34 protein-coding genes (1 of these 34 running past the window's edge) are annotated in these 56,838 nt (G+C 34.6%); 10 read left to right on the forward strand and 24 right to left on the reverse strand.

Features of this window, described 5'->3' with window-relative positions:
• The 8 genes from ACIDC4_RS14720 to ACIDC4_RS14755 all read right to left on the reverse strand — a co-directional run.
• A protein-coding gene (locus ACIDC4_RS14720; RefSeq protein WP_412044852.1) for a phosphoglycerate kinase crosses the window boundary here: on the reverse strand, window positions 1–1,078 show its 5' portion. It extends 110 nt beyond the left edge of the window; the window shows 1,078 of its 1,188 coding nt (coding positions 1–1,078); its start codon is at window positions 1,076–1,078; its stop codon lies beyond the left edge, outside the window.
• Between the two features lie 147 nt (window positions 1,079–1,225).
• Window positions 1,226–2,200 carry a PorP/SprF family type IX secretion system membrane protein gene (locus ACIDC4_RS14725; protein ID WP_412044853.1) on the reverse strand — a complete coding sequence of 325 codons (975 nt, stop codon included), beginning with the start codon at window positions 2,198–2,200 and terminating at the stop codon, window positions 1,226–1,228.
• A gap of 44 nt (window positions 2,201–2,244) precedes the next feature.
• A complete protein-coding gene (locus ACIDC4_RS14730; protein WP_412044854.1) occupies window positions 2,245–19,911 on the reverse strand; it encodes a T9SS type B sorting domain-containing protein in 17,667 nt (5,888 codons plus the stop codon).
• 134 nt (window positions 19,912–20,045) lie between these two features.
• Entirely contained in the window at window positions 20,046–24,347 is a 4,302-nt protein-coding gene (locus tag ACIDC4_RS14735) for a PorP/SprF family type IX secretion system membrane protein (protein ID WP_412044855.1), read from the reverse strand.
• Window position 24,348: 1 nt separating this feature from the next.
• Window positions 24,349–25,803, reverse strand: coding sequence for a gliding motility protein SprC (sprC, locus tag ACIDC4_RS14740; protein ID WP_412044856.1), 1,455 nt, complete (start codon window positions 25,801–25,803; stop codon window positions 24,349–24,351).
• A complete protein-coding gene (locus ACIDC4_RS14745; protein ID WP_412044857.1) occupies window positions 25,800–26,216 on the reverse strand; it encodes a hypothetical protein in 417 nt (138 codons plus the stop codon). The genes sprC and ACIDC4_RS14745 overlap by 4 nt, the downstream gene beginning before the upstream one ends.
• Window positions 26,217–26,318: 102 nt before the next feature.
• A complete protein-coding gene (locus tag ACIDC4_RS14750; protein ID WP_412044858.1) occupies window positions 26,319–27,611 on the reverse strand; it encodes a hypothetical protein in 1,293 nt (430 codons plus the stop codon).
• Window positions 27,612–27,811: 200 nt separating this feature from the next.
• Window positions 27,812–28,264 carry a hypothetical protein gene (locus ACIDC4_RS14755; protein ID WP_068841791.1) on the reverse strand — a complete coding sequence of 151 codons (453 nt, stop codon included), beginning with the start codon at window positions 28,262–28,264 and terminating at the stop codon, window positions 27,812–27,814.
• Window positions 28,265–28,697: 433 nt separating this feature from the next.
• Here ACIDC4_RS14755 and ACIDC4_RS14760 point away from each other — a divergent pair, with 433 nt between their 5' ends.
• From ACIDC4_RS14760 to recA, 4 genes are all read left to right on the forward strand, one after another.
• Window positions 28,698–29,846, forward strand: coding sequence for a DNA polymerase III subunit (locus ACIDC4_RS14760; RefSeq protein ID WP_412044859.1), 1,149 nt, complete (start codon window positions 28,698–28,700; stop codon window positions 29,844–29,846).
• A 7-nt stretch (window positions 29,847–29,853) separates the two neighbouring features.
• On the forward strand, window positions 29,854–30,237 hold the full coding sequence (locus ACIDC4_RS14765) for a DoxX family protein (protein WP_412044860.1): 384 nt from the start codon (window positions 29,854–29,856) through the stop codon (window positions 30,235–30,237).
• Between the two features lie 114 nt (window positions 30,238–30,351).
• On the forward strand, window positions 30,352–30,861 hold the full coding sequence (locus ACIDC4_RS14770; RefSeq protein WP_230034007.1) for an acyl-CoA thioesterase: 510 nt from the start codon (window positions 30,352–30,354) through the stop codon (window positions 30,859–30,861).
• A 169-nt stretch (window positions 30,862–31,030) separates the two neighbouring features.
• Window positions 31,031–32,038 (forward strand): recombinase RecA, encoded by a 1,008-nt coding sequence (gene recA, locus ACIDC4_RS14775; RefSeq protein ID WP_412044870.1) that lies wholly within the window; start codon window positions 31,031–31,033, stop codon window positions 32,036–32,038.
• Between the two features lie 648 nt (window positions 32,039–32,686).
• On the opposite strand, the gene ACIDC4_RS14780 is transcribed toward recA, so the two are convergent.
• Window positions 32,687–33,442 carry a lysophospholipid acyltransferase family protein gene (locus tag ACIDC4_RS14780; protein ID WP_412044861.1) on the reverse strand — a complete coding sequence of 252 codons (756 nt, stop codon included), beginning with the start codon at window positions 33,440–33,442 and terminating at the stop codon, window positions 32,687–32,689.
• 266 nt (window positions 33,443–33,708) lie between these two features.
• Between ACIDC4_RS14780 and ACIDC4_RS14785 the strand changes: the two genes are divergently transcribed.
• Complete coding sequence (locus tag ACIDC4_RS14785; RefSeq protein ID WP_412044862.1) at window positions 33,709–34,086, forward strand: GxxExxY protein; 378 nt, start codon at window positions 33,709–33,711, stop codon at window positions 34,084–34,086.
• Between the two features lie 211 nt (window positions 34,087–34,297).
• The gene (trpS, locus tag ACIDC4_RS14790; protein WP_412044863.1) at window positions 34,298–35,272 is read left to right on the forward strand and encodes a tryptophan--tRNA ligase; all 975 of its coding nucleotides are present in this window, start codon (window positions 34,298–34,300) and stop codon (window positions 35,270–35,272) included.
• Between the two features lie 497 nt (window positions 35,273–35,769).
• On the opposite strand, the gene dprA is transcribed toward trpS, so the two are convergent.
• Complete coding sequence (dprA, locus tag ACIDC4_RS14795; protein WP_412044864.1) at window positions 35,770–36,870, reverse strand: DNA-processing protein DprA; 1,101 nt, start codon at window positions 36,868–36,870, stop codon at window positions 35,770–35,772.
• 256 nt (window positions 36,871–37,126) lie between these two features.
• Here dprA and ACIDC4_RS14800 point away from each other — a divergent pair, with 256 nt between their 5' ends.
• Both ACIDC4_RS14800 and ACIDC4_RS14805 read left to right on the forward strand, forming a co-directional pair.
• Window positions 37,127–38,092 carry an HU domain-containing protein gene (locus tag ACIDC4_RS14800; RefSeq protein ID WP_412044865.1) on the forward strand — a complete coding sequence of 322 codons (966 nt, stop codon included), beginning with the start codon at window positions 37,127–37,129 and terminating at the stop codon, window positions 38,090–38,092.
• Window positions 38,093–38,220: 128 nt separating this feature from the next.
• Window positions 38,221–38,667: a hypothetical protein gene (locus ACIDC4_RS14805; RefSeq protein WP_412044866.1), complete on the forward strand. Its 447-nt coding sequence runs from the start codon at window positions 38,221–38,223 to the stop codon at window positions 38,665–38,667.
• Between the two features lie 37 nt (window positions 38,668–38,704).
• Here ACIDC4_RS14805 and ACIDC4_RS14810 read toward each other — a convergent pair whose 3' ends face one another.
• The 10 genes from ACIDC4_RS14810 to ACIDC4_RS14855 form a co-directional block, all read right to left on the reverse strand.
• Entirely contained in the window at window positions 38,705–38,917 is a 213-nt protein-coding gene (locus ACIDC4_RS14810) for a hypothetical protein (RefSeq protein ID WP_412044867.1), read from the reverse strand.
• Window positions 38,914–39,465, reverse strand: a complete 552-nt coding sequence (locus ACIDC4_RS14815; RefSeq protein ID WP_412044868.1) for a hypothetical protein — start codon at window positions 39,463–39,465, stop codon at window positions 38,914–38,916. Before ACIDC4_RS14815 ends, ACIDC4_RS14810 begins: the two co-directional genes overlap by 4 nt.
• A 131-nt stretch (window positions 39,466–39,596) precedes the next feature.
• Window positions 39,597–40,355, reverse strand: coding sequence for a hypothetical protein (locus ACIDC4_RS14820; RefSeq protein ID WP_412044869.1), 759 nt, complete (start codon window positions 40,353–40,355; stop codon window positions 39,597–39,599).
• Window positions 40,356–40,592: 237 nt separating this feature from the next.
• A complete protein-coding gene (locus tag ACIDC4_RS14825; protein WP_412045636.1) occupies window positions 40,593–42,872 on the reverse strand; it encodes a helix-turn-helix domain-containing protein in 2,280 nt (759 codons plus the stop codon).
• 99 nt (window positions 42,873–42,971) lie between these two features.
• Window positions 42,972–43,553, reverse strand: a complete 582-nt coding sequence (locus ACIDC4_RS14830) for an OmpH/Skp family outer membrane protein (protein ID WP_121318416.1) — start codon at window positions 43,551–43,553, stop codon at window positions 42,972–42,974.
• Window positions 43,554–43,799: 246 nt separating this feature from the next.
• Window positions 43,800–44,648, reverse strand: coding sequence for a class I SAM-dependent methyltransferase (locus ACIDC4_RS14835; protein WP_412045637.1), 849 nt, complete (start codon window positions 44,646–44,648; stop codon window positions 43,800–43,802).
• A 92-nt stretch (window positions 44,649–44,740) separates the two neighbouring features.
• Window positions 44,741–45,205, reverse strand: a complete 465-nt coding sequence (locus ACIDC4_RS14840) for a hypothetical protein (RefSeq protein ID WP_412045638.1) — start codon at window positions 45,203–45,205, stop codon at window positions 44,741–44,743.
• Window positions 45,206–45,546: 341 nt separating this feature from the next.
• Window positions 45,547–47,418, reverse strand: a complete 1,872-nt coding sequence (gene mnmG / locus ACIDC4_RS14845; protein WP_230034027.1) for a tRNA uridine-5-carboxymethylaminomethyl(34) synthesis enzyme MnmG — start codon at window positions 47,416–47,418, stop codon at window positions 45,547–45,549.
• 554 nt (window positions 47,419–47,972) lie between these two features.
• The gene (gene ybeY / locus ACIDC4_RS14850; protein ID WP_412045639.1) at window positions 47,973–48,392 is read right to left on the reverse strand and encodes an rRNA maturation RNase YbeY; all 420 of its coding nucleotides are present in this window, start codon (window positions 48,390–48,392) and stop codon (window positions 47,973–47,975) included.
• A complete protein-coding gene (locus tag ACIDC4_RS14855; protein ID WP_412045640.1) occupies window positions 48,389–51,772 on the reverse strand; it encodes a hypothetical protein in 3,384 nt (1,127 codons plus the stop codon). The genes ybeY and ACIDC4_RS14855 overlap by 4 nt, the downstream gene beginning before the upstream one ends.
• Window positions 51,773–52,001: 229 nt before the next feature.
• Between ACIDC4_RS14855 and gltX the strand changes: the two genes are divergently transcribed.
• Window positions 52,002–53,507 (forward strand): glutamate--tRNA ligase, encoded by a 1,506-nt coding sequence (gene gltX, locus ACIDC4_RS14860; protein ID WP_412045641.1) that lies wholly within the window; start codon window positions 52,002–52,004, stop codon window positions 53,505–53,507.
• Between the two features lie 190 nt (window positions 53,508–53,697).
• Window positions 53,698–54,684 (forward strand): SPFH domain-containing protein, encoded by a 987-nt coding sequence (locus ACIDC4_RS14865; protein ID WP_065451805.1) that lies wholly within the window; start codon window positions 53,698–53,700, stop codon window positions 54,682–54,684.
• A 19-nt stretch (window positions 54,685–54,703) separates the two neighbouring features.
• Here the strand turns inward: ACIDC4_RS14865 and ACIDC4_RS14870 are convergent, their stop codons facing one another.
• The 4 genes from ACIDC4_RS14870 to ACIDC4_RS14885 form a co-directional block, all read right to left on the reverse strand.
• On the reverse strand, window positions 54,704–54,958 hold the full coding sequence (locus tag ACIDC4_RS14870; protein WP_121317973.1) for a DUF6327 family protein: 255 nt from the start codon (window positions 54,956–54,958) through the stop codon (window positions 54,704–54,706).
• Window positions 54,959–54,960: 2 nt separating this feature from the next.
• Complete coding sequence (locus ACIDC4_RS14875; protein ID WP_065451803.1) at window positions 54,961–55,311, reverse strand: competence protein; 351 nt, start codon at window positions 55,309–55,311, stop codon at window positions 54,961–54,963.
• Window positions 55,312–55,437: 126 nt separating this feature from the next.
• Complete coding sequence (locus ACIDC4_RS14880; RefSeq protein WP_173973362.1) at window positions 55,438–55,764, reverse strand: YtxH domain-containing protein; 327 nt, start codon at window positions 55,762–55,764, stop codon at window positions 55,438–55,440.
• Window positions 55,765–55,855: 91 nt separating this feature from the next.
• Window positions 55,856–56,335, reverse strand: coding sequence for a hypothetical protein (locus ACIDC4_RS14885; RefSeq protein ID WP_230034045.1), 480 nt, complete (start codon window positions 56,333–56,335; stop codon window positions 55,856–55,858).
• Window positions 56,336–56,838: the final 503 nt, after the last annotated feature.

The following is a 56,838-nucleotide window of genomic DNA, read 5'->3' on the forward strand; positions in this document are numbered from 1 at the left end:
TTACAGCAGCAACTGAATCTCCACCACCTACTAATGAAAATGCTCCATTTTCTGTAGCTTCGGCGATATAATCACCTAATGCAATTGTTCCTTTTGCGAATGATTCCATTTCGAAAACTCCTAATGGACCATTCCATAAAATAGTTTTTGACTCTAAAATTACTTTTTTGAAGTTCTCTAAAGATTTAGGACCTGCATCAAGACCTTGCCATCCGTCTGGAATTTCTTTTACATCTACCACTTTTGTATTTGCTGTGTTTGAGAAATCATCTGCAGCAATTACATCAACCGGAATATGAATCTGAACTCCTTTTTCTTTAGCCAGTCTTAAAATTTCAAGTGCTAATTCTTGTTTGTCATCTTCACAAATAGAATCTCCAATTTTACCACCTTGTGCTTTAATGAATGTAAAAGTCATTCCGCCACCAATGATCATGTGATCTACTTTGTCTAAGATATTTTCGATAACGGTAATTTTTGATGATACTTTAGATCCTCCAAGAACTGCTGTTACCGGTTTTTCGCTATTTTTAAGTACTTTGTTTAAGCTTTCTATTTCTTTTGCCAACAATGTTCCGAAACATTTTTCTGTTGGAAAGAATTGAGCAATAATAGTTGTTGAAGCGTGCGCTCTGTGAGCAGTTCCAAAAGCATCGTTTACATAGATGTCTCCAAGTGACGCTAATTCTTTTGCGAAAGCAACATCTCCAGCTTCTTCTTCAGCATGAAAACGTAAATTTTCAAGTAATAAAACTTCTCCTGGTTTTAAATCTTTGGCTGCAGTCTGAGCTACTTCTCCAACACAGTTTTCGGCAAATTTAACCTCAACTCCTAAAATTTCTGAAGCTGTTTTTAAAATATGTTTTAAAGAATATTTTTCTTCAACACCTTTTGGTCTTCCTAAATGCGACATCAAAATTACACTTCCTCCTTGTGCCAAAATAGCATCAATTGTTGGTTTTGCAGCTTCGATACGTGTAGCATCTGTTACATTAAAATTTTCATCCAATGGTACATTAAAGTCAACACGGATAATTGCTTTTTTATTCTTAAAATCGAAATCGTTTAAAGTTTTCATTATATAGTTTTTTAGTTTTTTTTGAAAGAAAAACAAATATAGAACTTTTAAAGTATCATAAATATAAAAATAACCTATCTATAACAGCGAAAACGTTATAAGTTAAGAAAAAAAACAAATTTGCCCGTAAAATGATGAAAATGCTCCTTAATCGTGAACCGGACTTTGTGTACAAGGACAGTTACTGATGGATTGTAAGAAATCGAAACCAATAGTTACCGAGTGTGTTCCTGTATTATAGTTTCCTAAATCGTTAAACATTACCTGATACGAGTATCCGAAGTAAAATTTAGATTTCATGAAACCTACCATTGGCCCAACTGATAATGGTTTTGGGAACTGGTCGTTTAGGAAACGGTATGAAACTCCTACCCAATAGTAATCTTCGTAACGGTTGTAACGTCTGTACTTGAAGTTGAAATCGGTTGTAGAACGTCCATCACTGGCAAAATACTGGTAGTAAATAGATGGTTCATATTCGATACGGTTATTTTCGCCGTCTTTAAATACAAAACCTGAATATACCTGATAGTTTGAAAGTAAATTAGGTTCTACACCTCTGTATTTATCGGTGTTTTTCTTTAAAACGTTGTTGGCATTAAAACTTAAGTAGAAGCCTTTGTTACGGTATAAGGCACTAATATCAAAGTTGTTATTGGCATTGTAACGATTGTCTGTTACAGAAGGATCTATAACAGGATGCTCGATTGTAGTATTGAACTCATCAGTATCAATACGAAATGTATTGAAGTTGTAGGAAAGTCCAAAAGACAGATATTGCTTTGAATAATAATCTAAAATGATATGGTGCGCAAAGGAAACTTTTGCTCCGGTTTGACGCGTATAACCGTTTCTGTCATTATAAAGCGAGATACCCACTCCGGAACGATCCAGAACTCTAAAATCAGCATACAGCGACTGGTTTTGCGGTGCATCTTTAATACCCACCCATTGTGTAAGACCATTGGCTCTAATTCTAAGGTTATCTCCAATACCGGCAAAGGCAGGTGAAATAACAAAAGGATTGTCTGCTAAATATTGTGTAAATACTGGTAGGTTTAACTCTTGGCTGTAACTTGTTGTTACAGCCATGAGTACTAAAGATAAAATAAACTTTTTCATTGTAATTAATTTTTTAGACAACATCATTAGGGGCTCTTATTTTGTTATCTGTATAAAGTGAAATGTCCTACAAACTCTCTGTCATCCTTCGCATCATTCAATTTAAGAACATACCAGTAATCTCCTGAAGGTAAATCGGCACCGTTGTATCTACCGTCCCATTTTTGACCGTAGTGATACTTAGCAATTACACGACCGTATCTGTCGAAGATAGAGAACTCAAGGTTGTTGTAAATATTTGTACAACCAGGACCCCATGTTGTGTTGGTAGCACCAGCAGGAGTAAAGTAATTATCTAAACAAACATCAATAAAGATTTTAGGAACTGTTATTGTCACAGTACATCCGTTTTTGTCTCTAACTATTACCACATAATCTCCAGTTTTGTAGATTTTGTATTTATTAGATGATGTAAACGGTTCTCCGTTGAAACTATACTCATAACCAGGAGCTCCACCACCAGCAGTAACCGAAATGATATTCATTTCTTGCTGACCCGGAGTTTCTACAAGTGTTAACGGATCGTATGCTTTGATGTCGAAACTTGCCGTTGGCACTTTACATCCGTTAGTATGTCTTGCCACAATAAAGTGTCTTCCAGGGGCAACATTTGTAAAGATGTTACCTGGTTGGAAAGGACCTACATCACTATCAAGCGCATAATCTACTTGTGTAAGATCAGTGTTACTCTCATCAACTGTAACCGTTACCATGTTTGATTGTGAATTGTTTACACAATCGTAGTTAACTTCTACAGTTGGGTTAAGAGTTACTGGTTCCGGCATATCTACCGTAACTTCAGTCATACATCCGCTGTTATCTATAATGTAAACTATGTGTTTACCTCCTGATAATCCGCTGTAATCTTGTGTATCGCCATCAACCGGAAGGAATGGACCTTTGTCATTATCAAGACTTGCTGTATAAGGCGCTGTTCCTCCAATAATCTGAATCGCAAATACACCATTTTTGTCTCCTACACAAACCTCTGGAATCATAGAATTTGGAATCTCCACTGCTGAAAGCGGTGCCGGTTCTTTTACTTCTACGTCCTTAAGGAATACATAACATTCGTTTTCATCCTGAACTAATACATCGTAGAAACCTGGTTTAAGGTTTTCGAATACATTTTTATCAAAGAACTGTTTAAATTCTGGTTCGATTGCATATTTATATGCTCCTACACCACCAGTTGCGTTTACAGTAATTTTACCATTGTTATAACCATTACAAGTTAAAGGTGTTGCAACAGCATCAGCTGTTAATGAAGTATCCGGTTCTGTTAACTCGAACAAAGTAGATACTGTATCACAATCTAAGCTTGTAATTTTTACGATATAAGTTCCAATTGGTAATTCTGTAAATGTACCTGGAATAACCTGTGCCGGAGCTGGAGTAATATCGACACCTGCAGCATTTTGCAAGGTATAAACATAGTTTCCTAAACCTCCATTTGCTAACACACTGATAGAACCCGTAGCACCACCTTTACATTTAATATCAATTTTGCTAGAGCGCTCAAATCCTAATGCAGGAACTGGTGAGAACTCACTAGTGTTAGACACGTAGCTCTTACAATCATTAGCATCTTTTACAAAATACTTGTATTCAGTTTTTGCTGTTGTTACAGGTAATGTAATATCTACAAAAGAATTAAATGGTCCTGTGTAAGTAATTCCATCTGCACTATAATAGTACGGAGCGTTTCCTCCAGTAGCTGTTAACCTCACAACCGGAACTTGTTTACAACTTTCAGTTTTTTGAATTTCTAAATTTGCTTTTACAATTTCTGGCTGATCAATTGTCACTTTGTTAGAGTCATTTGTACAAGTCCAAGTGTCATTTACAGTAACATAATATGTTCCTGCTTTTAGACCTGTAAACTGATTTCCTCCTTGTAATTGCTCAACTGTAACAGTTCCATCAATTAATACACCGTGTAGTGTATAAGAATAGTTTCCTGAACCTCCGGTAATTGTATTAATTGTTACCACTCCGTCTTCATTGTCGAAACAAGAAAGCATTGGTGTAGCACTAATTGTAATACTAATTGGCGTTGGGTTTTCTAATTTAGCATCAACAAAACTTTCACAACCTAAAGCATCTTTAACATATACCCTATAATCACCGGCTGTTAATTTGTCAAAAATTGGCGACTCGTTATATCCTTTAACGATAATAGTACCAGATCTTAATTCGTATAAGTACTCACCTGGCCATCCACCAGTTGCTGAAGCAACGATTATACCATCATTATTATCTGTAACGCAGGTAATTTCTGATTGCGTTTTAGTAACCGTTAATGCTGCCGTTGGCTGGTTGATTGTAAATGTTGTCTCAACTGTACATTCTGGTTTGTTTACCAATTTAGCTACAATTTTGTACTGACCTGCCGCCATGTTATCAACCCAAATTGGACCTGCACTTGTTGTTCTATCAGTGATTGGTAAAACTCCGCCTGTAATTGTATATTCAAACGGACCTGCGTCATTATCTGGAATTAACTGATTGTCTACGAAAGTTAATTGTACTCTTGTAGTTGTTCCAAAACAAACATTCTCATTTTCCGGTTTAGCGATGATGTCGAATGTGTTTGGATTATTGATAAAGTGAACTGCCTGAATCGTACAATTTGTAGCAGGATTCGTTACTGTCACGATATAATTACCAATTCCTAAATCTGTAAAGATTCCGTCTGTACTAGGAGTCGGACCATAAACCGTTCCGTTTGTTCCGCTTAAACTATAGTTTAATCCGGTAATTACAGCTCCTGTTACTGATTTTACTGTTACTGTGATATCTTCATTGTCTACGCAAGTAATCGCATTATCAACTTTGATAACCACATTATCCATTGCAGTAAATGGTACGATTTCATATGTTCCAACCGCAGTACCAATACATTCGTTTTCATCATAAACGTTTATTGTATAAGAACCTCCTTTGTAATCTTTCTCTGTAAAGACATTTCGTGGTCCTTTATAAACCTGGGTTACACCATTAATGAATTCATAAGTATACTCCCCTGTTCCACCCGTAACACCATTAACTGTTATAGTTGCGTAGTTACTAATGTTATCAGTAGTACAACCATAAGGAGTTACAACTGGGTTTGGTACCTTAATTTCCAATGGTTGCTTCACTTCAACAGTTTTATCAGCAGGACAACCTCTTCCTGAAAGTACAGAAACGGTATATGTTCCTGCTATTAATCCTTTAAATACTGGATTCTCTTGTGGTGTTCCACCATTTAGACTGTACATGTATTTAGGGTTATCATTTACTCCAGGACTTGTTGGAGCAAGACTTGCTGTAATTGTTCCGTCATTTCCACCATTACAAGAAACCATAGTAGGAATTGCATCAAATCCGGTAACTTTTGTTGCTTCATCTAAAACAAATACAACTTCATCTGTACAATTACTTGGTGTTCCTAAATCAGTAACAATAATAGTATGTGAACCAGCAAATAACTTATCAAATACTGCAGGTGTTCCTGTTATTGTTCTAACTCCATCAATAGTAAAACTAAAGTTACCTGATCCTCCTGTTGCACTTGCAGTAACTTGTCCGTCACCGTCTGCACATGTTGTCAAATCATTTGGCTCTACTTTTAAAATTACTGGTTCTAAAATATCCACAACCGCTTTAAATTCAAACGGACAACCAAATTTATCTTTTACAACTAAATCATAAACTCCAGTCGCTTTTACTTTAAATTTAGTCTCAGGTTGGAATCCGCTTCCTATACTGTATGTAAATGGTCCCATTCCGGTTCCAGGCGTAACTACAATTTCATAATATCCATCAGCATCAGCACATTGTGATGTTACACTAGCAGTAAATCCTGCAGGCAACGGATCAATTTTGATGTCTACAATTATTGGAGCAGAGATACATCCGTTTTGATCTTTTGCATAAACATACCATGATGGTGTTGCCGGATCTAACTCTCTCGTAGCTTCCGGTAAGAATGCTCCCGGTGTAGCTGTTGGACTTACAGGAACAAATGAATAGGTATAATCACCTGCTCCACCGTGACCTGCAACTGTTACTACAGCTCCAGTTGTACAATTAGCATTTATATTATCTTCTTCTGTAACTGTTACAGCAACAGGATCATTTACAACAACTGTGAAAGTTGTTGGACAACTTGTGATATCATCAAGGATATCAATTTTGTAAGATCCCTTAGCTAAATTAGATAAAGTAACTACAGCATCAGAAGTTGTAACTGGTGCCAAAGGAGCATCAGTATCTTTTGTTATTGTATAAGTATATGTTCCTTTGAAATCAGAAATTGTAAAGACTGCTTTTCCGTCATCAGTACCAATACAAGATTTCGCAAATGCGTCACCTGTAGCTTGAATTCTAACAACATCTTTTATAGTTAATACATCACTGAAAGTACATTTATTACTATCCGTAACTTCAAATTTATAATCACCAAATGGTAATCCTGTGAATACAGCCGGAACTGCATTTCCTGTTGTTGGGATCATCGCATAAGCTGTTGTTGGCGTTCCATTGAATTCTGTAATTCTGAATTCTAATGCGCCTACACCATTTGTCGCTGTAACCGTAACATTACTGCTGTTTCCAGAAGCACATGTAATAGCTGTCGGTGAGAATGTTAAAGCACTTGGCTTGTTTAACGGAACAATCGGAACTGTTACCGGACTTGTTTCACATCCATTAGCATCTCTAACTGTATACGTAACAGATGCAATTGAACCATCATTACTTACTGAAATACGATCTAATGAATCGTATCCTTTACCATCAAAGTTATACTCATATGTTCCAGTTCCGGTACCACCTTTACCTTCTACCACTATTTCAGTCAATGTGCTACAAGATGTATTTGCTGTAATCGAATGATCTGCCTCTAATAAAGGTGGCTCTGTAATTGTAATTGTACTTGCTAATGAAGAACAACCTTTTCCATCTGTTACCACTACTGTGTAAGTATCCGCAGGTAAACCTGTATAAGCTCCGCTTGTATCACCAGTAGTATTAACAATACCTTTTACACTTGTAAGTACAAATTTATAAGGTGCAACTCCACCCGATGGCACAACAGTTAAACTACCGTTACTTTCAGTAAAACATCTTACATTAGTTTGTGAATCTGCAAGAGTTGGAATTTTTGGTTCGTTTACTGTTACAGGCGTTGTTGTAACTGTACATGGTAGATTACTATCTGAAATTTCAAAAGTGTAAACCCCGAAAGCAGTTACAGATTCGGTAAAATTACCCGTAGTTGGTTTTGGAAGCCCAACTGGGTTTCCATCTAAATACATTTGGTAAGTATAATCCGTTTTACCACCTTGAATTTCAACATCGATTCTTGCTGGTACATCACCAGTACAGAAAAGATCTTTATCTACTGTTGCAGTAGCAATTAAACGCTCTTCAATTATGTATTCTATATCATCAGTACATCCGTTATCATCAGTTAAGACAATTTTGTATGTTCCTGCTTTTGTAAATGTTATGTTATTACCTGTTGGTAAACCATCTACAGTAAATGTTTTGTTACCATTGTACGTTGTAGATATTGCAGCATCTCCAAAATTAATTGTAATATCTGTATCAACAAAACATTGCTGTGCCGGTACCTTAAGTTCTGGAGCTACATTGTAAACAACCGTAATTGGTTTAAGTACAGATGTACATCCTTTAGAATCTCTTACAAAAACATCCCACGATAGATCTGTTAAGTTTGTATGAGCTGTAAAAGGTATACTAATATCTTTAAACTCTGTTGCAGCAGGAACACCAGCTCCAACTTTAACAACAGCATAGGTATAATTTGCAGTTCCTCCTGTTATACCAGACACCGTAATTTGTGAATCTGGTTGTGAACAATATACTTTGGTAGCATCTACTGTAAAGTCAATTGCAGCCGGCATCGTGATTATAACATTAGCGGATTTAGAACACTGTGTTTTAGTATCTGTTATTGTTACCGTATACTCTCCCTCTTCAAGTCCTGTTACTGTAATAACATCATTAGCTTGAGTTGGTGTGTTGTAAGCCAATCCGGTTGGATTACTTGTTACTGCAATCGAATAGTTTCCAGTTGAACTGAAATTAGAAACTGTAAATGTTGCCTCACCGTTATTATCAATTCCGTTTGCCGTGTTACAGCTTACATTCACTGATGATGTTTTAACAATATTAATCTTAGTTAAATTTTTAACAGTGTATGGTCTTTCGATAGAACATCCTCTAACATCTGTAATTCTGAACGTGTAAGTACCAGCCTTTAAACCAGTAAATACAGGTGAAGTTAAATTGTCATGTGCATCAGCTAATGGAGCAATTATCTCATATTTAGCAATTGCATAACCTCCAACTGCTGTTAAAGTAACTTCTGTTAATTCATCTGGACAAGTAGGTTCTACTGTTACATCAAAATCAATATCTGTCAATTGTATGAAAGGACTAACTGTTACACTTCCATTTGCTGTACAACCATTGGCATCAGTTACAAAATAATCTACTGTATGCGGGTTTTTATCATTTGGAATAATCACTTTAGCACCGTCAGAATTTGTGCCACCATCAAAACTATATTGATATTTATATGAACCTGTTCCTCCAGTTGCTGCAAATGTTACTTCAGCTTCTTCCGGATTATTTCCTGTAAGACATCCGAAATCTTTAAGAGTATGCTTAACTTCTAAATCATCTACTGGTTCCCCAACTTGATAATCTAAGGATAGCGAACATTTTCTCTTAGAAGTTACCGTAATTCTATAATCTTCTTTAGGAAGATTTGTAAATACATTATCTGTTTGTACAATACCTGCCGGTAAAGCTGCACCTGATACTAATGAAATAGCATAAGTATAAGCCGGATCATTATTTCCTGCCAATAAATTTACTGTAATTGTTCCGGTAGCACCACCTTTACAAAGTACATTAGTTACCACAGCATCAAAAGTAACATCAGTTCCTTTTTCTAATTTAAATTCTGCACTAGTAGAACAACCTGTATTAACATTATCAGTCATCGTTAATGTATACGTAGTATTTTCATTAAGACCTGTAACAGTGTTAGTACCTATTACAATACCTGCATGCGCTGGGCTTATATTATAGCTATAATCACCTGAACCACCTGTTGGAACAAATGATATTGCACCATTACTAATACCACAATCAGGTAGTAAAGATGGAGATGGTACTAATTTTAGAGGTTCATCAATGTTAATAGTTTGTTCATATTCACAATCATTTTTGTCTTTGATTGTAACTTTATGACTTCCTGAATGTTGATCAGTTATTGTATAAGGGAAAGTACCTGTGTATTTTTCAAATAAACCATTATCCAATTTTATATAATATGGCGCTATTCCTACCTTGCTTAAAGTAACAGCAATTTCATATTTATCCTGAGCTACACATTTATTAGCTACATCTAAAGTAATTTCCGGACTTGGATCTTTAGTAATCACCTGACCTAAAGTAACAGGACAACCCTGACTATCTTTTACTACAATATTCCAGTTAGTTGTTGTTGCAGAATAAGGTAATTCCAGAACATTACTATCACCAAATGATGTTGGTGCTGTTGCTGGTGCCGTATACGCTCCATAAGTATATGGTCCTGTTCCACCACCTGCAGTAACCGTTACAATCGCACCTTTGTTGCAATTTGCATTTATTACATTCGTAACAGACGCCTGAAGTGCAGATGCTGGTTGTCTGATTTGGAATGGTGTGGTAGTTGAACATTGAGTTCCACCAATTTCTTTAATATAAAGTATGTAATTACCTGGCAATAAACCTGTGATTGTTGCACTGTAAGGAGCTGCTGTAATGTTATCAGATTTTGGAGGTAAAATTGGCAAATTGGTCAAATTATCTCTTACTTCATAGTAAATTTCAGTACTACCTAAATCAGTTACTTCAAAACTTAACTCACCATTATTAGAATTATAACAAGTTACATTCTTTGGCGTAGCTGTAACTGTAATATCTGATATTTTACTAGTTTTATATTCTAAATAAGATGGACATCCAACGTTATCAATAACAACAAATGTATACTTAGTATTTTGTTCTAACTTAGTAAAAGTATAATCTCTATCTGCTATAGGACCAGATGTTGTACCAAGTCCATAGATAGAATATGTGAAAGGTGCGTTACCTGAAAGTGGTAACAGTTCTACTTTAACAGAAATACCTTCGATACAATCTTTACCAACCTCCTCAGCACTAAATTCTAAATAAGGAGGTGGTGTAATTCTTATTGGATCACTTTCAAATTTACAACCTTTTGCATCTACTATATTGATGAAATAATCACCAAAACCTAAATTAGGAAAATTGTGATTTACGCTTGCAGCTGCAGTTGTATTTGCAGTGTAGGTATCTATTTCTTTCATCGTATTATCATATAAATAATACTTAAATGGCGCAGTACCTCCAGAAGTAGTTTTAAGTTTAATATCTATGCTTCCTGGTTGTGTGCTATTACATGTAATTCCGTTTGCCTTAATATCTACATCAATTGCCGCAGGAGGTAAGACATTCGCTGTACCACTAACTTCACAATTTTTACTGTCTCTAACAACATAAGCATAACTTCCTGCTGCTAAACCACCGTAAACAAATTGATCAATGAAACCTCCACCATTAAAACTATATTTAAATGGCCCAACTCCCGTTAATGCTTCCAGTTTTACTGATCCGTCTTTGTCTCCATTACAAGTTGGACTTACTTCTGTTATTTTAGCAGTTACCAGATCTGCATCTTTTACTTCAACTGCAACCGTTTCTTTCTTACATCCGTTTGCATCAGTAATTTCAAATTGATAAATACCAGCTGTTGAAACTGGATAATCAAAAAACGTTCCCGTAAAAGTATTTCCTGTAGTTGAATAATTACCTCCATCAATTTTTACTTCATAAGTAAAGTCTTGTTTTCCTCCACTTACAACTTTAACTCTTATATTACCATCAATTGGAGTAACTAATGTACATGTAAGCCCTGTAGTCAACTCTGCGCTTACAGTCATTGCATCATAAACAGTAACACTTGTAGTTCCCGTACAACCGTTAGCATCTTTTACAGTAATGGTATAAGTTCCTGCTCCTACCGTAAATGTATTTGACGGATTTGGTGCAACACCTGTATTAATTGTAAAAGTATATGGCGCAACACCACCATGACCTTCAGCTTCAATTATAAATGCATTTCCAGAAGCAGTACATTGATTGGTAACATCAGCGCTAACCGTTGGTGCTAAATCTTTAGCAATAGGTACATCTATTTTAACAGTACACTTATTACTGTCTTTTACCCAAACATCCCAATTTGCATTTGTTGTTGGATTTAGATCAGCACTTGCAGCATCTTTAAACTCAGAATCTGCCGGAGTAACATTATTTTGTACGAAAGCATATTTATAGTCAGGCGTTCCTCCTGTAGCATGAACTGTTACTTTAGAGGTTGCTTTTCCGCAATTTGCATTTACATTAGAATCTAAAAATAACTCTAAAGCATCTGTAGGCTGAGTAATTGTAATTTTTGTTAAAACTGTACAATTTGTAGTTTCATCTGTAAATAATACATCATATTGACCTTCTTCAAGATTAGATAATGTAAAAGTATTTAATGTTTGATTTGTTATAGGAGCATCAGTGTTTATTTGGTAGCTGTATGAACCTGTAAATTTCCCAACATTATATCTGATATTTCCTGTCTTTTCTTTTGGAGTTGCAAAACAGTAAACATCGTTAAGTTTCGTTGCTATTGCAGTCATTGAAACTAATGGTGGAATATTGATACTGAATTCATCATAACAACCGTTAGCAGCTGTTGCTCTAAAAGTATAGTTACCTGAATCAAGTCCATCGAAAACTCCAGTTGTAGCACCAGTTGTATTAGTTTGTCCTGAAACAATTGTATAAGAAGTCACTGCACCACTACTACCAACTAAAGTAATTGTAGCTGTACTTTTTTGGCTTGTGCCAGGATTACAATAGATAGGAGTTGCAACAACTTTATCAATTTTAGGCGGATTAAGCGGCTGTATTGTAAGTGTTTGCTCACCTGTTTCACAACCATTACCATCCATTACAGAATATTTAACTGTTTGTACTTTAGTATTATCAGCTACTTCTAAAGTGTTAGTAGTAAGGCTATAAGAACCTCCATTAAAACTGTAAGAATAAGGTAATGTTCCTCCAGATGCTGTTATAACAACATTTTTAGATTCCTTAGTATTTGTTGTATTACAAGTAAATGCATCAATTTGTGCATCAGCTTTAAGTTCTGTTGGTTGCGTAATAACTACTTGATCTGTACCCTCACAACCTATAGCATCTTTAACTACGATCTTATAAGTTCCTTCGATTAATCCTGAAGGATTGTTTATTGTATAATTTGTAGCCGGAGTTCCAACTCTTGTTATAGAATAAGTATAAGGTGCTTTTCCTGAAGTTGGTGTAACCAAAATACTTCCTGTAGCGCCATTGTAACATTTAACATCTTTATGACTTGTATTAAGTGTTAAAACAGTTGCTTTAACTGTCACCGGAATATCTGCTGTATATGCGTAACAAACCGGGTTTGCACTGTCATTAACTCTAAATCTGTAAGTTCCCGCTGCAGTAGCAGTATAAGGACTTGTAGTGGTTGCATAAGTCGTTCCACCGTCTGTTGAAACTGCAAAAGTATGTGTACCTGTACCACCTCCAGAAGTTAACTTTATAGTTGTTTCTGATGTACAAGCCGCATCTATCACTACCTCTGGTGTAATTGTTAATTTTGATGCCACTACATAATCGATAAATGCAGTACAACCAAATTTATCTTTTACTGTTAATTTATAATTTCCAGGAGTTAAGCTAAATGTAGCTGAATCTCCAAAATCGTTACCATCTTTACTAAACGTTGCCGGTGTTGCAAAAGTTCCTGTTATTGTTACAGAAATAGGACTTCCCGGATAACATTGCGCCGCAATAGGATTTATAGTTGGAAGATCTTCTGTTAGTACTGTAACCGTTTTCTTAACCGGACAGTTATTAATGTCTTTTACATAAACATCAATACTAGTGGTTAAAACAGCAGTATCAACTGTTAAAATTGTTCCATATGGCGTAGTTGGAGTAGTTGAACCACTTGGTGCATAAGCATAAGTATAGTTACCGCTACCTCCCGATATACCTGTTATTGTAAGCGTTGCAATTTTATTATTACAACTAATTTTTGATGCATTAACAGTAAAATTAATTGCAGTTGCAGTACCCACAGTTACCTCTTTGCTATCTGAACTACAACCTGTTGTAAGATCTTTTGCAACAAAAGTATAAGTTCCAGGAGCTAAATTAGTATAGGTTACTACATTTCCACTAATGTTTGGAGTACCTGTATTTGGCGAAAATGTGTAGCTGAAATTACCTGTACTACTTACGTCAGATACTGTAAACGAAGCTTTTCCGTTTTTAGCATCAAAACATAATTCATCCACTTTTGAACCTTCGGCTTTAATTTTAATTGCCTGGTCAATCGTTTTCTTACCATTTACAGTACATCCTCTCGCATCTGTTGCTTTAAAGAAATACTCACCTGCCACTAATCCTGTAAATACACCTGTAGTGTTTGAAGGTGGTGAAGTTGGTCCTCCAGTTACTTCATAAGTAATTGGAGCAATTCCTCCATTTGTTGTAAGAGTTAAGCTCGTTGTCGCGTCATTACAAGTAATTGCTGGCGGTACAGAAATATTAATTAAAGTTGGCGGATTAAATGCCGGAACTTTAATTTCATTTTGAGCTGTACATCCGTTAGCATCTCTTACATAAAATTTAACTATTTGTTCAGTTGTTGTATTTGTAACTGTTTTGGTAACTACATCATTATAACTTGTACCACCATCAAAATTGTATTTGTAACCACCTGCTCCACCTTCACCAACAATAGTGATTACAGTGCTTGTGCTACAAGTTGTATTAGCCGGGAAACTTCCTGTAACCGCAACTTTTGTAGGGTTAGTTAAAGTAACTTCATAAACTATAGATTCACATCCTTTACTATCTTTTACCTGATATGTATATGTTCTGGTATTTACTGCACCTACAAACGCATTTAGGTTTGAATAAGTAGCAGATGTACCATAAGTACCACCATTAAATTTAAATTCATAAGTTGGTCCTGATCCTCCTGCTGGTAAAACTGTAAATGAACCATTTGAGTCATTATTACATTTTGGATCTGTTTGACTCGCTATTGAAGCTGTTGGAGTAAGTTTTGTATCTACTTTTGCGGCTGCAGTAACTACAAAACATCCTTTTGAATCTGTTACTTTAAATACATAACTACCTACTTTAGATGTTTTGTAGATATTAGTAGTCATGTCAGCAAAATTAGTTCCACCGTCTTCTGATACTTGATAAGTATATGGAGCTATTCCTTCTGAAGCAGTAATCGTAATCTCAGCTTCGGGAGTTGATGTACAGTCTATTAATTTAGTTATACTAGGACTTGCAATAATTTGTTTTCCAATTTCAATTCCTGTAATTGCATCTGCAATACATCCGTTACCATCCGTTACTACAACTGAGTATGTTCCTGGTCCAACAACAAATTTATTATTATCTTTTTGCGCCGTTGCTCCATTTAAACTATAATAAAAAGGTGCTATTCCTCCTTCTACTTTAACTACAATAGTTGCTTTATTAGCACTATCATAACATAAATCAGAAGTTGAATCTAAAGTTATTTTTGGTTTAACAGGATCTTTTACTTCAACAGGATCTGAAGCTGAAGAAGCACAAGAGCTTTTATCCTTAACTACTACAAAATAGGATCCTTCCGGCACATCATCAAAAGTAGCTAAATCACTCGTTCTGTAAATCGTACCATTTGAGTAGTAAAGTTCATAAGTATATTTTGGTGTTCCTCCTCCCGGAATAGCAGTAATTGAAGCTCCAAGAATACATGTTGAAGGTTTTGTTATACTTGCTGTTGTGGTAAGCGTTATTGGTGCTTTTATTTCTTTTTCGAAAGAACTATTACATAATCCAGCGTCATCATTCTTAACGATAATTTTATAATTACCCTTAGCTAATCCCGTAATGGTAAATGGAGACGTTGTTGCAGTACTCCAATTTGCTCCATTATCAAGAGAATATTTGAAGCCATTTGTTGCATCAAAATTTTCAACAGTAAGAGTGATCTTACCATCGTTTTTATCACTACATGTTGCATTGTCAATTAAAGGTTCTTCAACTTTAAATGCTTTATTAGTTTCAATAATGACATCAAATTTTTTCTCTGTAATACATGATTTAGGCAATTGACGAACCCAGATATCATCTACAAGTAAATCATTTCCACTGAATTTATCATTATAAGAACGAATTACAAAACTAAGATTGTTATAAGCGCCTGGATTTAAAGACAATTCTTTATAATTCCATATTTCATTTCTTGGTACCCTCCAAGGGTTTGCAGTATCGGTTGTTGCAACGATAATTTCTCCTGGTCCGCCCAAGTCATTAACTAATTGTATCGTTAATTCCGGATCGTAATAATTGGATCCAGTAGTACTCTTCATTAAATTTTCTGCCCATAATGAAATAATTACTGGTTGATCTACAATAACATCTTTAATAGGTTTACTATAAATAATACCTCCAACTCCAGCTGAACTTCCAATATTAACACATAAAAATCTTCCAAATTTATCAGCAGGTAAAGTGTGATCTTTAGCAATTACCCAAGTACCTCCAAAAGTTGTTTTGATACTGCTTGCTACTGCATATTTACCATCATTAATTTGGTAATCACCAATGCTTCCGCATGTTGCTACTGGCCAACTCGCAGGGTGTGGAGTCGTTTCATCTTCAAAACAATATTTCGGACTGATTCCAGGAGTTGTAGTATAACCTCCTTTACCAAAATCTTCCTGTAATAAGTTACTATACGTTGCTGCCGAAACAGCTTTATATTTTACTGATATTACATGTTTGCCTACAGGAACATTATTAAATACATTGCTGGTAATAGGTGTATTTGGTTTTGTATCAATATAATACTCATAAGTATAATTTGCTCCACCTGTATTGTTTACTACTATAGTCGCATTTCCGGTTCCGTTGCAATTGTACACTACTTTCGGATTTGGTTCAATGCTAGGATCATCTGGCTTACGCTCTAAAACAATATCTTTCATTGCGTAAACGCAACCTTTACTGTCTTTTACATAAACAGTATATTTTCCCGGATCTACATAAGCTTCATTCTCATTTATCCATGTTTTTTGATCATCAAAACTATAAGTATAAAGAGGCGTTCCACCTTGTACATTCGTAATTCTTATTTTTCCCTGAGATTCAAATCCTGCCGGACCACAACCTGACAGTTCAGAAACTCCTGCAGAAGCACTTAATGCGTTTTCAGGACCTGTAATTTTTATTATTCTTGGTTCATCTAAACATTCAGCACCTTCATATACATATTTTACAACCAGAGAATAGCTTCCCGGATTAAGATTAGTAATTGGCGAAATAGAATTAAATCCTCCGTTATTCAAACTATATGAAACAGCATAACCAGAATCTGCAGGTGTAACATCAATTTTAATCTGGCCTGCATTTGTTCCGTAACAGTCAACATTAGTAGGTGTAACTGTAATAGTTGGTTTTACTACATATTCAACTTTTACAGGAGGTATTGTTACTTTACATCCCTTATCATCTACAACTACAATGTGATACATTCCGTCTGCTGGTAATGTAGCAAGTGTTACCGGAATTTTTGGGTCTGTTACATAATTAACATTTCCATTTACATAGTACATATAATAAGGTGGTGGTCCCGGTCTTGGAGTTCCTCCTTTTACAGTTACGAGAATTTCTCCTGCACCACATTCTGACAATGTTTTAGTAACTTTAGCTTCTGCTGTAAGGCGGTAATCAAGAACTTCTACTTCTTTAATTACGCTACACCCATTATTGGCAGTAGACATAATTACTTCATACGTAAAACCTGGTTCAACACCTTTAAATGTAACAAAGTTATCTGTTATAAATCCTGTATTTTGAATTTCAGCTGTAGTTCCCTTTTTTCTAAGAATAAATTTATAATTACCAGGAACATTACTAATACTAGCCGTTATAGTTCCTAGATCTCCTGTACAAATTGGGTTAGTTGCTTTAAGATCTGTTTTAAATTCAAGTTCTTCAACATTTACATCCACAAAGAAAGGACATGCTGAAATTTGACCGTCTATTAATACAGTCTGTCTAATTTGAACTTTGTAGTTTCCTTTTGGAACATTATTGAAAGTACTTTCAGGCTGATAATTAATACCATCAAGACTATAACTATAACCTGTATTTTCAGGTGGGTTTGTAACTTTAATCCATCCTTTAGTGTTACAAATGATATCTTGCTTTTCAGCTTTAGAATCCAGTTTGTTTTGGTAAACATTAAAATAATGTGTTACCACGCAAGTGTTGCCATAGTTTACAACAACTCTGAAAACACCGGGTCTGTCAGCTGTAAATTTAGTATTGTTGTCAACAATTGTTGTCCAGTTTGTTGCTCCTTCATAAGGACAGCTATCCGGATTAGGCTCATCTTTTGAAGGCACATCTTTTGTCTCCTGCCACGTTACCTTTGTCGCTCCGGTAATCTGTGTATCAATTTCTCTCTTATCATTAAGACCACATAAGAATATTTTAGGAAATGGTTTTTTATCCCTAACACATGCAAAAGCTTCTCCTGTAGCCGGATCAATATTATCTCCTTTGATTGGATTTTTTATTGTTGCCGCAAGATAATCTGTTACATTAAATGTCTGCTGAATTGGTTCACAATTCACTGCACCACTATTGTTAACAGTATATTTTCCAGGTTTGTTAATTGTAACGGTTCTGTTGTTACCACCAAAAATAACTCCGTTTGGATCTCTCCATACATAAGTTGCGTAACCCAAAGCAGCTGTTAAAGTTGTGGTACCACAAAGCGACACATCTCTACTAAACAAACATTTATCGATACCTACTAAAAAATTTGTTGCTGTTGGCTCTCCTACATTACATTCTGAAATTGTAGAATAACTTCCTTCTCCAAATCCGTCTGCAGAGGTGTTTTTTACACCATAATATTTAGAATAGGCCGTGTTTTCGATTCTGTTTGCACAAGCATCAATCAACTCATTACAATCGTCTACGACTTTTACTTTAAATTTTATAGTGTAAGGATCGATAGCTCCGCCTGTTACAACCAACGCATCTGGTATTGTAAAAACAAGTTTTCGTGCAGCTGCGTCATAAGTTGCAGTAATTCTGGAATCCATCGTAATACTGCTCAGACCACCAAAAATTACATTTTTAGGAAGGATGTCTGTAATGGTAAAGTTTTTAGCACTATCATTTCCTTCGTTCTTAAATTTAATTTCGTACTGAAGTTCTTGACTTAAAGTTACTGGCTGTCCGTTAATATTTTTACCGTCTTTGTCCAGTACATTTTTTCTAAGTACTATTTTTGGAGCAATAATTTCTACTGACAACGCATTAAAGAACATATAATACGAATCTGACGAAGTACTTATTCTAAGTGTAGCATTTGTCTCATCATTTTGTATAATAGTATTATCCTTGTTGTCTACCTTTACAACACCCGCATCATAACCAAGTGTGTTTCTACTGGCAGGTGTACGTCCTGCAAGAATAACATCTCCATCTGTGATACTACTATTAAAAAAGTTAGGTACAGGGGGCGTAGCCGGAATCTCCGGTCTACCTGAATTTGGTCTGCCTGGCCTAGGTGGCACTGCTGGTATAGCAGGCGTACCTGGTTTAATTGGTCGTGTTAATGATGATATAGCACCCCATGCAGAAGATTTTGCTCCTTTAATTTCAAGACCGTCTCCTTCTAATCTATTATCTCCCTCTAATGCACTAAATGCTAATTTTACATTTACATCACCAAAAGGATTTGTTCTAAAACCAGAAATAGGAATATCTAACGGACCATCACTAGCCCTAATAATACTAAAACCATCAAAGCTGGTAATATACTTGTTTGGAAGCAATGGGTCTTTATAAATAATAAAAATACTCCATCCTGCAGAGTTACCTCCTCTTCCAGCATCTAATTTTCCTTCAGAACATATGACATCTGCTACAGTATAAACTCCTTGCTTAGCAGTCTTAACTTCATTTGTAATTTCAACGAAACAGGCATATGGTTTGGATACATATGCATTATCTACACCGGCAGCACCTTCATCCCACATTAAAGCACCGGTAAGCTCTTTGTATTTTGCTCCTGCTTCAGGTGTTTTTAATTTAACCTTGTTGATGTCTTTTCTGTCACTTCCCTGATAAGTTCCTCCCCAATACAAAGCTGCATAAACAATCTCGTAACAAGTTTCACTCTTTTTTGGAATTGTTAATGTTGCTGAACTTGAGTTTTTAGTAGTGTTATCAGTATCGATATCAATATATTTCATATTGAATTCATCGTTTACATAACTTTCATCCCCAATATCATTATACGGATCTTTAGGACCTTTACTTGAAGTTTCCCTATTTAAGATATTGTTTCCAATAACTAAAATATCTCCATTCAAACTGGTAGTCTTTCTCGGGGTAAAACCCTTTCTTAACTGGGCGTGAGAAGAGATACTAAGCAATAAGAATATCGCTGCAATAAATACTTTAAAAATAGTAGGTTTTTTCATAGTCTTCATTTTGGTTTGCTTGTCCTGAATTTTTTAAGGGGCGTTAAAAAATAAATTAAAGCGTTCTAAACATTTATTTATCCGTCCTTCTGAAAATTCAGAAGGACTTAAATTTTTTAATTATATATTTTCTATTAATTCTCCACTTTTACGATTGCCATTTTCCCGTTATATGGCTTGGTTCCTTTTGCTTCTAATGCCTTAGTTGCTTCAGATAAACCTTCGAATTTTTCGTAATAGATATAATACTTACTTGTTGTTACATTGTAAAAGAAATTAACATCTGAACGTCCTGCTGCAATTGCTTTGGCCAGGAACTGATCACGTTTTTCTACACTATTGTGAACTGCAATAATTAAATAATAACCACTATCAGAATTTTTAATATTCTTGATAATCTGCATATTTGACTGGTCTTCACCAAAATCAAAATCACTTGCGGTTAATGGTGTACTGCTTATTTTAGTTGTTTCTTTTATACGTTTTAGAGCGGCAACGTCCTGCGCATATCTTCCCTGATCATTTTCGTAAGCTGCACGTTTGATTCTACGTTTTTTCTCAATTTCAGTTTCAGCTTTAATACGTTCTAAATTCGAAAGTAAAGTAGCACTGTCTTCTTCCATTTTTAATTGTGCTGCTTTCAACTGGTTGATCTTATCCAGATAGGCTTTATTTAAAGCATCATTTTTATTCGGGAATTTTTTAAGTCTTTCGTTGTATAAATTAGTCAGCTTAGCGATTTCATCTTTTTGAATTCTGTTCGCATCAGCAAGTTGTGCTTTTAAAGCCTCTAACTGACTGTTTTCGGCCGCAACACTTTTGAAAGGTTTTGGCTCTTTATAAATTCCTTTTTCACTTAAATCATTCTCTTCTTTTAAGTCATTCAAATCTCTTTGTTTATTAGCCACTGTTGTATTGAACTGAGACAATAAATCTTTTTGATTTTTAGTTGAATTTTCAATAGATTGTGTTAAATCATCTATCGCTTTTGCTGTATCATCTTTTGGAGCTGAAGCTGCTTTTGCAAGCGCATCTGCGGCTAGTCTAGCCTGAAGTGCTTCGGCATCCGCTTTCGCTTTGGCATCAGCCAATAATTTTGCTTCACGCGCTTCTTCTGCTAATCTTAATTGTCTTGTTTCTTCTTCAGCCTGTAATTTTTCTGTAGCTTCAGCATCGGCTTTGGCTCTCTGGTCTGCCAATAACTTAGCTTGTGCAGCTTGCATATCGGCTTTCGCTTTAGCATCAGCATCTAATTTTGCCTGTAGTGCTTCGGCATCTGCTTTCGCTTTCGCATCGGCAGCTAATTTTGCCTGTAGTGCTTCAGCATCCGCTTTAGCTTTGGCGTCAGCAGCTAATTTTGCTTGTAGTGCCTGAGCATCAGCTTTCGCTTTAGCATCGGCAGCTAATTTTGCTTGTTGTGCTTCTGCATCGGCTTTCGCTTTAGCATCCGCAGCTAGTTTTGCTTGTAATGCCTGTGCATCAGCTTTCGCTTTAGCATCGGCAGCTAATTTTGCTTGTTGTGCTTCTGCATCCGCTTTCGCTTTGGCATCCGCAGCAAGTTTTGCCTGAAGAGCTTCTGCATCAGCTTTAGCTTTTGCATCGGCAGCTAGTTTCGCCTGAAGTGCGTCAGCATCCGCTTTCGCTTTAGCATCGGCAGCTAATTTTGCCTGTAGTGCTTCTGCATCGGCTTTAGCTTTAGCATCCGCAGCTAATTTTGCCTGAAGTGCTTCTGCATCAGCTTTAGCTTTAGCATCTGCAGCTAGTTTTGCTTGTAATGCTTCGGCATCAGCTTTAGCTTTGGCATCGGCAGCTAATTTTGCCAAACGCGCCTCTTCTGCTTCTTGTAATTTCTTCGCTTCGGCATCCGCTTTCGCTTTAGCAGTTGCTTCTGCATCAGCTTTCACTCTGGCATCGGCAATTAATTTTGCTTGTAATGCTTCCATATCTGCTTTCGCTTTGGCATCGGCAGCTAATTTTGCCTGAAGTGCTTCTGCATCTGCTTTGGCTTTGGCGTCAGCAGCTAGTTTTGCTTGCAGTGCTTCTGCATCTGCTTTCGCTTTGGCATCTGCAGCTAATTTTGCCTGTAATGCTTCTGCGTCAGCTTTCGCTTTAGCATCCGCAGCAAGTTTTGCTTGTAATGCTTCTGCATCGGCTTTTGCTTTAGCATCTGCAACTAGTTTTGCTTGTAATGCTTCTGCATCGGCTTTAGCTTTGGCATCAGCAACTAGTTTAGCTTGTAATGCGTCTGCATCAGCTTTCGCTTTGGCATCGGCTTCTAATTTTATCTTCAATGCTTCTGCATCGGCTTTCGCTTTTGCATCGGCTTCTAATTTTGCTCTCGCAGCAGCTTCAGCGTCAGCCTTCGCTTTTGCATCCGCAGCTATTCTTGCAGCTCTTGCTTCTGCATCGGCTTTCGCTTTTGCATCGGCAGCTAATTTTTCTTTCAATGCAGCATCTTCAGCAGCTTTTGCTTTCGCATCGGCAGCCAGTTTTGCTTTGTTAGCAGCATCAATGCTCGCTTTGGTTTTTACAGCAGCGGCAGCGGCAGCTTTTGCTTCAGCAGCTAATCTTGCCTGATAAGCATCTGAATCGGCTTTTGCTTTAGCATCAGCAGCTAAAATAGATTGCAAATCTGCCGCTTCAGCTTTTGCTTTGGCATCAGCTTTACGTTTGGCTTCGGCAGCATCGGCTTTTGCTTTAGCATCGGCAGCTAATTTTATTTTCAAAGCTTCAGCATCAGCCTTCGCTTTGTTATCTGCTTCTAATTTTGCTTTGGCAGCAGCTTCAGCATCGGCTTTAGCTTTGGCGTCGGCAGCCAGTTTAATTTTCAATGCTTCTGCATCAGCTTTCGCTTTATCAGCGGCTAATTCTGCTTGTGTTTTTTGTGGTGCAGCTGTAGTTTTTGCTTTTGCAGCGGCTGCGGCATCGGCTTTTGCTTTATCTGCAGCCAATTTAGTTCTCAATGCTTCAGCATCAGCTTTTGCTTTATCAGCTGCTAATTGTGCCTGAGTCTTTTGAGCTGTTGTTGCAGCAGGTTTATTTGCAATTGCTTGCGCTCTCGCAGCGGCAGCAGCATCTACTCTCGCTTTATTATCTGCAGCTAATTTTATTCTGCGTGCTTCAGCATCGGCTCTCGCTTTGTCTGCAGTCAATTGTGCTTGTGTTTTTTGTTGTGTAGCAACTGCTCTGTTTGTCGTTGCTGTTTGTGATCTAGTTGCATCAGCTTTTGCTTTTGCATCTGCAGCTAATTTTATTTTTAATGCTTCAGCATCCGCTTTAGCTTTATTATCAGCTTCTAGTTTTGCTTTTGCGGCAGCTTCGGCATCGGCCTTCACTTTTTCGGCTGCAGCCAGTCTTACTTTAAGTGCTTCAGCATCGGCTTTAGCCTTAGCTTCGGCAGCAAGTTTTGCTGTTTCGGCACCACTTACTCTTGTTACCGGAGTAGTAGTTTTTTTAGCCATTACTGCTTTTGGTTTCGAAGGATCTATTAAAGAACCTTCTTCATCATCACCATAGTAATAGTTTTTATTTTTGAATTTATAAGCAATTGCAAATTCATGAGAACCTCCCAGATTGGTAAAATTTCCCATACCTCTCTCGTAATTGTATTCGATAGCGATACTTGGCGAAATATTAATACCCAAACCTGCTGATATTCCGTATAAAGTATTGTAACCCGCTTGTGCCCAAACTCCTTGCGGAATGGCAATCATGGCAAGTCCTGAAATTATTGTTTTATCTTGTTTGATTTCTGTTTTTACAATTCCTGAGAATTTACTTCTGTCAAAAAATCCATAACTATCAAGATAACCTGTGTACATTGCATGCAATTCGATCGCTCTTTCAGGATCATCTTTTACGATTCCTGAACCAAAATTGTAAAGAATAAGATTGTTTACAGAAACTCCAAAATCAAGAAATGCAGTACCGTAGTTGATACCAGGATTAACAGTAAGTAATGTATTTGAAGGGTAATCTAAATTTAAAAGATTTGGATCGTCAGATATGATTTTTCCTTTGTTTAAACCACTTTGGTATACACCAACGTTCATACCAAAAGTTAAGTTACTGTCTTGTTCTAAAACGATGTTGTGGGCGAAGTTTCCTATTCCGCCAAAAACAGTCATTAAACCATAATTTTGCTGGAATAAGCCAAAAGCAAAAGCTTCATTTTCTCTAAAACGACCTGAATAATTAGCTAAATAAGTATTTGGTGCATCTTCAAATTGCACCCATTGCCTTTTATTATAAAAGCTTGCGTATGCATTTGTTTCGCGAACAAAACTAAATGTTGGGTTGATTAAATATCTATTAAACTTTAAAGAATTTCTGATAGGTAATGAAAACGAAACAACTCCATTCTCAGGTTTGTCCTGGGAATAGAGTGTATTTGAAAAACCGTAAAATAAAGTGATGAATAGTAAAATTTTCTTCATATTATCTTATCACAGTTATTGATCCTTTTTTCTCACCTGCGTCGCCTTTAATGACATAGTAATAAACTGGATTTACATTTTTAAAATCTATTGAAGTCTGAGGCCAGTCTCCCTGATAATTGCTAACATCAAGAACCATATCGCCATTCGAACTTATAATCATAACCTTGGTATTTGCATTTTTGTATTCATCCGGGATATTCCAATATGGGCTCGCACCACTCAGACTAATTATGTTTGGAATAACTGAAGAAGGACCTGCTTTTCCTTTGGCTTTAAAAATAAATTCTTTAGAAGTCACACACCCCGAAGACTGAGAAATTCTCACTTTATAAGTACCAATAGCAGCTACCAGATAACTACCTGATGTAGCTCCCGAAATAATATTGTTGTTTAAATACCACTCGTAAGTAGGACTTGTAGCATCTGTTGTAACACTAACGTTTAAAGTTTCTCCTTCTTCAAGTTGAAACTCCTCGGCAACATCAATACTGGCATTAAAACTATTGCTTTTAAGATCTATTGATCCACTCGCAACACAACCGCCAAAGTCAACTTCTACAGTATAAATACCAGAATCTGTTGCTTTAATAGTACGGGTGTTACCACCAAATGGAGCGCCGTCTTTTTTCCAGGTATATTTATTACCACTTGTTGCTGTTAATACTGTCCCGTCAGCACTTGGACAAAAAGGATTTCCTAAACTTGAACTGATTGTAACTGCTGAACCGCCACCTGCTGCTGTAACAGTTACACGATTGGAGTAAGATTCAGAAGTACAGGTTCCGTAATTTGTTTCTACATAATAAATTCCAGGAGTAGTTACGGTGTAACTTGGTCCTGAAGCACCGGCAACAAGAGTTGGAAGTGCAGTTGCACCATTATCTCTATACCAGTTATAGTTTAAAAAATTATATTTTAACGGTGAATCGTTTACAGGATCAGCCGAATCAGGATCAATTGTCAGGACATAACTACCTCCTGTACAAAATGCCGCATTACCACTAAAATTATTTATGGTAAACTGCCTGTCATGTGCTCTGTAATAAATTGGAAAAGAAGTTTTTAAACCAAAAGAAACAAACTTGCTGCTTGAAAAACCAGCCGCAGAAACTCTAAGGCTATACGTATCGGATCCCGGAAGATCAGTGGGAACAGAAAAAAGTATTTCTTTTTGGTTTACGGCAGGATCTGAAGCAGATATTGTATTAGCATTAATTATAGATACAAAATTGTTGGTTGAAAGTTCAACAACAAAGACTGTCCCTGCAGGAAATCCAGCATAAGTAAATTTTGCACTATATTGGTTACCACCAGGTCCGGCACATATCCTGTCAAAGTCTAAAACCTGTGGGTTTATCGATTTGACCTGCGCATATGAACTTGATCCGGTAAAAATAATTATACCAAATAATAGAAAAACGTTAAAAAAAGATAAAGTAATTTTTCGAATCATATAGTGCGTTTTCTTGCCAAATCTATATTCTCAAAAAACAAGATGTCTATAAATGTTTCAGAAAAATCATATCTGTAGTTCTCAATAATATCTTTTGCAAGAAGTGAATAAGAAGCTGCCAGTGATGAATTATCCTCGCATTTTAAAGTAGTCTGATCATTCGAATCAACTGTAATAGGAAGGCTATCCTTGGGGATGGATAGCCCTGCTATAAACTGATTAGAATTCTCTAATTTGCCGATATTTTTGATATCAGACGTATCGTTATTTTGGTTATTTGACGCAGTCATACTGCAAACAGTAACAATAGAAGTTGTAGGCTTTTCTATTGAACTTTGTGCATATAGACTTAACGTAATAGGTGAAACCAAAAATATTATATTTAAAAAATATTTTTTTCTAGATTGAGCCATTATGTTTTGATCTTTATTTGGTCCTGTTTAAGACGAATACATAAATTGTGTCTGGGGACTTTATTAATAAAATTTACGCTTTGAAATAAAAATCTAAGTCTATTATCTATTGCCGCTTGAAGCTGTAATTTTTCCTAATTGTAATCTGAAATCTGGTTTTTTAGGATTAGAAATATCAATGAATGTTTCTTTATTATCACTTTGAGAGTAAACATTAAAGAACACACTGTTTCCGTACCAGCTCTCTAAATCTTCGTTGTTAGAATTGTATTCTGTAAAGATGTTTCCGTTACATAGGTTGAAATACATTTCCTCAAATTTGATTTTTTTAAGGTTGGCGTCATTGATTTCTGTTTTGCTGTCTAATAATACTGCAGGATTAAATCCAGAGATCACACTTCTTTTCATTTCAAGAGAAGCATTTTCAGCTACATAAACAGCTTCTTTTACTAAACCTGCCTGAATATCAGCTTTAATGTTTTCACTGTCGTTAAGCATTGTAATATTAGTTGCCACTACTAAAGTTTGTTTTTTGGTAAAATCTGTTTCGCTTTTCTTTTCGTAAGATTTTACTTCCATACAACGAGATCCGTCTTTCGTACTAGAGAAGTATGAAGATCTAATTGCCAATGAGTTATAGAAACGACATTGTACACCTTGAGTAAATTTAAAATCGTCGTTGATTGATTTATAAGAAACAAATTTTGTAGCATTTACATCTCCGCCCATGATACCAAATGAGTCTCCTCCGGCGTAGCTTACCATAATGTTTTCAAGAACTGTTTTGCTACCAACACCAGCTAAAGTTAAACCGTTGAAAGTATCAAGACCTTTTACTTTTTTACCAGCAAATTCAATTCTCACAAATCTTAAGACTCCAGAGTTTGAAGCTACATTATCTCCTCCGTAAGTAGTAAGAGTAGGATCAAGATCTAAGTTATAAGAACCTACGTTTCCGAATTTATTAATTGGAGCATCTCCAAGAATTACAACTCCACCCCAGTCACCAGCTTTTTTCTGGCTGCGGTTTGAAGTAAATACAATTGGATCTGTTTCTAAACCATCTGCAACAAGTTGTGCACCTTTTGTAACTACCAATGTTCCTTTTGTTTCGAAATCACCAATAATCAAAGTTCCTGGTTCAATCGTCAAAACAGCATTATTAGTTACATAGACATTGCCTTGCAAAACATAAATATTCCTCTTCAGCAATTTTGTGTTAACAGAAATGTTTCCTGCTAAAATTTGATTTGCTTCTCCATATTCTACTTTGTGAGGCTTAAATTCGGTCCAGTTGTTCAACCAATTGTTGTAGCCCATAATTCCTTTTTCTTGTTGAGCACTCATACTAGTAACTGTCAAAAGAACGCAGATCATTTGAGTAATTTTTTTCATGATAAGGGGGTATTACGGTTAATAATAAATTTGGGTATGCGTATACGTAAATGATAAAAACTCATCCCGAGTTTTCTGATAGTAGTCAGAACACATCGAGAACGAGTTGTTTTTTTTATTTCTTTTTTCAAAATGGCGTAAAAAATTTAACTCATCTACGCAAATACTTCAAAAAAGGTTTTAAAAAATATTATATAATATTACATTTCGTTCAATTCGTTGAACTCATGTAAAGATTTCAATGTGCTTTCGTAAAATAAAATTGCAGCGATAAGGTTTCCTTTATCAGAATACGGCATCATTTTTCTTTGAAATTCTACTGTAGTATCTAAAAAAGTAGTTGTACCAACAGCCTGAGCATCTAATACTTTTTTGTGTTCGTTATCGTCCGGAATACCTAAGTCGGCCATCGTAACACCAGGTTTTGTAACCAAAGCAATGTAAGGGAGAGTTTTTACTAAAACTTTAATACGCTCAATGTAAAGTTCCAACAATTCTCCTTTTTGCATACCGCTCAATTCTTTTTGATCATGGTATTTGCGAATAAGGGCTGTTGTACTAATTATACTTCTGGGAGCATTTTTAGCCTGGGCTGAAATAGCACCAGTTGTCATTAAAAAAAGTGCACTAAATAAAATAATTTTCCCTTTCATAGATTCTTATTATAATGGGTTGTTGATGAAAACAAAAATATGTAAATTAACTTAAATTGCAACTTTATTGATTTATTTTTTCAAAAAAAAACCTTAAAAAAACCTTAAAAATCAGCTTTATGTCGAGAAAATGTGCGTTTTAACGGGCTTTTTGTTAAAATTGTTAAAACCAAAACGGTAAGATATTACACATGAAAAAAGAAGATTCATTTAAAAAAATAACCAAAAAAAACTTACTATTGTCATTTTTTCGAAAAAACTATTAACAAAAAACTGCTGATATCTACTCGATTTACCCTCGTTATTAACAAAAGTTCGTTAACAAACTTCAAAAAATTAAAAGAAAAAGTTTTATTACAGCATAAATAAAAAGCCAGATAGAAAGTTTTGAGCGAAAATTTTTGACTACATCATTTTCTTCTATCTTTGCTTCATGCAATTTTCTCAAATTTTAGGTCAAGATTACATCAAAAGTCACTTGATACAAAGTGCAGCTTCCGGACGAATTCCGCACGCACAATTATTCATTGGGCCAGAAGGAAGCGGTACACTATCAACGGCCATCGCTTATGCGCAATATATTTTGTGCAGCAATACAGGAAACGAAAATTCTAACGGAAATGATTCCTGCAATTTGAAGTTTCAAAACATTTCGCATCCCGATTTGCATTTTATTTATCCAACGGTTACTACCGAAGATGTTAAAACCAAACCAAAAAGCTTAGACTTTATTCAGGATTGGCGCACTTTTATTCAGGAAATGCCTTATGGAGGTTTATTTGACTGGTATAAAATTTTGGGCGTTCAGAACAAACAAGGAGAAATACGTGTCGAAGATGCAACTGAAGTTTTAAAATCACTTTCGTTAAAATCCTACGAAGGCGGTTATAAAATTATGATCATCTGGATGGCCGATAAAATGAACATCGCTGCATCAAATAAACTTTTAAAACTCTTAGAAGAACCTTCGGATAAAACTATTTTTATTCTGATTTCTGAAAACGAGGAAGATATTATTCAAACCATACGATCTCGTTGTCAGGTAATTCACTTTAACGGATTACCAGAAAAAGTGATTGCTGAAGCTTTAATTTCAAAAGAAAATATCGACGAAAAAACAGCTTTTAAAATTGCACATCAGGCACAGGGAAATTTCAGCAAAGCTTTGCATATTTTAAAAGAAGATGACTCAGAATATCCTTTTGAGCAATGGTTCGTCAATTGGGTTCGTGCCGCTTTTAGAGCCAAAGGAAATGCAGCTGCGATTCAGGATTTAATATCCTGGAGCGAAGAAATTGCAGCTCTTGGACGTGAAAGCCAGAAAAAATTCATTCAGTTTTGTATCGAAATGTTTCGTCAGGCACTTTTGCTTAACTATCAGGCTCCAACTTTAGTTTATATTGAACCTAAGGTGGATAAATTTAAGTTAGAAAATTTTGCACCTTTTGTAAACGGAAATAATATTCATGAAATTTTCAAAGAGCTTTCAGATGCCATGTATCACATTGAAAGAAACGGAAATGCAAAAATAATTTTAACTGATTTATCTATAAAACTGACTCGTTTAATTCATAAAAAATAGTTTTCACATGAATAATGTTGCCTCCATTTTACTATTAGCTTTTTTAGCCTTAACCTTCTTACAATCAGGATACGAAAAAATATTTTATTGGAAAGATAATGTCGATTGGCTTAAAGGACATTTTGCCAAAACACCATTAAAAAACCAAGTACCGCTTGCGCTTTTGCATCTTTTAATTCTTGAATTAATTTCCGGAATTTTATGTGTAGTTGGTGCCATACAATTACTAACAAACAGTGGTCGTGAATTTGGTTTTTACGGAGCTATATTTTCGTGTATTTGTTTGTTAATGATGCTTTTTGGGCAAAGATTAGCCAAAGATTACGATGGTGCGAGAACCATTGTGATCTATTTTATTCCGGCAGTAATGGCTGTTTACTGGTTGAATTAAACTCACCGAAATTATTTAAAAAAATAAGCCGCAGATTTCGCAGATTCACACAGATTTTTAAATCTTTTTAATCTGTGAAATCTGTGGCAAAAAATAAAATTTTACATTAAAAAAATGAATCCAAAACACCCTTCAGAATCTCTAACTGTATTAACCGATTTAGTTTTACCGAGCGAAACAAATCCTTTAAATAACCTTTTTGGAGGTGAATTATTGGCACGCATGGATCGCGCCGCAAGTATTGCCGCCCGCAGACATTCACGCCGAATTGTAGTAACGGCATCTGTAAATCACGTTGCATTCAACAGAGCCATTCCGCTTGGAGCAGTAGTGACAATAGAAGCAAAAGTTTCCAGATCTTTCAAGAGTTCTATGGAAGTTTTTATCGATGTTTGGGTAGAAGACCGTGAATCCGGAAGCAGAACCAAAGCCAACGAAGCTATTTATACCTTTGTGGCTGTAGATGATAGCGGAAGACCAGTTGAAGTTCCGCCAATTGCACCCGAAACAGAACTTGAAATACAACGCTTTGACGCTGCTTTGCGTCGTAAACAATTGAGTTTACTCTTAGCAGGAAAAATAAAACCTTCTGAAGCAACAGAATTAAAGGCTTTATTTTTATAGTGAAAATTGTGACAATTTGGAACAATTTGAGAGAATCAAACTTCAAAAAAAAGAACTAATTTTACAAAATACAAGCCTGATACAAATCTAAATCAGTAAGTTATCATTTCTGGTTTGTTTTTGAGAATGAATTATAAAAATTTACATGAAAGAAAAAGAAAAAAAAGAGATGAGTTCAGAGAAAGAAGCCAAATTAAAAGCGCTACAACTTACGCTTGACAAATTAGATAAAACGTACGGAAAAGGAACCGTAATGAAAATGGGCGATAAAGCCATTGTAGAAGTTGAAACTATTTCTTCAGGTTCTCTTGGTGTCGATTTAGCTCTTGGAGTAAACGGTTATCCTAGAGGAAGAATTATAGAAATTTACGGTCCGGAATCTTCTGGAAAGACTACTTTAACATTACACGCAATTGCAGAAGCTCAAAAAGCGGGCGGAATTGCTGCTTTTATAGATGCTGAACATGCTTTTGATAGAAACTATGCTGAGAAATTAGGCGTTGATATCGAAAACCTGATCATTTCTCAACCAGACAACGGTGAGCAGGCTTTAGAAATTGCTGAGAACTTAATTCGTTCAGGTGCAATTGATATTGTGGTAATTGACTCTGTTGCTGCATTGACTCCAAAAAGTGAAATCGAAGGTGAAATGGGAGATTCTAAAATGGGTCTTCATGCACGTTTGATGTCTCAGGCTTTAAGAAAGTTAACAGGAACCATTAGCAAAACAAATTGTACTGTTTTCTTCATCAACCAGTTGAGAGAGAAAATTGGTGTTATGTTTGGTAACCCTGAAACTACAACCGGTGGTAATGCCTTAAAATTCTACGCTTCAGTTCGTTTGGATATTCGTCGTTCATCTCAAATTAAAGATGGTGAGAATGTTATTGGAAACAGAACTAAAGTAAAAATCGTTAAAAACAAAGTTGCACCGCCTTTTAAAACTGCCGAATTCGACATTATGTACGGAGAAGGAGTTTCTAAAACTGGTGAAATTCTTGACTTAGCGGTTGAATTTGAAATCGTTAAAAAAGCAGGATCATGGTTTAGCTACGGAGATACAAAATTAGGACAAGGTCGTGATGCTGTAAAATCTTTAATCAAAGATAATCCGGAATTAGCAGATGAATTAGAAGTAAAAATTAAAGCACATATTAAAGATTTAGCAAACGCTTAATTTTTTATAAAGCTCTAATAAATAATACGTTATACCAACCCGACAAGTTTTTAAAACCTGTCGGGTTTTTTATTTTCAAAAAAAGAATAAAAACGACGCAACCATTTTAAGATAAGTTCATCTATTAAACAGACATAAGATTTAATTGGTATTAGGCCATAATACCCAATTGAACTTTTTTCAGAATAAATTTGGTTGTTTGTTCGATAAAAATCCGTTAGTTTTCAATACTAGCGGGTTTTTTATTAGATTTTTTTAGAAGTTTCAGGTTTTCACGCAACCTTTTTTACTTTTTGCTCTCTATACTATTATGACGTTAACTTGAGTTTAAACCAAACTCTTTATTATCAATCCTTAATATTTTTAACCATGAAAGAGAAAATAGAAGTGTTGTACAGTAAAAACCGTAGAAAAACCAAATTGAAATTTAAAAAAGTATTGCGTTTTATTTCAGAGAAAATAATTCATCGATAGTCTTTTTTGATATAAAATGGGGATTTTAATTCAAAAGAAAACCCGGCAACTTTATCGTTGTCGGGTTTTTATTTAAATCTCTATATTCTATTCTTTATATTCTATTCTCTATATTCTATTCTCTATATTCTATCCTCTATATTCTATCCTCTATATTCTCTTTACTCGTGCTCTTTATTCTTTATTCTTTTCTTTCTTAAACTGAAGCAAACCTTTATAAATCAATTGCCTTACTTCGTCACGAAGTCCTTTTCTATTTTCACTTGTCAATCCTTTTGTTTCTACGAAAGGCAGAATTTTCACTCTCATTTTACCCGGACTTCCGCTTAAAAAAGTATAAGAGAATCGTTCTTTATTATCAGCAAAAACAATCGGAACAATCGGAATCTGATGTTCAATTGCTAAACGAAAAGCACCGTCTTTAAACTCATCCAGCAAAATACTTTCGTCGTCAGGAACTCCGCCTTCCGGAAAAATACAAATACTAAGACCTTGACTTAATCTGTCCTGCGCTCTTTTGAAAACTTCATTTTTACTTTTCGAAGAGTTTCTGTCTACCAGAATACAAGTACGTTTATAGAAAAACCCAAACAAAGGAATTTTCGAAAGTTCTTTTTTTCCAACAAATACAAAAGGATTTCGAACCACAGCCAGCATCAGCATAATATCTGTCATTGAAGTGTGATTGGCCACGATCATATAGCTGGTATTTTTAACTAATTTCTGCTCGCGCTTCACCGTGTAATAAAAACCCATCCCAAAAAGGATGAATTTAGCCCAAATGCGGGCCATTTTAAAGAAATAGGGGTATCCGCTTTCTGATATAATAGAAATAAGCAAAAACGGCAGCATAATCAATATCGGAATGGCCATTAAAATATAAAACCAAATGCGCCACAAAACCCAAAAAACAATTTTAATTCCTTTCATAGTTTCAAATGTAATAAAACAGAAATGAATTTTGCAAAAAGAATTTCTGGCTTAAATATTAGGTACATTTTTTTTACCGCAAAGACTACAAAGTTTTTTCGCAAAGAAAAGAAGAATAACGAAACTTATAATTGCAAGCAATAAGCTCGCAAAGCTGTAAGCAGGAAACTTCAATTTGTAAAAATTTCGAATTCTCTACAAAATAACTTTGCGGTCAAACTTGACAAAAATAAGAAAATAATTATTAAATTTATCGTTTTTTAATTATGACAGAAAATGAAATATCGGGCATAATAATTGGGCTTGCAATAGAAATTCATAAAAAACTTGGGCCAGGTTTATTAGAAAATGCTTATCAAGAATGCTTGTTTTATAAAATTAAACAACGTGGACTTCTTGTAGAAAAAGAAAAAGCAATGCCATTAATTTTTGAAGAAGTAAAACTAGACTGCGGTTATCGTATTGATCTACTTGTTGAAAATAAATTCATAATCGAAATTAAAAGCGTAGAATCACTCACCGTAAATCACTTAGCACAAACCCTAACCTACTTAAAACTTGGAAATTACAAATTAGGTTTACTTATAAACTTTAACGAAACTCTACTAAAAAACGGAATCAGAAGAGTTGTCAATAATTTATAAATCCAGCTTTGTGAACTTCGAAAACCTTTCTTTAAAAATTTAGCAAACTTTGCGAAATAACTTTGCGCTCTCTGCGGTAAAAATTAACTGTTTTACTAAAAATCAGCAAAAGACTTTCTGTGTTATGTTGTTAAAATATTTACAGCTAAAAAAATTACACACTTTGCAGTAAAAAAACGAACTTTGCGTTTAGTAATAAGAAAAAACTAGAATGGCAAAAATACTTACTGGTGTTCAGAGTACTGGAACGCCACACTTAGGCAATTTATTGGGAGCAATTATTCCAGCAATCGAATTATCAAACAATCCCGAAAACGAATCTTTTTTGTTTATCGCTGATTTACATTCGATTACACAAATCAAAGACGGCAAAACTTTGCGCGAAAACACTTTTAGTGTAGCTGCGGCATGGCTTGCTTTTGGATTAGATATTGATCGTGTTACATTTTACAGACAATCTGATGTAACCCAAACCACTGAATTGACCTGGTATTTAAGTTGCTTTTTCCCATTTCAAAGACTGACTTTAGCGCATTCTTTCAAGGACAAAGCAGATCGTTTAGACGATGTAAACGCTGGTTTGTTTTCTTACCCAATGTTGATGGCAGCTGATATTTTGCTTTATGATGCTGAATTTGTACCGGTTGGAAAAGACCAGCTACAACATTTAGAAATCACTCGTGATGTAGCTTCGCGTTTTAATCACCAAATGGGCGAAACTTTTGTAATTCCTGAAGCTAAAATTCAGGAAGACAGCAAATTGATTCCTGGAACTAATGGCGGAAAAATGAGTAAATCTGCCAATAATATTATCAATATTTTCCTGGATGACAAAACATTGCGCAAGCAGGTTATGAGCATCGAAACGGATAGCACGCCACTTGAAGATCCTAAAAATCCTGATACTTGTAACGCTTTTGCAATTTATTCATTGTTAGCAAATGAAACTCAGATTGCAGAAATGAGAGCGAATTATTTAGGCGGAAATTATGGTTACGGTCACGCCAAACAAGCTTTGTTTGAATTGATCACAGAAAAATTCAAAACCGAAAGAGAAAAATACAATTACTATATCAACAACCTTGACGAAGTAGATGCTTTACTGAAAAAAGGTGCTGCAAAAGCTTCTGTTATTGCTGATGGAGTTTTGGCAAAAGTGCGCGAAGTACTTGGTTTTGGTAAATAAAATATTCGAACCCGATAGATTTAAAACTGTCGGGTTTTTTATTTTAAAAAACTCTTTCCTAGCTTACTATAAATTAAAATCATCGAAATCAATTAAATAGAATATTGAGAAAACTATTTACAAAATACATGTTTCTTCTCCTAATATTGCTCTTTGCATTGGCGTTTTTATTAGGTTATTTGTTTTCAGATGAACAATTTTACACAGTAAACAAAACTGTTGGCTGGGCTTATAACTTTTCGAAAGAAATTTTATTAACTGCGTTTATAACATGCTCCCAAATCCTCTTTATAATTGGATATTTTATACTTTATCTCCTAAAACGAAAGACCAACTATTATATTTCTATAGCTCACTTCGAAATTATTTTATTGACCCTCTACTCCATAACTTTTCAAAATTTCACAGTTACTTTTGTTTTTTGTTTACTTTCTGTAGTACTTTTTTTTGTAAATATTTTCAAGTCACATCAATAGAAAATCAGGTTATTTCTAACCTTAAATTGCTTCAAAAAGTTTTCCCGGCAAAGGGCGAATTACCCCTTTTAGTTCCATATTCAAAAGTAATCCCGAGATTTTATAAATAGGAAAATCGCATTGTAAGGCGATCATATCCAGTAATTCTTTTCCGTTTTTAAGTAAAAAATCATATATTTTTTGTTCATCAGGTTCGAGTTCTACAAACAATTGTTTCTGGACCGTTTTTCCTTTATTTTCGATATTCCAATTCAAAATATAAACTAAATCAGCTGCGCTAGTTAAAACGTTTGCTTTTTGAGTTTTAATAAGATCATTGCAACCCTGACTGTATTTGTCTGTAACACGGCCAGGAACGGCAAAAACATCACGATTATAATCATTGGCAAGGTTTGCCGTAATAAGCGAACCTCCCCTATCTGCCGATTCTATAACAATTGTCGCTTCGGTCATACCGGCAACAATCCTGTTTCTGCGCACAAAATTTTCCTTATCAGGATTTGCAGTACTCCAAAACTCAGTAATAAATCCCCCATTTTCCTCCATTGCGGCCACATATTTCTTGTGTGTTTTTGGGTAAATTTGGTTTAAACCGTGTGCCAAAACGCCAATGGTTTGTAAGTTATAATCCATTGCCAATTGGTGCGCGACGATATCAACTCCATAAGCAAAACCACTTACAATTACCGGATCAAGCGGTGCTAAATCCTCTATTAGCTTCTTGCAAAATTCAGTTCCGTACGAAGTTATCTGACGTGTTCCTACAATACTTATTATTTTCTTGTTTTTTAAATTTATATTTCCTGCAGAAAAAATTACAACCGGAGAATCGAAACAATGCTTCAGGCGTTCCGGATAATTTTCGTCCTGAAAAAAAGAGACATTAATGTCGTTTGCATTAATAAATTCAAGTTCGCGATTGGCTTTTTCGAAAACAGATTTGTCTTTCAAATTATTTAGTAAAACAGAGCCAACTCCATCAATAGCAGCAATTTGATTTGTTTTTGTTTTAAAAACTGCTTCGGCATTGCCACAATGAGCGAGTAATTTTTTAGCCATTATATCTCCCACTCCCTCTACTTTTAATAAGGCTAATAAATAAAATAAATCTTGATCTGACATGAATTGAATACGGTTAAATGGCGGCGAAAAATATTTTGATAAAACAATACTTAAATTAATTTTAAGAATGCCAAAGATATAAATTAGAAGTAAATTCTTTCAAAAAATAAAAAAATATGCCTGTTCAGATCCTTTCCAAAAAAGAAGAATAATAGACAACTAACTGAAACTTAATTGTCTATAAAATTATTCGAATTGTTAATAAAAATTGTGAATAAAATTTTGATAACTATATTCGTTGCATAACTTTGTTACTATGAAAATCGAAAACTATATAGCACAGTTATTGTATCGTTATCAGTGTGTAACGGTTCCAGGGTTTGGAGCATTTTTAACCGAAATTCACTCGGCGCAGCTGAATGAAAGCACAAATTCGTTTTTTCCTCCTAAAAAATCGATCTCATTTAATAGCCACTTGAAAAACAATGACGGGCTATTGGCAAATCATATCGCTCACGCTGAAAAAACATCTTATGGTTTTGCAGTAAGTGCTATTGCATTTGAAGTGGTAAACTGGAAGAAAACCTTAGAAGAAAATGGTGTTATCAGCCTTAAAAACATAGGTGAAATCAGACTTAATACAGAGAAAAATATAATTTTTACACCAAATGATCAAACCAATTATTTGGCAAGTTCTTTTGGATTAAGTCCGTTTGTTTCTCCAATGGTAAAAAAGGAAAACTTCGAGAAAAAAATCAAGGAAATCGAAGAAAGAGAACCAGTTGCCTTATATGAAAATGACGAGGAAAGATCATCAAATTCATTCTTAAAATATGCTGCAATTCTTGTCTTAGGATTAGGAATTACAGGAAGTATTGGATATCCTTTGTACCAAAATCAAATCGCTACCAAAACACTTATTGTAGAAAGCGCTGTTCAGAAAAAAGTACAAAACAAAATACAGGAAGCTACCTTTTTTATTCAGAGTCCATTGCCGGCTGTGACACTTTCTGTTGATTCTGCCAAAGTAGAAGTTGCTGCAGAAAAAGTGATGTCATATCACATTATGGCAGGTGCGTACAGAAGCGAGCAAAATGCAAAAAAAGCTTACAACCAATTGATAAAAGACGGTTTTAAGGCCCGAATGCTAGGCGAAAACAAACATGGTTTATTCCCGGTTTTATACGGAAGTTACGCTACAATGGCCGAAGCCGAAAAAGCACAAAAAGAAATACAAAAAGGTGAAAATCCAGATGCCTGGATTCTTGTCGAAACACTATAACAAAAAAATCCTATCCGCCGCGATAGGATTTTTTTTTGTCTTATTTTATCTTAAAAAAACCCTTATCTGGCCTCGCTTCATAAGCGACAATTCTATTTTTGTTCTTAACTTATAAAGAACAAAATACAATGAAAAACACATTAAAACTACTTATCGCATTTTTATTTATTCTGAATTCCAATTCATTCTTTGCCCAGAAAATAATCACAACTGAAAAGTCTCAGGAAATTGCACAGAAAAAATTAGATAAAGAAGCACAGACATCAACAGAAGAATATCGTAAAAAACTGGACAGCGATCAATCACAATTAAAAAAGGAACAGAAGAAGTTAGAAAGACATCAAAAAGACCTTAAAAACGCTGAAAAGGATCTTGAATCGACCAACAAAAAAATTGAAAAGTTAGAGAATAACAAACAAAAATTAGAGTCAAAAATAAACTCAAGTTCAGTTTCTGCAGAAGATCTTCAAAAACAACAAATAAAGGTGAAAGAGCATGATCTTGATATTCAAAAACTTAAATTAAAAAAAATAGAACAGCAGAAAAAACTTGAAAAAGTAAAAGCTGAATATTAAAACAAAATCCTACTCACGGCGAGTAGGATTTTTTTGTTTAACGTGAAACAATTGTAGCATCCTGAGAAAGAGTCACTTTAGTACCCTTATAAATTCGCAATCTCGCCGGAGGCGAATTTTTTTCGCCCAAAACGATGATCGCACATTCGTAAATAAAACCGTCTTTTTTGAATTCATACTGATGATTTCCGCCAATTCCTTCTACAACCAATTCGCCTCCATTAATCACTAAATCAGGTTTCTGAGTCATTTCTTTTTTATTGACCACGAAGCATAACGGTAATTATTATTTCCCAGATTATCAATCCTGATTTTAAATTCAGAAGTTTCCAAAATACAAATCGGTGTCTGAAAGAAAGCAATACTAGGATCGAGCGACTTTTTTTGCGAAGCAATAAGTTTATTTCTAAGTTCCGTTTCAGCTTTCGATTGATAATTTACTGCCGTTAAACGTCCGTCAATATCCAGCCAGATGCTGCCGTGATTTAGCATTATGCCACGTAAACCCATATCATTCCAGCCTTTTGCTGGAGTAGATTTTATGATTTCATTTCTTAAGGTTGCATCAAATATTTCAGCATATCGTTTTACAAAATCTGTTTTATTTGCAACATCAGGTAATGGATAATCCCGCTTGAGCGGATAAACTACCCAATCGCCAAGAGCTTCTTTGTTGTCACTTTTTATATTATCAATAAACTTTTTGACAAACTTCTGATACTCCACTTTCGATTCCTGGGCAACAGCAAAACTGCTGCAAAAAATCAATGCTATTAAAAACACCTTTCTTATCTTCATATTAAAACATTTTTAATTTGTTATTAATCTGATAATTACAATCAAATATAAATAATTTATATTCGTTTTGAGCAAACTCAAAATACATACCAAACAAAAAATCCTACTCGCCGCAACGAATAGGATTTTGTTTAACGTGGAACAATTTTAGCGTCCTGATTAAGAATTTCTTTTCCGTTTTGATAAATGGTTAAATTCGCTGGTGCCGAATCTTTTGTACCCAAAACAGTAATATAACACTGATAAAGAAAATTTCCTTTTTTGAAATCGTAATGATTATTTCCTCCAGTTCCGTCCCGAAACCATTTCCCGTTGGTAATAATTAAATCTGGTTTTTCACTCATGGATTGCTTTATCGACCACGAAGCATATCTGTAATTATCATTTCCCAAATCATCAATTCGGACTCTGAATTTAGATGTTTCTAAAATCACTTCCGGGGCTTTAAACTTTGCAATCGATGGGTGAAGTTTGTTTTTTTCAGAAGCTATCAACTTGTTTTTGAGATCGCTTTCAACTTTTGACTGATAATTAATAGAAAAAACTTTCCCATCAGTATCCATCCACATAGTACCCTGATTTAACATTATGCCTCGCCAACCCACTTCTGACCAGTCTTTTGCAGGATCCGATTTAGAAATTTCGGCTTTCAGTTTAGCATCAAAAATTTCAGTATATCGCTTTACAAATTCTGCTTTATTCTTGATAGATGGAATTGGATTTTCTCTTCTTAAAGGATATTTAATCGCCGCAGCTACAGCCTCTTTTCTGTCGTTTTTTACATTATCAACAAAACTTTTAACGAACTTTTGATATTCCGGTTTCAAGTCCTGTCCTGAGACATTTTGAATGGAAATGCCTATGAATAGGATATATAATACTTTTTTCATGTTTTCTATTTTACATAATGTTTTTATAATTGATTCCAAATTCCAAATTCCAAATTCCAAATTCCAAATTCCAAATTCCAAATTCCAAATTCCAAATTCCAAATTCCAAATTCCAAATTCCAAATTCCAAACCCTAAGTTACAAAATCTAAACTCTAAAATCTAAACTCTAAAATCTAAACTCTAAAATCTAAACTCTAAAATCTAAACTCTAAAATCTAAACTCTAAACTCTAAAATCAATTAATACTGGCTTTGAACATTTTAAGTTCATCCCAGGTAAATTCATCTCCATGTTTTTCCTTCAATGGACTCAATGATTCTTCCTGATAAAATTCAAAAGCTTCACGTAAAGCCAGGATTTTATCGTACGGCAGAACATCAGAAATCTCCACTTTCTTAGCCTGAATCAATTTAACCAAATGCATTTCAATAGTTTGCACGGTTAACTTGCGAATTCGGGCAATATCTTCTATCGAATTCTTTTCGAGCCATAAATCATGCGTTTCTTCGATGGTTGTTTTCTTGTCGGCTTTAGGTACGGTTTTATCCAGTTTACGTGCTGTATAGCGCACAACAGGTTCTTCCGATTTAAAAATATCAGTGTTTGACATATTAAAATCCTCGCGAATCTTTGCAACCTTGTCTAATTTGTAGTTTTTAATCGCTGTAGACGACAATTTCTCTTTACAGATGGTTTCGCCTGCCACAACAATTTCTATTAGCAATTTGGCCTTCATTAAACGCAAAACGGCTTTGGTTTGCAAATCATCTAAAAAAGCCAGCTCCTCATAGAATTCTTTTACTTTTTTAAACTTTTGGATTTCGGCCATTTTATTCAAAAGATCCGTCACCAGCTTGTCCATTGGTTTAAAAAAATAATCATAAGCCGCCACTACCCTTTCCTGCACAAAAAACAAATCGACAGTTTCTTTATTGAAAATTTTATTAAGCTGATGCACAAATTTCTGCGAAGGATCTATCAGCGCATCGATAGTTTCTAAACGCTTGTGAGCCCAAACAGAATGTTTTGATTTTTCTGATGCAACCGCATTTTCGTTATAACTAAAACGGTGATTACGCCATTCCTGAGCCAAATCGGCCCAATTAAAACTGTTAATCAAATAGTTATGAATAAAATTCTTTGTTTCAAAATGCAAGGAATGTTTTAAAACTTCTTCGGTCGCTTTGTTCAAAGCATAATCCATTACATCCTGATCGTTCGAAATACCATTCATTTGCAGCGGAGAAAGCAAAATAAGCCCATTTAAGGACGTTAAACGCGATAAAGCAACATATGCTTGTCCAGGCAAAAAAACTTGCGATACGTCGAGCGCAGCTTTCTCAAAAGTTAAGCCCTGGCTTTTGTGTACTGTAATTGCCCACGCCAACTTAAGCGGATAATGGGCAAATGTGCCCAGAACTTCTTCTTCTACTTCTTTTGTAAGATCGTTTACTTTGTATCGAATATTTTTCCATTCGTATTTCTCCACTTCAATGGTTTTATCTTCTTCCGGAAAATGTATAAAGATTTCTTCCGGTGAAAGCGATTTTACAACGCCCATTTTTCCGTTGAAGTAACGTTTCTCAAAAGACAAATCGTTCTTGACAAACATGACCTGAGCGCCCACTTTTAGCTTTAAATTTTCTTCAACCGGAAAAATTTTCTCCGGAAAATCTCCCACAATAAACGGTTGATAAGCAAATTCATTTCCGGCTAAATCTCCAATTGCCTGTTCGTTAATCGAATCGGCCTTAGCATTATGCGTGGTAAGTGTAATATATCCGGGATTATTTTTTAAGTCAAAATCCGGCTTAACATATTCGTTTAAAACCTGAATATCCTGAGGCGTGATCTGATTGTTTCGAAGATTGTTCAAAACGGATATAAAAGTATCATCAGACTGACGATAAATCTTTGATAGTTCGATATATAGCGGTGGGAATTGCTGAATTACATGCGAATGAAAAAAGAATTTTCCTTTGTAATAATTGCGTAAAGTTCGCCATTCTTCGTCCCTGATCACAGGAGGAAGTTGCAATAAATCGCCAATAAAAAGCACCTGAACTCCACCAAAAGGACGCGAAATTTTACGAACTGTCTGCATCATAAAATCGATAGCATCCAGTAAATCAGCACGAAGCATACTGACTTCATCAATAATCAAAAGTTCCATGTTTTTGATCACATTACGCTTAACATTGTTCATTTTAAAATGTCGGCGCAACGTCTCTTTATTCTCGAATTTCACCGTTTCAGTAAACTGAGAAGCCTCTTCATAAGACGGAATAAAGGCAGAAAATGGCAACTGAAACATGGAGTGAATCGTAACTCCGCCGGCATTTAGCGCCGCAATTCCCGTTGGTGCGACCACTACAGTATTTTTGTGCGTTGTGGCAATGATTTCGCGTAAAAGCGTAGTTTTTCCGGTTCCTGCTTTACCAGTCAGGAAGATCGATTTTTGCGTTTGATTGATGAATTGTAAGGTGTAAGCAGCTGCTTCTGTAACGTTTTGCATTGGGCGTGTATTGAAAAACTAAAAGTATCGCATTTTTATAAAAGAAAAAACCTAAATCTTGACAGATTTAGGTTTTTAATTTAGTTAGTTAGTTTGGTATTATTTTTTAACAGCTTCTCCTTCTTTTACTGCCGGTTTTTCTTCTGATTTTGGGCTTGATTTATACTTGTCATTCAGAGCTTTAATGATATCTTTTGTAATATCATATTTCTCTTCAGCGTATAAAATCGAAGCAGCATCACCAGTACCGTAGATATAAGAATAACCGTTTTTCTTACCGTAATCTTTGATGAATTTTTTAACTCCACTTACTAGAGAATCCATTTCAACACCACTTTCTTGTTGCAATTGCTGAGACAAAGCTTGTTGAGCATAACCCAATTGTTGTTCTCTTTTTTGCAATTCAGCACCTCTTTGTTGAGCCCAAGCCTGACCATTTGCCTGTGCCTGACTTTGAAAATTAGCAGCGTCTTGTTTAAAACGTGTAATCTCGGCTTGTAGTTGTCTTCCTTTTTCTTCAGCTTGCCCTTTGTATTTTGCTTCAAGGTCTTTTGCTTCAGTGTACTCTTTCATTAAAATTGAAGTATCTACGTAAGCTGTTTTTACTTCCTTTACTTCTGCAGTTTTAGTACATGAAACGGCGAAAATTGAAAGTGCGATAATTACTAATGCTTTTTTCATTTTTTGAATTTCTAATTTTTTAATGTATTGAAGACAAAAATATAAAAAAATAAATAGCATCAACATAAAGTTTAAAAAATGCTAGAATTTTATGATATTGTTTTTATTTATGGAAAGAAAAATGTCAATAATTCTACCCTATCAAAAGTGGCTTTCATAGCTTTTATTAGAAACATTATCTCAAAAAAGACATAATTACTCCTCACTTACACTAAAAAAACGCCAGAAATGCGCTTAAATTGCGTTTTACTTGTTTTTTAAGACATAAATGTGCGATGAATACTCTTTTGTACTCCCCGCTTTCAAATTTGATTTTAAACCAACAAAAAAAGCACTGATGTAATTCATTTTTCCGGTTTTGTATTTTTCAGATAATAAACTCACATAAAAAGAATCAAATTTCATCGGAAGCACTTTTTCTAATTTCATATCTACTTTTTCAAAAAGCGACTGAATGGCTTTTTTGGAGAAATGCCAAAAGTGAATTGGCACATCATAAGCTGCCCAAAAAGTTTTGTAATGTTGCGCGTCGTACGATTTAAAATTTGGAACCGCAACAATTAATGTTCCAGTTGGTTTTAATAAACGCTTCAATTCCTGAATTTGTAATTCTAAATTAGGAACGTGTTCCAAAACGTGCCACATCGTAATCACGTCAAATGAATTATTTTGAAGATCGCTAATTTCGTTCACAAAAGAAATCCCTTTTTGGATCGCAATATTTTTTGCTCTGTCGCTTGGTTCTACTCCAACAGTTTCCCAACCATTATTTTTTGCCGTCAATAAAAAATCTCCGGTTCCGGCACCAATATCTAAAATTCTTCCTTTTTGAGATTGTTCGCCGTTGATCAAATTCAGTTTATTTTTTAAAGCGATATTTTTCACAAAGTGATACGCTTTTTCAAATAATGAACGTTTGTTATCCGTGTGCGAAATATAATCTTCACTTTCGTAATATTTTCCAAGATTTTCTAAATCGGGTTGCGGAGATGTGATTAACATATCTAAAGTTTCATCATGATACAATTCGAAAATTTCTTTAGATACAGAATGGTCTTTTACAGTAAGAAAATGTTTTTTGTTTAAAACGTCCATTTTTAAATTTATAGGTATTTTGGTTTAATTTAAAGGCAAACCCTAAAACAAGAAATTCTGGTTTTAGGGTCTATTTTTTTATTATTTTTTTTTCAGCGTTTCCAATTAATTTTCACCGCCGAAAGTTTTTCATTTTCAATTCTTATTTCTGAACAAATTATAAAATCATTTTTAATATAAAATTGCATTGGCGATTTATAAAATGTTGCATTATGTTTTATTTCATTCTCCTGATCAATTACCCAACCATTCAAACTTGTATTATTCTTTTTTATTTCATTTATCAAAAGCGAACCATTTCCTCTTCCTTGTATTTCATGATCCAAAATTACAGCAAACCAATTTTCATTTTCTCTTAAAAAAGTAAAAGCCCAACCATTAATTTTATCTGAATCATCAAATAACAAATAATGTTTGGTTTCTAAAAGTCCGTTCAAATATAATTCGAAATCTGCAACAGTCTTGCATTTCAATCTTGCTGGATATTCATTATTCCAAAGTTCTCTTAAAATCTCTTTTTCTTCAACCGACAAACTTTCTCTTTCAATGATTTTCATAAAACAAAACTTTAGATTCTAACTTTTTTTGTCATTCCGAGGAACGAGGAATCTCCGTATCAAATTCGATAAAGATTGGTTTCCATTGATTGAGGAGTTACTTGCGGAGATTCCTCGTTCCTCGGAATGACAAACTATATCAAATTAGTTTCACGTGGAACATGTTTTAGATTATCGGTAAAAATCAAACACAAATTCGTTTCACGTGGAACAATTCATCTTATCCTGCATTGAAACAAAAATTAAAATAGATTAAAAATAGTTTCACGTGGAACAATGATTCCAAATATCACATCCCAACAAACTTGAAACCTGAAACAAACAAAACCTGAAACAATTTTCTACCTTCCCATATAAATCAACAAAACCGAAATATCACTTGGTGATACTCCGCTTATTCTTGAAGCTTGAGAAATTGTTACAGGACGAATCTTGCTCAACTTTTGTTTTGCTTCAATCGACATTGATTTAATTTTGTTGTAATCGAAATTCTCGGGAATTTTCACTTCTTCTAAACGAGTTAGTTTATCAGCGTTGTTTCTTTCCTTTTCGATATAACCAGAATATTTGACCTGGATTTCGGCTTGTTCCAAAATTTCCTGATCAACATCATTTGCTTCAATATATTCCTTTACTTTTTCAAACTTCATCATATCCTCTAAATCGATTTGTGGACGAGAGAATACTTTAAACATTTTATCACCTTGTGTTATTGGAGCTGTTTCTTTTGATTCTAAAATCGGATTTGTCTCCGCAACCGAAACACTTGTCTCTTTAAAGAAAGCAACCATTTTTTCAGATTCATTCAGTTTCTTCTCCATTCTGCGTAAACGTGCTTCAGAAGCCAAACCAATTTCGTGAGACATTGGCGTCAATCTGAAATCGGCATTATCCTGACGCAACAATGTTCTATACTCTGCTCTTGATGTAAACATACGATATGGTTCTTCTGTTCCTTTCGTAATCAAGTCATCAATCAAAACTCCAATATAAGCTTCGTCACGTTTTAAAATCAACGGCGCTTTTTCATGCACTTTTAAATGCGCATTTATTCCGGCCATCAAACCTTGCGAAGCTGCTTCTTCATATCCTGTTGTTCCGTTTATTTGTCCGGCAAAATATAAACCTTCAACCAACTTCGTTTCCAAAGTATGTTTCAATTGTGTTGGCGGGAAGTAATCATACTCGATTGCATAACCCGGACGGAAAAATTTCACATTCTCAAATCCAACAACAGAACGCAATGCTTTAAATTGAATATCTTCAGGAAGTGAAGTTGAAAATCCGTTTACATAAACCTCACAAGTATTCCAGCCTTCCGGCTCCACAAATAATTGGTGACGTTCTTTATCAGCAAAACGATTTATCTTATCTTCTATCGAAGGGCAATATCTTGGGCCAAGACTTTTGATTCTTCCGTTAAACATTGGCGAACGATCAAAACCTTCTCTCAAAATATCATGAACATCCAGCGACGTGTATGTCATGTGACAAGATCTTTGATGCGTTAGCGGAACGGTTAAATCCGAATAAGAAAACTTATCCGGTTTTGCATCTCCCTTTTCTTCGTTCATTTTCGAATAATCCAAAGAACGTCCATCAACTCTTGGTGGCGTTCCTGTTTTCATTCTTCCTGACTCAAATCCAACTTTTACTAAATCTTCGGTAATTCCGGTTGCAGCACTTTCTCCTGCTCTTCCTCCTCCAAATTGTTTTTCTCCAATATGAATCAAACCATTCAGAAAAGTTCCATTTGTCAACACAACCGACTTAGAACGAATCTCAACTCCCAACGAAGTTTTGATTCCTTTTATTTTTCCATCCTCGATAATCAAACCTTTTACCATCTCTTGGTAGAAATCCAAATTTGGAGTTCCCTCCAACATCATTCTCCACTCTTCGGCAAAACGCATTCGATCACTTTGAACTCTCGGCGACCACATTGCAGGTCCTTTCGATTTGTTCAACATCTTGAATTGAATTGCCGTGCGATCGGAAACAATTCCTGAGTATCCACCAAGCGCATCAATTTCACGCACTATTTGTCCTTTTGCAATTCCTCCCATCGCTGGGTTGCAAGACATCTGTGCAATGTTCTGCAAACTCATTGTAACCAATAAAGTTTTGGATCCTAAATTTGCGGCCGCTGCCGCGGCTTCAGATCCGGCATGACCTGCACCAACTACAATAACATCGTATTCTTCTAAAAACATTTTGTTTTATTATTCTCCGGAAACCGTTTAAGGCAGTTCTCAGAATTAACTTCTTCACTCTTTTTGTTCCACGTGGAACGGCGCTAACGCGCAAAATTTAAATCTTTCAAATTCAAATCACAACTAGAAAATCTCAAATTCTGATCTCACACGTAATAACATGTTCCACGTAGAACTTTGCACTTCGCAAAACAAGAATCAAAATTTCAAACACTCATCTAAAAAAAACAATATCTGTTCCACGTGGAACAGATTAAAAAAAATACATTCGATCCAAAAATTTCAAACAAAATTCAAACCTAAAAAATAGATTTATCATGTTCCACGTGAAACACTTTTATGTTTTTTCTAAAAATTTGTTTCACGTGGAACTTTTTTAAAAAACAAACTCGAAACGTTCCACGTGAAACATCTTAATTAAAACTCTTGACATTTCACATAAAGGATTCAAATATTAAACTGTTCCACGTAAAACAACTTATTTATTTTTACCTAAAAACTTATTTATGTTTCACGTGGAACAAGAATAAATATAAAATTAAAGAGATGTTTAATTACTGTTCCACGTGAAACATCGCAATCTTCTCATCTTCTTTAGAGCGCATAAGTTCCGCCTCAGCTTCACTTTTATCTTTATATCCACAGTAATGTAATATACCGTGCGCAAGAACACGTTTCAATTCTTCTTCAAAAGAAACATTAAAATCCTTTGCGTTGTCTTCTACTCTTTCAACAGAAACAAAAATATCTCCGTTTAGTTCATTACCAACTGTGTAATCAAAACTGATAATATCTGTTAGTGTATCGTGATTTAGATATTCTACATTTATCTTGTGAAGATATTCATCATCACAAAAAATGTAATTTATTTCTCCTTCGTTCTTACTTTCAGAAACGATTACAGCACTTAACCAATCTGCAAAGGCTTGTTCGTTATCTAAAGTAAATTCGGTTTCGTAATTAAAATTGATCATTTTGTATTAAAATATTCTTGAACCTTTTGATTAAAATTCGAGCGCAAAGGTAGTGATTGTCTGTTTAATATCTCTACACTGTTTAAATAATCCAATAGTGAACTTGGTAATGCATTTGTTCTATTAGAAAATTCAGCTTTATTAGTTTCAGATTGGCGCTTTGTATCCTGACCTTGTTGTTGAACTGCATTATTTAATTTTAATAATTCTTGTTGAATGTTAAGTATACGTTGCAAGTTCTCATTCTTAAAACCTTTATTTAAAAGTTGCTTTTCAGAAGCTTTCATTTGATCAATTACAGATTTACCCTGAGAATCCAAACCTTGTTTGGCTAATTCTTTTTGTAATGCTTCACGAAGTTTTACTTGTTCTTTATAGATTTCCATAATAGCTTCTGCATCTCCTTCTCCGTCATCACCATCTTTTCCGTCATTTCCTTTACCTCCATTTTTATCTCCTTTACCATCTTTTCCCTGACCACTTTTACCTTGCCCTTCTTTTCCTTGTCCTTGCTTTCCATCTCCAGATTTACCTTGTTGTCCTTCGCCCGGTTTATCTCCGGGTTTATCTCCGGGTTTCATTCCTTCTTTCATTTTATCAGCAAGGCCTTTTTGCTTTTGAATAATATCCGGCAATTGCATTCCTTGTCCGTCACCCGGTTTTGGTTTTCCTGCTCCCGGTTTCGACATAGACATCTGCATATTATTTAATAAATCACTTAAAAAATCAGCTAATTTATTCGCAGAAGAAACTGCATATTGTTGGTGCGAAACTCCTTTTGGAACCTGAACATCGCTTAAAGTTTCAATAGCTTTATCTATATTGTACTGTACATTTCCAATTTCTTTCGTTACATCTTCAGCAACTTTTGGGTTACGTAATGACAATGCAAACAAACTATCATCGACATGTTTGAACTGTTGTTTCAAGTTTTGCTGCACTTTAATATTCTTTGTAAAAGCCGAAGAACCCAGTTTCATAGATTTAAATTGTTTCATAACATCTTCCTGAGACAATGAATAAGCAAGAAGATTATCCAAAACCTGACGAAGCATTGCAACATCTTCTTCTAGTTGTTCTTGTTCACCACCTTCCATACTTGAATCCATTTGCTCTGCCATACTCTTCATTTTTTTGGCAGCACTTTTTTGTTTTGGCTTAGCCGAAGAAGAATTCTTTTTACTTAATTCTTCAGAAGCTTTCTTCAAATCCTCCTTCACATCTTTCTCTTTTGAAGCATCAGCAGGAATATCCAAAGGCGCTTTTAAAGTTTTATTTTCTTCTTTCAGATCTTTTAAATCTTCCTGAATTTTATCAAAAGCTTTATTAATATCGTCTTGCTTCTCTTGTGTGTTTTCTTTTTCTTTATTCGAAAGTTGCTCTTGTTGGTCTGCAAGTTTTTTTAATTTATCTGCAACTTGTTCAGCTTTTTTAGAAACATAAAAACGTTTGGTTAGTTCAACCAATTGCTCCAGATTACGAGATTGGTTCTTGCTGATTTGTTTAAACTTTTCCATCTTATCAAACAAATCTTCACTATTCAATTTATCATTTAAGTTCTTCAATTCATCCATCAACTTCTGATTCTTTTCTAGATCTTTCTCTGCATTTTCTAAACGCTTTTGCAAATCATCAGCTGTTTTGTCTTTCTTTTCAGATTGAAATTTATCCAGATTCTTGTTCATTTTCTCTGCAAACTGTTTCATCATTTCGTCTTGTTGTTTCTGACGTTTGATAAAATCATTTACTTTTTGCTGATCTTTAAACTCTAAATTATCTTTCTCTTTTCCTGCTTTCTGAATCTTATCCATTTCAGAAAATTGCTTGGTTTGATTCTTTAAAGACTTTTCTAAACTATTGATGTTTTCATTTTGTTGTTGTAATTCCATATCGTGAACTTCATCAGTAGTCGAAACACGATCAGAAAAAACAGAAGACTTTGTACTCTTGAAACCATGCGGTGCATCGTTATCAAAAACCTCAAAATAGTATTCGTAAGATACTCCTTCCTGCACGGCAAGATTACTTGGGAAGTTAAAAACAAACTGATCAAATACTCCAGACTTCACAGGAATGGTTCCACGCTTGGCAGTGTTTGGTTTGTTACGTTCGTAATACACAACCTGAAGTTTTGATAAACCATAGTCATCACCTAACCTACCCAAAACATAATTTTTATCCAGCTTTAAACTGTCCGGTGCAGGACTAACTGCGATTGTTGGATGCTGATCTTTGATCACCGATAGCTGATAATCCAGTTTTTCGTAGTTTTTGACTTTATTATTCGATGTAAGAATTTGATATTCTGTATTTTGACTGATATTTTTAGCCAATTTAAACTCATTTTCGGCTTTATTGAACTTAAAAGTCGCATTATCATCTTTCCAAACAATTTCCTGAGTCGCTTGTGTATTCATTTTCCAGGTTACAAAAGTTCCTTCGGGTACGATTGCATTTCCTGTTCCCTGAATTGTTTCTGATTTTTTCTTTAGATAAGATGGAAAATTCAATACCATTTCGAAGTTAGCAATCGATGGAACCGTGATTACTTTCAACTCGTATTCCTCTGAAGAAACTGAATTTCCTTCAAAAGAAAATTCAACATTCGATACGGGTTTCTCAATCTTGAATTCAAACTTTCCGGGTTGAGAAGATTCCATAAAATAACTTTCGTTTCCAATATGAATCATTACATTTTCCGGAACAACATTTCCAACAGATTCCATCTTGATCACGAAATCTTTGTTTTGCTCAGTCTGCAAATTCTGATTTAGAACTACAAATTTGAATGGAGCCGGAGGTAAAAATGTAGCATTGAAATGCACTACTCTATTTAAACTTTGAGAAATGACATTGCTATTTCCTGAAATATAAAACACCGCAAAAAGCAAAATTGGAATAATAGCTAATGGTAAATATTTTTTATTTGTTTTAAAATTGATAGCGTTCCCGAATGGAATTGGCTGCAACGAATTTGCTTTTTGTTCTATCGAAGCCAACATCAACTCTGAACTTTCTGTCGAATTATCAGAAGCTGACAATTGCAAAAAGTTAGTCAGCTTATCACTTACTTCTGTAAAATGATTTCCGATAATTGTTGAAGCCTGATTATAATCGATTCCTTTTTGAAGTTTAAACAACTTAAAAATCGGGAACAAAATAAAACGAAACAATAGAAATACTTCTACTCCTATAAATACCCAGAATAATAATGTTCTTCCTAATGGTTTTAACCAAAGAAAATATTCTATAAAAAGCGTAAACAGAAAGTACAATAATCCAAAACCAATAAAAAGAAGTGCTCCTTTTATCAATTCATTGGTATAATATTTCTTTATAAAAGCTTCTAACTTTTGGTATATAGCAGATGTTGTTTTCAAAGTGAATCTGTTTTATTTATAACCCATAAAAGTAGTAATTTTAATAATACCATTTAAGATTCTAAGTTACTAAGGCACTAAGGTTCTAAGATTGAAAAATCTGAAATCAATAATCTAAATTCCAAAAAAATAAATTCCAAATTCCAACTTCAACACTATCTTGGAATTTGGAATTTAAAAAAAATTGGAATTTATCTAAAGTTGTATCTTTGCATCAAAATTTAAACAAATGTCAAAGCAAGTTCGTGTGCGTTTTGCACCAAGTCCAACAGGACCTTTACATATTGGCGGCGTTCGTACTGCCCTATTTAATTATTTATTTGCCAAAAAAAACAATGGTGTTTTTTATTTAAGAATTGAAGATACAGATCAAACCCGTTTTGTTCCTGGTGCCGAAGCTTATATTATGGAAGCACTGGAATGGTTAGGAATTTCTCCTGAAGAAACTGTTGGGAAAAATGAAAAATTTGGTCCGTACAGACAAAGTGATCGTAAAGAATTGTACCAAACTTATGCTGATCAACTGATCAATTCAGGTTGGGCATATTATGCTTTTGATACTCCGGAAGCTCTTGATGCATTAAGAAAAGAACAAGAAGCTGAAGGAAAAACATTTATTTACAATCATACGATCCGTGAAAAGCTGGATACATCTTTAGTAATTTCTACTGAGGAAATTGCTAAAAGAATTGCAAATGGAGAACATTATGTTATCCGTTTTAAAACTCCGGTTGATGAAACTTTACATTTGAAAGATATCATTCGTGGTGATGTAAAATTTGAAACGAGTTTACTTGATGACAAAGTATTGTTTAAAAGTGACGGAATGCCAACGTACCATTTAGCGAATATTGTTGATGATCATTTGATGGAAACTTCACATGTAATTCGTGGTGAAGAATGGTTGCCTTCGATGCCTCTTCACGTTTTATTGTACAGAGCTTTTGGTTGGGATGCTCCTGAATTTGCACATTTACCTTTGATTTTAAAACCAGTTGGAAACGGAAAATTATCAAAAAGAGATGGTGATAAATTAGGATTTCCTGTGTTCCCATTAGAATGGAAAACCGAAGAAGGGATTTCATCTGGTTACAGAGAGAAAGGATTTTTCCCGGAAGCAGTTATAAATTTCCTTGCTTTATTAGGTTGGAATGACGGAACTGATAAAGAATTATTTTCATTAGAAGAATTAGTTGAGTCTTTCGACTTGAACAGAGTTCATAAATCTGGGGCTAAATTTGATCCGGAGAAAAACAAATGGTTCAATCACCAATATTTAATCAAACAAAATAATGAAGATTTAGCGAAAAGCTTCACTCCTATTTTGGTAGAAAAAGGTGTTGATGTTTCTAAATATGACGTTACAAGAATTGTTTCTTTGATTAAAGAAAGAGCTCATTTTGTTTCTGAATTTTGGGATCTTACTGATTTCTTTTTCCAGGCGCCAACATCATATGATGAAAAAGCAAGTAAAAACTGGAAGGAAGAAACACCGGCTTTAATGCAGGAATTGATTTCGACTCTTGAATATATTGATGGTTTTGATTCTGCAAATATCGAAGCAATTGTAAAAGACTGGTTGACTAAAAACGAAATTGGAATGGGTAAAGTAATGCAGCCTTTCCGTCTAAGTTTGGTTGGAGCTCTTAAAGGTCCTCACCTATTTGACATTGTTGAAATCATCGGAAAAGAAGAAACTATTTCGAGAATTCAGAAAGCGATATCAACATTATAATTTTTTTTTACCATTAAGAGATTAAGAAAAATTAAGTCAGGCTTTATGAACTTAATATCTTAATGGTAAAATAATCTAAGCGCTAAGAACATTATTAAAATGTACTTAGCGTTTTTTTTACGCTAAAAAAAATTGAATTTGGCAGATTATTCGTAATTTACCAGATCATAAAAACTAAATCAATATCATCATGAATCCAGCACTTATTATCTTTTTAGTCCTTGCTTTCTTTATTTTCATGTCTTCTTTTTTTACTGTAAAGCAACAATCTTCTGTTGTAATCGAAAGATTTGGTAAATTTTTAAGCGTCAGAAATTCGGGTTTACAACTTAAAATTCCGATAGTCGACAGAATTGCAGGACGCGTAAATCTTAAAATTCAACAGTTAGATGTTATCATCGAAACCAAAACCAAAGACAACGTTTTTATCAAAATGAAAGTTTCGGTTCAGTTTAAAGTTATTCAGGAAAAAGTATATGATGCTTTTTATAAACTGGAATATCCACACGATCAGATTACCGCTTATGTTTTTGATGTTGTTCGAGCTGAAGTTCCTAAACTAAAACTGGATGATGTTTTTGAAAGAAAAGATGATATCGCCATCGCAGTAAAAAGAGAATTGAATGAAGCCATGACTACTTACGGATATGATATTATCAATACTTTAGTAACAGATATTGATCCGGACATTCAGGTAAAAAATGCCATGAACAGAATTAATGCTGCCGACAGAGAAAAAACAGCTGCTGAATTTGAAGCTGAAAGTTCAAGAATCAGAATCGTTGCAAAAGCAAAAGCTGAAGCAGAAAGTAAACGTTTACAAGGTCAAGGTATTGCAGATCAGCGTCGTGAAATTGCAAGAGGACTTGTAGAAAGTGTTGAAGTTTTGAACAGCGTTGGTATTAATTCTCAGGAAGCTTCTGCCCTAATTGTTGTAACTCAACATTATGATACATTGCAGGCAATTGGTGCCGATGCCAATTCGAACCTAATCTTGTTGCCAAACTCACCACAAGCAGGAAGTGATATGCTAAACAATATGGTTGCATCATTCTCAGCATCAAATCAGGTTGGTGAAATGATGAAGAAAAACAACAAGAAAATAGAGAAGAAATCAAAACCAATTCAACCCCAATCTGGTTATGAAGATGATATCTTACCAGAAACAGAACAATAACATAAAACAAAAAAGAGGCTTAATTGCCTCTTTTTTTATTGATAAACCAATTGATAATATAGGGTAAAATTGATTGTAAAATCTGTGGGTATGATCTGGTGAAATATTCTTTATAAGAAGAAAAAACTCCGCCAACTATACTTTGTGGTGTAATAGATTCCTTTGTTCTTTGAAAACTTAAAACCAATTTCTGGTAATTAATCTCTTTCTCCAGTTTCAAAATTTCAAGATCTCTTTCGATTTCTGCGTATGATGAGTATTTTTTATTTTCCATAATTAGTCATTAAAAAAGATTTCTGAAAATTTCTCTAATATCGGACCTTCAACAACTTTATCTTTCAGGAAGAAAAGTAAAATTGTAAAGATTAAATAGATCCCTCCTACTGCCAAGAAACCAAGTGCGTTACTTTCGAACAAAGATCCAAAAGCATATGCTGCAGCAAAAGATCCAAAAATCATCACCATACTAAAACACAATAAAATCAAAGTAAACTTTAAAATTAAAGTTGTTGATTTCATGGCCACCTTAAAACCCCAAAGTTTATAATAAGCTAAATGACTTTCCATATAAACTTTAGCCTGATCCTGAATATTCTCGGTGTTTTCTTTTAATTCTTCAAATGCCATAATTGTAATTTTAATTAAAAAAAGAAGCACAAAACTCATGACTTAATAACTGCACTCGATTATTCTAAAATTAAAATAACCAAAACAATCATCAAAATCACATTGAGCTTTGTGCTTCCTGGATTATTATTTTTGAAGCTTAGCGTTTTGCGCTTTTAAGTCAGCTAATTTAGATTCCAAAAAACCAATTACTTCTTCAGTTTTATAACTCATGTTCGAAAGTAACTCGCCATAAGTTCCGTCTAAATTTTCTTTTGCTTTTGTAAATTTTTCACGTAGAACTTCAGAACTTGCCGAAAGTGAATCTTGCAAATTATGTTTTGCATCATCTAAACCTTCTTTAAGTTTAGCACGGGTTTTTGATCCTTTATCCGGAGCAAATAAAATTCCGATTGCTGCTCCTACTGCAGCACCAGCTAAAATTGCTGCAACTGTATTTACGTTTTTTGACATAATATTAAAATTTAAATGAATACTAAAGGTACTGTTTTTTTGAATTATAAATTATTGGTTAATTGTAATTTAATAAAAATTAACAATAAATTTAATACACATAAGCTACAGCTTCATACTTACCATCTGCTTTTTCAACAATACTCACAAACGGATATCCGTTTGAAGCAGATTGTGTCTTGATTCTCATAGCAGTCTGATTTTTATTTGCAATTGGCGGTTCTCCTTTTGTCTTTGTCGAGACTCCTGAAAAATTGGCCACTTGTTTTAAACCTATTGTCTTGTCCTGAGATAAAACCGTTACGAATTTATAATCTGATTTTGAATCTACTATCACTTTATCAGAAACTTTCTGAGTTTGATTAGATTGTTTATTGGTAATTTTTGAAACTGCATATTTGCTAATTTTATGTTCTTCGGCACTTCCGTTCAAGGAATAATAAACCAAATCATTTTCGGCTTTTATAAAATTAACATCCAGTTCTTCACCATTGTGTTTTGTAATTTGGTGTGTTTGAGAAATTGCAATATTTGCAAATAAAATCGATAGCGTAAAAAATAGAATTTTCATAATATTAAAATTTAAGGATTAAAATTGTTTCTGTCAAAACGAAAGACAAAATTTCAAATAAGCCGTTAAAATTAATTTCATGAAATTTTCAAATTATGAAATACCCTCTGAAAAATACTTTTACGCTAGAAGTATTATCAAAATACAATCACAATTACAATCGACCATAAAACCAATCTTTAGAATTCATATTTAGAATTAACCCTAAAACCAAAAATTATGCATTTTTAAATTTTAGAAAAATTCAGATTCGATTCTTAAGTGAAATTAAAAATTTTACACTTTAGATTTGACCTTTTGATAAAAATACCAACTTTATAAACAATTGTATGTTAACAACCCGTTAAACTAAGAAAATAGAGCTCAAAAACTTAAATAAAGCTTAAAAAACGACAATAATTCAAAAGATGATTAATGACATGGAAGAAATTAAAAAATAGCTTAAAATCAATTTATGAAGGCTGTTTTTAATTAGATTCATCTATTAAAAATATATTTTGCAT

Source organism: Flavobacterium sp. C3NV, assembly GCF_046825355.2.
Classification (GTDB): domain Bacteria; phylum Bacteroidota; class Bacteroidia; order Flavobacteriales; family Flavobacteriaceae; genus Flavobacterium.

Excerpts from the sequence above, each read along its gene's own strand:
- ACIDC4_RS14725 (WP_412044853.1), bottom strand. The coding sequence starts at position 2,200 with ATGAAAAAGTTTATTTTATCTTTAGTACTCATGGCTGTAACAACAAGT.
- ACIDC4_RS14730 (WP_412044854.1), bottom strand. The coding sequence starts at position 19,911 with ATGAAAAAACCTACTATTTTTAAAGTATTTATTGCAGCGATATTCTTA.
- ACIDC4_RS14735 (WP_412044855.1), bottom strand. The coding sequence starts at position 24,347 with ATGAAGAAAATTTTACTATTCATCACTTTATTTTACGGTTTTTCAAAT.
- sprC (WP_412044856.1), bottom strand. The coding sequence starts at position 25,803 with ATGATTCGAAAAATTACTTTATCTTTTTTTAACGTTTTTCTATTATTT.
- ACIDC4_RS14745 (WP_412044857.1), bottom strand. The coding sequence starts at position 26,216 with ATGGCTCAATCTAGAAAAAAATATTTTTTAAATATAATATTTTTGGTT.
- ACIDC4_RS14750 (WP_412044858.1), bottom strand. The coding sequence starts at position 27,611 with ATGAAAAAAATTACTCAAATGATCTGCGTTCTTTTGACAGTTACTAGT.
- ACIDC4_RS14755 (WP_068841791.1), bottom strand. The coding sequence starts at position 28,264 with ATGAAAGGGAAAATTATTTTATTTAGTGCACTTTTTTTAATGACAACT.
- ACIDC4_RS14760 (WP_412044859.1), top strand. The coding sequence starts at position 28,698 with ATGCAATTTTCTCAAATTTTAGGTCAAGATTACATCAAAAGTCACTTG.
- ACIDC4_RS14765 (WP_412044860.1), top strand. The coding sequence starts at position 29,854 with ATGAATAATGTTGCCTCCATTTTACTATTAGCTTTTTTAGCCTTAACC.
- ACIDC4_RS14770 (WP_230034007.1), top strand. The coding sequence starts at position 30,352 with ATGAATCCAAAACACCCTTCAGAATCTCTAACTGTATTAACCGATTTA.
- recA (WP_412044870.1), top strand. The coding sequence starts at position 31,031 with ATGAGTTCAGAGAAAGAAGCCAAATTAAAAGCGCTACAACTTACGCTT.
- ACIDC4_RS14780 (WP_412044861.1), bottom strand. The coding sequence starts at position 33,442 with ATGAAAGGAATTAAAATTGTTTTTTGGGTTTTGTGGCGCATTTGGTTT.
- ACIDC4_RS14785 (WP_412044862.1), top strand. The coding sequence starts at position 33,709 with ATGACAGAAAATGAAATATCGGGCATAATAATTGGGCTTGCAATAGAA.
- trpS (WP_412044863.1), top strand. The coding sequence starts at position 34,298 with ATGGCAAAAATACTTACTGGTGTTCAGAGTACTGGAACGCCACACTTA.
- dprA (WP_412044864.1), bottom strand. The coding sequence starts at position 36,870 with ATGTCAGATCAAGATTTATTTTATTTATTAGCCTTATTAAAAGTAGAG.
- ACIDC4_RS14800 (WP_412044865.1), top strand. The coding sequence starts at position 37,127 with ATGAAAATCGAAAACTATATAGCACAGTTATTGTATCGTTATCAGTGT.
- ACIDC4_RS14805 (WP_412044866.1), top strand. The coding sequence starts at position 38,221 with ATGAAAAACACATTAAAACTACTTATCGCATTTTTATTTATTCTGAAT.
- ACIDC4_RS14810 (WP_412044867.1), bottom strand. The coding sequence starts at position 38,917 with ATGACTCAGAAACCTGATTTAGTGATTAATGGAGGCGAATTGGTTGTA.
- ACIDC4_RS14815 (WP_412044868.1), bottom strand. The coding sequence starts at position 39,465 with ATGAAGATAAGAAAGGTGTTTTTAATAGCATTGATTTTTTGCAGCAGT.
- ACIDC4_RS14820 (WP_412044869.1), bottom strand. The coding sequence starts at position 40,355 with ATGAAAAAAGTATTATATATCCTATTCATAGGCATTTCCATTCAAAAT.
- ACIDC4_RS14825 (WP_412045636.1), bottom strand. The coding sequence starts at position 42,872 with ATGCAAAACGTTACAGAAGCAGCTGCTTACACCTTACAATTCATCAAT.
- ACIDC4_RS14830 (WP_121318416.1), bottom strand. The coding sequence starts at position 43,553 with ATGAAAAAAGCATTAGTAATTATCGCACTTTCAATTTTCGCCGTTTCA.
- ACIDC4_RS14835 (WP_412045637.1), bottom strand. The coding sequence starts at position 44,648 with ATGGACGTTTTAAACAAAAAACATTTTCTTACTGTAAAAGACCATTCT.
- ACIDC4_RS14840 (WP_412045638.1), bottom strand. The coding sequence starts at position 45,205 with ATGAAAATCATTGAAAGAGAAAGTTTGTCGGTTGAAGAAAAAGAGATT.
- mnmG (WP_230034027.1), bottom strand. The coding sequence starts at position 47,418 with ATGTTTTTAGAAGAATACGATGTTATTGTAGTTGGTGCAGGTCATGCC.
- ybeY (WP_412045639.1), bottom strand. The coding sequence starts at position 48,392 with ATGATCAATTTTAATTACGAAACCGAATTTACTTTAGATAACGAACAA.
- gltX (WP_412045641.1), top strand. The coding sequence starts at position 52,002 with ATGTCAAAGCAAGTTCGTGTGCGTTTTGCACCAAGTCCAACAGGACCT.
- ACIDC4_RS14865 (WP_065451805.1), top strand. The coding sequence starts at position 53,698 with ATGAATCCAGCACTTATTATCTTTTTAGTCCTTGCTTTCTTTATTTTC.
- ACIDC4_RS14870 (WP_121317973.1), bottom strand. The coding sequence starts at position 54,958 with ATGGAAAATAAAAAATACTCATCATACGCAGAAATCGAAAGAGATCTT.
- ACIDC4_RS14875 (WP_065451803.1), bottom strand. The coding sequence starts at position 55,311 with ATGGCATTTGAAGAATTAAAAGAAAACACCGAGAATATTCAGGATCAG.
- ACIDC4_RS14880 (WP_173973362.1), bottom strand. The coding sequence starts at position 55,764 with ATGTCAAAAAACGTAAATACAGTTGCAGCAATTTTAGCTGGTGCTGCA.
- ACIDC4_RS14885 (WP_230034045.1), bottom strand. The coding sequence starts at position 56,335 with ATGAAAATTCTATTTTTTACGCTATCGATTTTATTTGCAAATATTGCA.